The organism is Microlunatus sp. M237 (assembly GCF_056896895.1).
Genome location: NZ_JBXHBL010000001.1, coordinates 680,364 through 735,934 on the forward strand (window position 1 = coordinate 680,364; position 55,571 = coordinate 735,934).

The 55,571-nt window shown below is 66.7% G+C and carries 63 protein-coding genes and 1 riboswitch (2 of these 64 cut by a window edge); of the genes, 7 read left to right on the forward strand and 56 right to left on the reverse strand.

Annotated features, from left to right (window positions below):
• From AC1XX3_RS03165 to AC1XX3_RS03255, 19 genes are all read right to left on the reverse strand, one after another.
• On the reverse strand, nt 1-1,053 hold the 5' portion of the coding sequence (locus tag AC1XX3_RS03165) for a tyrosine-protein kinase domain-containing protein (protein ID WP_483319626.1). Its footprint begins 393 nt before the window's first position; only the first 1,053 of its 1,446 coding nucleotides appear in the window; the start codon lies at nt 1,051-1,053; the stop codon falls past the left edge of the window.
• Nucleotides 1,054-1,126: 73 nt separating this feature from the next.
• Nucleotides 1,127-3,289 (reverse strand): acyltransferase family protein, encoded by a 2,163-nt coding sequence (locus AC1XX3_RS03170; RefSeq protein WP_483319627.1) that lies wholly within the window; start codon nt 3,287-3,289, stop codon nt 1,127-1,129.
• Nucleotides 3,290-5,011: 1,722 nt separating this feature from the next.
• Complete coding sequence (locus AC1XX3_RS03175; RefSeq protein ID WP_483319628.1) at nt 5,012-6,271, reverse strand: glycosyltransferase family 4 protein; 1,260 nt, start codon at nt 6,269-6,271, stop codon at nt 5,012-5,014.
• Nucleotides 6,268-7,539 (reverse strand): lipopolysaccharide biosynthesis protein, encoded by a 1,272-nt coding sequence (locus AC1XX3_RS03180; RefSeq protein ID WP_483319629.1) that lies wholly within the window; start codon nt 7,537-7,539, stop codon nt 6,268-6,270. The genes AC1XX3_RS03175 and AC1XX3_RS03180 overlap by 4 nt, the downstream gene beginning before the upstream one ends.
• Nucleotides 7,526-8,641 (reverse strand): ATP-grasp domain-containing protein, encoded by a 1,116-nt coding sequence (locus AC1XX3_RS03185; RefSeq protein WP_483319630.1) that lies wholly within the window; start codon nt 8,639-8,641, stop codon nt 7,526-7,528. The genes AC1XX3_RS03180 and AC1XX3_RS03185 overlap by 14 nt, the downstream gene beginning before the upstream one ends.
• Nucleotides 8,638-9,765: a GNAT family N-acetyltransferase gene (locus AC1XX3_RS03190; protein WP_483319631.1), complete on the reverse strand. Its 1,128-nt coding sequence runs from the start codon at nt 9,763-9,765 to the stop codon at nt 8,638-8,640. The genes AC1XX3_RS03185 and AC1XX3_RS03190 overlap by 4 nt, the downstream gene beginning before the upstream one ends.
• Nucleotides 9,765-10,916 carry a DegT/DnrJ/EryC1/StrS family aminotransferase gene (locus tag AC1XX3_RS03195; RefSeq protein WP_483319632.1) on the reverse strand — a complete coding sequence of 384 codons (1,152 nt, stop codon included), beginning with the start codon at nt 10,914-10,916 and terminating at the stop codon, nt 9,765-9,767. Before AC1XX3_RS03195 ends, AC1XX3_RS03190 begins: the two co-directional genes overlap by 1 nt.
• On the reverse strand, nt 10,870-12,693 hold the full coding sequence (locus AC1XX3_RS03200) for a polysaccharide biosynthesis protein (RefSeq protein WP_483319633.1): 1,824 nt from the start codon (nt 12,691-12,693) through the stop codon (nt 10,870-10,872). Before AC1XX3_RS03200 ends, AC1XX3_RS03195 begins: the two co-directional genes overlap by 47 nt.
• Nucleotides 12,694-12,893: 200 nt before the next feature.
• On the reverse strand, nt 12,894-13,499 hold the full coding sequence (rplQ, locus tag AC1XX3_RS03205; RefSeq protein WP_483319634.1) for a 50S ribosomal protein L17: 606 nt from the start codon (nt 13,497-13,499) through the stop codon (nt 12,894-12,896).
• Nucleotides 13,500-13,538: 39 nt separating this feature from the next.
• Nucleotides 13,539-14,564, reverse strand: a complete 1,026-nt coding sequence (locus tag AC1XX3_RS03210) for a DNA-directed RNA polymerase subunit alpha (protein WP_483319635.1) — start codon at nt 14,562-14,564, stop codon at nt 13,539-13,541.
• A gap of 112 nt (nt 14,565-14,676) precedes the next feature.
• Nucleotides 14,677-15,282 carry a 30S ribosomal protein S4 gene (rpsD, locus tag AC1XX3_RS03215; protein WP_483319636.1) on the reverse strand — a complete coding sequence of 202 codons (606 nt, stop codon included), beginning with the start codon at nt 15,280-15,282 and terminating at the stop codon, nt 14,677-14,679.
• Between the two features lie 27 nt (nt 15,283-15,309).
• On the reverse strand, nt 15,310-15,714 hold the full coding sequence (gene rpsK, locus AC1XX3_RS03220) for a 30S ribosomal protein S11 (RefSeq protein WP_483319637.1): 405 nt from the start codon (nt 15,712-15,714) through the stop codon (nt 15,310-15,312).
• Nucleotides 15,715-15,768: 54 nt separating this feature from the next.
• Nucleotides 15,769-16,143, reverse strand: a complete 375-nt coding sequence (rpsM, locus tag AC1XX3_RS03225; protein WP_483319638.1) for a 30S ribosomal protein S13 — start codon at nt 16,141-16,143, stop codon at nt 15,769-15,771.
• Nucleotides 16,144-16,378: 235 nt separating this feature from the next.
• On the reverse strand, nt 16,379-16,492 hold the full coding sequence (gene rpmJ, locus AC1XX3_RS03230; protein ID WP_020575560.1) for a 50S ribosomal protein L36: 114 nt from the start codon (nt 16,490-16,492) through the stop codon (nt 16,379-16,381).
• A gap of 74 nt (nt 16,493-16,566) precedes the next feature.
• Entirely contained in the window at nt 16,567-16,788 is a 222-nt protein-coding gene (gene infA, locus AC1XX3_RS03235) for a translation initiation factor IF-1 (RefSeq protein WP_091075514.1), read from the reverse strand.
• 166 nt (nt 16,789-16,954) lie between these two features.
• Nucleotides 16,955-17,176: an RNA-binding S4 domain-containing protein gene (locus AC1XX3_RS03240; RefSeq protein WP_483319639.1), complete on the reverse strand. Its 222-nt coding sequence runs from the start codon at nt 17,174-17,176 to the stop codon at nt 16,955-16,957.
• A gap of 1 nt (nt 17,177) precedes the next feature.
• Nucleotides 17,178-18,056, reverse strand: coding sequence for a GTP-binding protein LepA (locus AC1XX3_RS03245; RefSeq protein WP_483319640.1), 879 nt, complete (start codon nt 18,054-18,056; stop codon nt 17,178-17,180).
• A 127-nt stretch (nt 18,057-18,183) separates the two neighbouring features.
• A complete protein-coding gene (locus AC1XX3_RS03250) occupies nt 18,184-18,558 on the reverse strand; it encodes a DUF1707 SHOCT-like domain-containing protein (RefSeq protein ID WP_483319641.1) in 375 nt (124 codons plus the stop codon).
• A gap of 65 nt (nt 18,559-18,623) precedes the next feature.
• The gene (locus AC1XX3_RS03255; protein WP_483319642.1) at nt 18,624-19,607 is read right to left on the reverse strand and encodes a sigma-70 family RNA polymerase sigma factor; all 984 of its coding nucleotides are present in this window, start codon (nt 19,605-19,607) and stop codon (nt 18,624-18,626) included.
• 24 nt (nt 19,608-19,631) lie between these two features.
• Between AC1XX3_RS03255 and AC1XX3_RS03260 the strand changes: the two genes are divergently transcribed.
• Nucleotides 19,632-20,114, forward strand: coding sequence for a VOC family protein (locus AC1XX3_RS03260; protein WP_483319643.1), 483 nt, complete (start codon nt 19,632-19,634; stop codon nt 20,112-20,114).
• Nucleotides 20,115-20,140: 26 nt separating this feature from the next.
• On the opposite strand, the gene AC1XX3_RS03265 is transcribed toward AC1XX3_RS03260, so the two are convergent.
• The 37 genes from AC1XX3_RS03265 to AC1XX3_RS03445 all read right to left on the reverse strand — a co-directional run bounded on the left by AC1XX3_RS03265 (nt 20,141) and on the right by AC1XX3_RS03445 (nt 47,506).
• Nucleotides 20,141-22,243 (reverse strand): prolyl oligopeptidase family serine peptidase, encoded by a 2,103-nt coding sequence (locus tag AC1XX3_RS03265; RefSeq protein ID WP_483319644.1) that lies wholly within the window; start codon nt 22,241-22,243, stop codon nt 20,141-20,143.
• Nucleotides 22,244-22,339: 96 nt separating this feature from the next.
• On the reverse strand, nt 22,340-23,182 hold the full coding sequence (gene map / locus AC1XX3_RS03270) for a type I methionyl aminopeptidase (protein ID WP_483320203.1): 843 nt from the start codon (nt 23,180-23,182) through the stop codon (nt 22,340-22,342).
• A 14-nt stretch (nt 23,183-23,196) separates the two neighbouring features.
• Nucleotides 23,197-23,769: an adenylate kinase gene (locus tag AC1XX3_RS03275; RefSeq protein WP_483319645.1), complete on the reverse strand. Its 573-nt coding sequence runs from the start codon at nt 23,767-23,769 to the stop codon at nt 23,197-23,199.
• Entirely contained in the window at nt 23,769-25,076 is a 1,308-nt protein-coding gene (gene secY / locus AC1XX3_RS03280; RefSeq protein ID WP_483319646.1) for a preprotein translocase subunit SecY, read from the reverse strand. Before secY ends, AC1XX3_RS03275 begins: the two co-directional genes overlap by 1 nt.
• Nucleotides 25,077-25,340: 264 nt before the next feature.
• The gene (rplO, locus tag AC1XX3_RS03285; RefSeq protein WP_483319647.1) at nt 25,341-25,781 is read right to left on the reverse strand and encodes a 50S ribosomal protein L15; all 441 of its coding nucleotides are present in this window, start codon (nt 25,779-25,781) and stop codon (nt 25,341-25,343) included.
• A 1-nt stretch (nt 25,782) separates the two neighbouring features.
• Nucleotides 25,783-25,965 (reverse strand): 50S ribosomal protein L30, encoded by a 183-nt coding sequence (gene rpmD / locus AC1XX3_RS03290; protein ID WP_483319648.1) that lies wholly within the window; start codon nt 25,963-25,965, stop codon nt 25,783-25,785.
• Entirely contained in the window at nt 25,965-26,579 is a 615-nt protein-coding gene (rpsE, locus tag AC1XX3_RS03295) for a 30S ribosomal protein S5 (RefSeq protein WP_483319649.1), read from the reverse strand. The genes rpmD and rpsE overlap by 1 nt, the downstream gene beginning before the upstream one ends.
• A 31-nt stretch (nt 26,580-26,610) precedes the next feature.
• Nucleotides 26,611-26,994: a 50S ribosomal protein L18 gene (rplR, locus tag AC1XX3_RS03300; protein WP_483319650.1), complete on the reverse strand. Its 384-nt coding sequence runs from the start codon at nt 26,992-26,994 to the stop codon at nt 26,611-26,613.
• Between the two features lie 2 nt (nt 26,995-26,996).
• Entirely contained in the window at nt 26,997-27,539 is a 543-nt protein-coding gene (gene rplF, locus AC1XX3_RS03305; protein ID WP_483319651.1) for a 50S ribosomal protein L6, read from the reverse strand.
• Between the two features lie 32 nt (nt 27,540-27,571).
• On the reverse strand, nt 27,572-27,979 hold the full coding sequence (gene rpsH / locus AC1XX3_RS03310; protein ID WP_483319652.1) for a 30S ribosomal protein S8: 408 nt from the start codon (nt 27,977-27,979) through the stop codon (nt 27,572-27,574).
• Between the two features lie 126 nt (nt 27,980-28,105).
• Nucleotides 28,106-28,291 carry a type Z 30S ribosomal protein S14 gene (locus AC1XX3_RS03315; RefSeq protein WP_483319653.1) on the reverse strand — a complete coding sequence of 62 codons (186 nt, stop codon included), beginning with the start codon at nt 28,289-28,291 and terminating at the stop codon, nt 28,106-28,108.
• 16 nt (nt 28,292-28,307) lie between these two features.
• A complete protein-coding gene (gene rplE, locus AC1XX3_RS03320) occupies nt 28,308-28,895 on the reverse strand; it encodes a 50S ribosomal protein L5 (protein ID WP_483319654.1) in 588 nt (195 codons plus the stop codon).
• Complete coding sequence (gene rplX, locus AC1XX3_RS03325) at nt 28,895-29,281, reverse strand: 50S ribosomal protein L24 (protein ID WP_483319655.1); 387 nt, start codon at nt 29,279-29,281, stop codon at nt 28,895-28,897. The genes rplE and rplX overlap by 1 nt, the downstream gene beginning before the upstream one ends.
• A 1-nt stretch (nt 29,282) precedes the next feature.
• Complete coding sequence (gene rplN, locus AC1XX3_RS03330) at nt 29,283-29,651, reverse strand: 50S ribosomal protein L14 (RefSeq protein WP_483319656.1); 369 nt, start codon at nt 29,649-29,651, stop codon at nt 29,283-29,285.
• 81 nt (nt 29,652-29,732) lie between these two features.
• Nucleotides 29,733-30,014 (reverse strand): 30S ribosomal protein S17, encoded by a 282-nt coding sequence (rpsQ, locus tag AC1XX3_RS03335; protein ID WP_483319657.1) that lies wholly within the window; start codon nt 30,012-30,014, stop codon nt 29,733-29,735.
• 2 nt (nt 30,015-30,016) lie between these two features.
• Nucleotides 30,017-30,268: a 50S ribosomal protein L29 gene (gene rpmC / locus AC1XX3_RS03340; protein ID WP_483319658.1), complete on the reverse strand. Its 252-nt coding sequence runs from the start codon at nt 30,266-30,268 to the stop codon at nt 30,017-30,019.
• Nucleotides 30,268-30,687 (reverse strand): 50S ribosomal protein L16, encoded by a 420-nt coding sequence (gene rplP / locus AC1XX3_RS03345; RefSeq protein ID WP_483319659.1) that lies wholly within the window; start codon nt 30,685-30,687, stop codon nt 30,268-30,270. Before rplP ends, rpmC begins: the two co-directional genes overlap by 1 nt.
• A 3-nt stretch (nt 30,688-30,690) precedes the next feature.
• Entirely contained in the window at nt 30,691-31,527 is an 837-nt protein-coding gene (gene rpsC / locus AC1XX3_RS03350) for a 30S ribosomal protein S3 (protein ID WP_483319660.1), read from the reverse strand.
• 2 nt (nt 31,528-31,529) lie between these two features.
• On the reverse strand, nt 31,530-31,934 hold the full coding sequence (gene rplV, locus AC1XX3_RS03355) for a 50S ribosomal protein L22 (protein WP_483319661.1): 405 nt from the start codon (nt 31,932-31,934) through the stop codon (nt 31,530-31,532).
• Between the two features lie 29 nt (nt 31,935-31,963).
• The gene (gene rpsS / locus AC1XX3_RS03360; protein ID WP_483319662.1) at nt 31,964-32,245 is read right to left on the reverse strand and encodes a 30S ribosomal protein S19; all 282 of its coding nucleotides are present in this window, start codon (nt 32,243-32,245) and stop codon (nt 31,964-31,966) included.
• An 18-nt stretch (nt 32,246-32,263) separates the two neighbouring features.
• Complete coding sequence (gene rplB, locus AC1XX3_RS03365; RefSeq protein WP_483319663.1) at nt 32,264-33,100, reverse strand: 50S ribosomal protein L2; 837 nt, start codon at nt 33,098-33,100, stop codon at nt 32,264-32,266.
• Between the two features lie 33 nt (nt 33,101-33,133).
• Nucleotides 33,134-33,445, reverse strand: a complete 312-nt coding sequence (gene rplW, locus AC1XX3_RS03370) for a 50S ribosomal protein L23 (RefSeq protein WP_483319664.1) — start codon at nt 33,443-33,445, stop codon at nt 33,134-33,136.
• The gene (gene rplD, locus AC1XX3_RS03375) at nt 33,442-34,170 is read right to left on the reverse strand and encodes a 50S ribosomal protein L4 (protein WP_483319665.1); all 729 of its coding nucleotides are present in this window, start codon (nt 34,168-34,170) and stop codon (nt 33,442-33,444) included. Before rplD ends, rplW begins: the two co-directional genes overlap by 4 nt.
• The gene (rplC, locus tag AC1XX3_RS03380; protein ID WP_483320204.1) at nt 34,167-34,826 is read right to left on the reverse strand and encodes a 50S ribosomal protein L3; all 660 of its coding nucleotides are present in this window, start codon (nt 34,824-34,826) and stop codon (nt 34,167-34,169) included. Before rplC ends, rplD begins: the two co-directional genes overlap by 4 nt.
• 11 nt (nt 34,827-34,837) lie before the next feature.
• On the reverse strand, nt 34,838-35,146 hold the full coding sequence (rpsJ, locus tag AC1XX3_RS03385; RefSeq protein ID WP_012923688.1) for a 30S ribosomal protein S10: 309 nt from the start codon (nt 35,144-35,146) through the stop codon (nt 34,838-34,840).
• A gap of 385 nt (nt 35,147-35,531) precedes the next feature.
• Nucleotides 35,532-36,761, reverse strand: coding sequence for an MFS transporter (locus AC1XX3_RS03390; RefSeq protein ID WP_483319666.1), 1,230 nt, complete (start codon nt 36,759-36,761; stop codon nt 35,532-35,534).
• A gap of 84 nt (nt 36,762-36,845) precedes the next feature.
• Nucleotides 36,846-37,469 (reverse strand): response regulator transcription factor, encoded by a 624-nt coding sequence (locus AC1XX3_RS03395; RefSeq protein ID WP_483319667.1) that lies wholly within the window; start codon nt 37,467-37,469, stop codon nt 36,846-36,848.
• Nucleotides 37,466-38,794, reverse strand: a complete 1,329-nt coding sequence (locus tag AC1XX3_RS03400; protein ID WP_483319668.1) for a sensor histidine kinase — start codon at nt 38,792-38,794, stop codon at nt 37,466-37,468. Before AC1XX3_RS03400 ends, AC1XX3_RS03395 begins: the two co-directional genes overlap by 4 nt.
• 29 nt (nt 38,795-38,823) lie before the next feature.
• Nucleotides 38,824-39,630, reverse strand: coding sequence for an ABC transporter permease (locus AC1XX3_RS03405; protein WP_483319669.1), 807 nt, complete (start codon nt 39,628-39,630; stop codon nt 38,824-38,826).
• Nucleotides 39,627-40,619 carry an ABC transporter ATP-binding protein gene (locus AC1XX3_RS03410; protein ID WP_483319670.1) on the reverse strand — a complete coding sequence of 331 codons (993 nt, stop codon included), beginning with the start codon at nt 40,617-40,619 and terminating at the stop codon, nt 39,627-39,629. Before AC1XX3_RS03410 ends, AC1XX3_RS03405 begins: the two co-directional genes overlap by 4 nt.
• A gap of 144 nt (nt 40,620-40,763) precedes the next feature.
• Entirely contained in the window at nt 40,764-41,450 is a 687-nt protein-coding gene (locus AC1XX3_RS03415; RefSeq protein ID WP_483319671.1) for a response regulator transcription factor, read from the reverse strand.
• Entirely contained in the window at nt 41,447-42,727 is a 1,281-nt protein-coding gene (locus tag AC1XX3_RS03420) for a sensor histidine kinase (RefSeq protein WP_483319672.1), read from the reverse strand. The genes AC1XX3_RS03415 and AC1XX3_RS03420 overlap by 4 nt, the downstream gene beginning before the upstream one ends.
• 39 nt (nt 42,728-42,766) lie before the next feature.
• A complete protein-coding gene (locus AC1XX3_RS03425) occupies nt 42,767-44,425 on the reverse strand; it encodes a hypothetical protein (RefSeq protein ID WP_483319673.1) in 1,659 nt (552 codons plus the stop codon).
• Entirely contained in the window at nt 44,422-45,375 is a 954-nt protein-coding gene (locus tag AC1XX3_RS03430) for an ABC transporter ATP-binding protein (protein ID WP_483319674.1), read from the reverse strand. The genes AC1XX3_RS03425 and AC1XX3_RS03430 overlap by 4 nt, the downstream gene beginning before the upstream one ends.
• A 5-nt stretch (nt 45,376-45,380) precedes the next feature.
• On the reverse strand, nt 45,381-45,746 hold the full coding sequence (locus AC1XX3_RS03435) for a hypothetical protein (protein WP_483319675.1): 366 nt from the start codon (nt 45,744-45,746) through the stop codon (nt 45,381-45,383).
• Nucleotides 45,747-45,948: 202 nt separating this feature from the next.
• Complete coding sequence (sigJ, locus tag AC1XX3_RS03440) at nt 45,949-46,893, reverse strand: RNA polymerase sigma factor SigJ (protein WP_483319676.1); 945 nt, start codon at nt 46,891-46,893, stop codon at nt 45,949-45,951.
• Nucleotides 46,894-46,921: 28 nt separating this feature from the next.
• Nucleotides 46,922-47,506 (reverse strand): carboxymuconolactone decarboxylase family protein, encoded by a 585-nt coding sequence (locus tag AC1XX3_RS03445; protein WP_483319677.1) that lies wholly within the window; start codon nt 47,504-47,506, stop codon nt 46,922-46,924.
• Between the two features lie 137 nt (nt 47,507-47,643).
• Between AC1XX3_RS03445 and AC1XX3_RS03450 the strand changes: the two genes are divergently transcribed.
• The 6 genes from AC1XX3_RS03450 to AC1XX3_RS03475 all read left to right on the forward strand — a co-directional run.
• Nucleotides 47,644-49,053 (forward strand): gamma-glutamyltransferase, encoded by a 1,410-nt coding sequence (locus tag AC1XX3_RS03450; RefSeq protein WP_483319678.1) that lies wholly within the window; start codon nt 47,644-47,646, stop codon nt 49,051-49,053.
• A gap of 43 nt (nt 49,054-49,096) precedes the next feature.
• Nucleotides 49,097-49,302: riboswitch (cobalamin riboswitch) on the forward strand.
• 62 nt (nt 49,303-49,364) lie between these two features.
• Nucleotides 49,365-50,609 (forward strand): ABC transporter substrate-binding protein, encoded by a 1,245-nt coding sequence (locus tag AC1XX3_RS03455; RefSeq protein WP_483319679.1) that lies wholly within the window; start codon nt 49,365-49,367, stop codon nt 50,607-50,609.
• Nucleotides 50,606-51,637, forward strand: coding sequence for a FecCD family ABC transporter permease (locus AC1XX3_RS03460; protein ID WP_483319680.1), 1,032 nt, complete (start codon nt 50,606-50,608; stop codon nt 51,635-51,637). Before AC1XX3_RS03455 ends, AC1XX3_RS03460 begins: the two co-directional genes overlap by 4 nt.
• A complete protein-coding gene (locus AC1XX3_RS03465) occupies nt 51,637-52,455 on the forward strand; it encodes an ABC transporter ATP-binding protein (protein WP_483319681.1) in 819 nt (272 codons plus the stop codon). The genes AC1XX3_RS03460 and AC1XX3_RS03465 overlap by 1 nt, the downstream gene beginning before the upstream one ends.
• Before the next feature lie 149 nt (nt 52,456-52,604).
• Nucleotides 52,605-53,669 carry a hypothetical protein gene (locus AC1XX3_RS03470; RefSeq protein ID WP_483319682.1) on the forward strand — a complete coding sequence of 355 codons (1,065 nt, stop codon included), beginning with the start codon at nt 52,605-52,607 and terminating at the stop codon, nt 53,667-53,669.
• 97 nt (nt 53,670-53,766) lie between these two features.
• On the forward strand, nt 53,767-55,571 hold the 5' portion of the coding sequence (locus AC1XX3_RS03475) for a heavy metal translocating P-type ATPase (RefSeq protein WP_483319683.1). The gene runs 313 nt beyond the window's last position; only the first 1,805 of its 2,118 coding nucleotides appear in the window; it begins with the start codon at nt 53,767-53,769; its stop codon lies off the right edge, out of view.

Genomic DNA, 55,571 nt, shown 5'->3' on the forward strand with positions numbered 1-55,571 from the left:
GACGTTAGCCTTGCCGATGAGGATGGTTGTAAGGCCCACGCCGCCCTCTAGTTCCAAGTAGTCAGCAATCGAAGGCCGCCGCAAATCGGCGTCAACCAAAATAGTTCGAACACCTGCGTCAGCCAGTGACACGGCCAAGTTCATAGCAGTCGTTGTCTTGCCTTCGCCTGGAATAGACGATGTAACTACGATGGATGACGAGTGATCAGCCACGTTAACGAACTGTAGATTCGTGCGGACGCGGCGCACAGCCTCAGCCTGCTGACCCATGGGATCGTATTGCACAGCCAGCGGATGCTGGTTGATGTCGTCGCCGAAGGCGATTGTGCCCAGCAGTGGACTATCAGTCAGCCGTCTTACGTCGGCTTCATCGCGGATCTTCGTATCGAGAGTGCGGCGCAGGAGCGTGAAACCGCAGCCGAGCAACAGTCCGACCACCAAACCGCCTGCCAAGTTCAACCCAATGCGCGGCGACGAGGGGGCCACCGGCGGCAGAGCGACCTCAAGTACCGTCGCCTTGACCGCATCCGTGCCATCTGGGCGCGCCGGCGCGAGACCGGCGACCACCGTCGACAGCTTCGCCGCAACTGCATTCGCGATGTCCGCAGATCGCTCAGGGCTTGGATCCGTGGCCTTGATATTCAGAATCACCGAGTCCACAGCGGACTCCACCGCGATCCGCGATGCAAGATCTTCGGTGGTGGTATCAAGACTCAGATCGCGCCGGACATCATCCAGAACGAACCTCGACCTGGCCACTTCCGCGTACGATCCCATCTGTTTTTCGGTAAAGTTTGACCCCTGAGCTAAGTCAGTCAACGACTCACCCCCTTCGACCGCGAAAAACACCCTAGTGGTCGACGTGTACTGGGGGGTCAGGGCCAAAGTCGCCGCCGCCACGGCCGCCACCGTGCCGAGAGTCAATATGACTATAGTCAACCAAGCCCGGCGCAATGTATCTACGTAGTCTCGGAACTCCATTACTGGACCGCCTCTCTCGCCCTTCAGCGAGTCGTTCAAGATAATCGTGGTTCCCGACATGACTTCACTCATACTCGGACGACACGGGGGATGTTCTCAAAGGTAATTCTCTGCGAAGCCTGGGAATTCGCCATCGATAGATCATTCAATTCAACCCGCGGACGTTCGCGAGTTCCGCGTTCAACGATGAGGCGAGGGTGCGCGAATACGTGGCCGTGATGTGGTTACTGTCTCTATAAACCAGCACCCCGCCGATGATGGGGGAACAGAGAGTCGCTGGGCAAATCATTTGATTCAGATCAATCATGGCGACATCTTCGTCGAGACCCTTCATCGCGGCGTCTTGGTGTGGACCAGCGTTGGAGTTAGCAACCTCGGACTCCACCGCGCATTTGCGCAACCGATCAGTGTTCTCTGCAACGCATTCCGGCACATCTATGCCCATTCGAGGAGTGTCGCGCAGAACCACTACTGGTGCCCCAATCTTAAGGAGTGACTTCCAAGCCGCTTGCATCCCCGCCACAAATTGACGTTCACTGGGTTCCCCGTCGCCCGCCATTCGATACCCAGAATTGCTCACCAAAATGACACTAGGCTTCAAATCCTCCAGCGCAGTCCGGAGCTCCGAATTCCAGCGGCTACAGCTGGTGTATTCGTTGCCATCGTTGTTCAAGACCGTACCCGCTACAACCGGACAAGCCGATTTCGTGAAGGACACCAAGTTCCAGCCTCTTTGTTGGGCCACAGCCTGCAGCGCTGGAACCCACTGAGCCGCATGCGAGTCCCCAACAAGAGCTACGGTCTTTGAACCTTCGCCATACTGGAATCTACACGGCGACGCTTTATCGCTCTTCTCGTCCTGGTGACACCCTTGGGCATATACCGATGGATTGTCCTGTGCGGCCGTACGCGCCGTCGGCACGAAAGAACCTGCGATATCCTTTGGTTCACCCAGCGATCGATCCAGGGCTAATGCTGCGGCCCCGATAGCCTCAGCTGAGCGATCGCCGCCGTTCGACGTGTCTGCTGGCTGTTGTACTGCCACGTAGGCTGGTGCAGCCTTGACCGGGAAAAGCGTTGCGAGCAGCATCAACCCGATCACGACTCCAACAAGACCGCAGATCGCGCCGAGCATCAAGCTACGCGAGGTATTACGGCGTAAACCGGCATGTCGCTGCACAGGCATCTCTAGATATTTCCAACTAGCCCAGGCTGGAAGCACTGAAGCGATAACAACTGCCGCCCCCGTCACCGGATTGAGCGGCCCGAGCAGATACTCGCCGAACACGACGAACGGCCAATGCCACAGATAAAGCGAGTACGAAATATTTCCGACTATCACTAAGGGCTTCATGGCCAACAGACGGGCGACTCGAAGGCGAGGGAATCCGGCGCAGCCGACGATAACTAGGGCTGCGCCCACAGTTGGCAGTAACGCTGCGTATCCGGGAAACTCAGTATCACCGTCGTACAGAACGCTGGCGCCAAGGACCATCACCAAGCCCAACCACGCCATAAAACTGCCCACGTGGCTTCTCAATCGACCAAGCTTCATCGAGAGGAAATACCCGAATCCCCCGATCGCTATCTCCCACACTCGGGTGCTTGAGACGAAGTACGCCGCACCGGGGTCCGCTCGGGTGTAGTAGACCGACCAAGCAAGCGAAGCCATCACCACTATTGCACTCGCGACCAGCCCTATTCTAAGCACACTGTGTCTCGGTTGACTCCGTTTGGAATCGCGCCGCCACTGGCGTCGCGACATTACCACCACGACCAGCAGAAGGATGGGCCAAAACAGATAGTATTGCTCTTCTACGGCAAGCGACCAGAAATGTTGCAGAGGGCTTTGGGCCTCGGATCCGGCGAGGTAGTCAGTCGATCGGCCCGCCAGGGACCAGTTCACAACGTAAGCGGAACTTGCGATGGCATCAAACCCTACGTTCTTCCACCGAGTCTGCGGCAGAATCAGCACAGTTAGCGCAACAGTTACAGCGATCGTAACCACGGCCGCGGGGAGGATGCGACGAGCCCTCCGCGCGTAGAAGTTGCTTAACGACAAAGTTCCAGTGTTCGCCAGCTCGCGGTAGATTATTCCGGTGATCAAATACCCAGAAATCACGAAGAACACGTCCACGCCGACGAACCCTCCGGTGACACCTGGTATGCCGGCGTGGTAGACCAGTACCAGCAGAACCGCGACGGCTCGAAGACCCTGAATATCGTCGCGATGACCGCTTGGCGTCGATTTCTCGGGCGATGCTTCCGATCTCCGCGCGGCAACGTTGCGCATAGTGGCGAGGCTCACCGAGTACTCCTGTTGATAGACAAGCGACCGTCTCTTCGGCCGGCGCGCGACGGATTCCAGTTCCGGGCGCGGCATCGAGTACCGGAGAACCCCGACTCCAGCGGGGGGGACTCTACCAAGATTTCTCCCCCGTAGTGCCCTCTCGCGTCCGAGTCGGCGCGCCTCGCTCGCAGCTGTTCATGCCCGCTTGACACCGGCCACCATGAAGCACTCTTGGGTCCAATCGCCCAGACCGTGTACTGATCGCGACGTCCGGCCTCGCGGTCCGGGCACCGGACACTGTCCACTGTCGATTCAAGGTCGCGCATCCCTAAGGAGCCAGTTCTTTAGTGGGCCGTCCCGCCCCTAGTCCTGAAGGCTGCACGAGCGCAAGCAAGAGCAGCAATGGTGTGCGAAGCGCCGTCCGTGCCAGCCATGTGTGAGAACCGCTCCAGGCGAGGTCTGCGACGCCGCCAGCAAGGAGCAGCACCATGATGAAGATCATCTTCGGCCTCCCGTCAGCTCGCGCACTCTGGGAGAGTCCCGAAAGGGCACTATCCAAGCGACGAAACAGGAAGGCGAGCACGGGGACCATTAACACGCAGCCAACGAGTCCAAAGTTGAATATCCATTCGCCAGCCGAAGTGCTCGCCGCAGAGTAACCTGTCCCGACCCTGCTCGGGGCTACAACTCGTACGAGTTCGTAGCCAAGTGCATCTGGCACCCAACTCGGTCTCCAACTCTCCGGAACGACCGAGAAGGGGATGGACAAGAACGTACGCCCGAACGTCACGGGAAACCCGTCCGCTTGCTCCTGCAGAAGTCGTGCGAGCGTAGCGATTGGTGAAGTCATCGACTCCAATCCCGAACGTCCGGAACTGGCCCCCCGGGCCAACGATTCCTGGTAACTGAGTCGATCCCTCGCCAACCACCACACGGCAACAGGCGTTGCCACCACAACAGTAAGTTTCAATGAGCGAGTGGGATGCCGAAGCGAGGCAACCAAGATCAGACTGCAGGCTAAGGCCACGAGACGCAATCTGCCCGATCCTTGATGGAAAGCGGCCGTGAAAACGACGAACATGGACAGTACAACTACGGTGCCAGCCGACAAGATACGAAAGCGCGGCCGATACGCGACGTAGACAGCGGCAACGACGACACAGCTGAATGCTATGCCGTCAGCGATCGCCCCCGCGGCGAGCGGGAGGGCCCCAAGGCGCCCCGCTGCGACCGCAGCAAATATGGCGATGACAGCTAGCAGTCTCCACGTTTCCTGCGGTGGAGCCGCAGCGTCGCCGTCAATGCGCGTCGTCGTGGATGACCCGTTGTTGCCACGTGCCACCGCACCCAACACCACCTGTGCGACAAACGCCGCCAACAGGGCGCGCGTCAGTGCCACTGGCGCAATGCCGAGGGGGAGGTCCAACGCCGTGGAGACACCGGCGTATCCGATAAAGAGCGCGCACGCGAAGTTGTACAGCCCGAGCGTCGTTACGGCCGAACCGCCGTCGCGCAGGAACAGAGACAGGCCATAGAGTATGGACAAGATGCCGATGCAGCAGTTGGCGCCCTGCACCAGGCTGTCGGATGCTCCGTAGGTAGAGGCCATCAGACCGCATAACAGCGCGGATACTAACCAGACGACGTTCTCAATTACCCACAGAAGCCGGCCATCACCCCTCCCCGCGCCGCCCATGCCGATCGCGCCGCGTTGCTGCGAGTCTGGACGAACACCGTCGTTCACTTGCGAGCCCTACTCCTGAGCCCCCGCCGGCGATGGCTGCTCACTTGCGGCGCTGCGGACACCAGCACGGCCTCCAGCTTTTCCGCCAAGTCGTCCCTCGCGAAACGCTGGCGGGCAAGCGACAGAGCAGACCGCCCCGACGCCTTTAGCCGCTCCTCATCGTGCAGAAATTCGACAAGGCATCGCGCCGATGTAGACCAACTATGAGGATCGAGAACCAGTCCCGCCCCGGTCTCCAGCAGCAGGTCCGCTTGCCAGCCACCATGGTTAATGGCGATGGGACGCCCCGCGGCTAGTGAATCGAAGAATTTGTTGGCGCTGTTTGCCTCTAACGCACCGATGGGCGCGACCGTCGACACAGTGACGGTCGCAGCGGCGAAAAGCGTCGGCACATCCACCTTGGGAACGCGCGGAAGCATAAACAGCGTGTTATCGAGAACCCCAAACTCGTGCGCAGCACGGCGGACAACCGGCTGCTCAACGCCGTCCCCGACGATGACAAAGCGGACTTCCGGATCAATCTTGGCTACCTCGCTCGCGACGCCTACCAAGTATTGAACGTCATTCACCCGCCCCAGCGTGCCGCAGTACAGGACCATCTGCCGGCCACCGAGCCAGTCTCGTCCATGCCTCCACGTCTGGCCCTCTTCGTCGACCCCTCCGAACAGATCCAGGTCGCATGCATTTGGAATGACCACTACCTGCTCCCTGGGGTAGCCAGTGCCCACGATTCCATCCCTCATCGCAGGAGAGAGCGCAACCACTGCGGTGGATCGGTAGTAAGCCAGCCGCTCGAGAGCCCTGGCCAACCCCCTCACGATTGGGTTCCGAAGTGCCCCCATCGCGATGGGGACCTCCGGCCACAGGTCCCTCACCTCAAAGACCATCGACGCTCGACAGAACGCCGTGGCAAAGATGGCAGGAAGCGCAATAGTCAAGGGCGTACTAGATGCGAACACAACATCGCCGCGCAGTTTTCGGGCAACGATGGAAGCTGCGGCAGCGAAACGCATGAATGACACCAAACGGGCCCTTATCGACATCTCGTTCGAGTACGGAAGGGTATATCGGTGCACTGTGAAGCCAGCGACTGAATCGGTGTACCACGATCGGGTGGTTTCCGTGGTCCGCCGGTCAGAGGTGACTACGTGCACGTCATGACCCGCCGCTGCAAGCCGCCGAGCCATCTCGTATGTTCGACTCGAACCTCCGTCCGTCGGTAGATTAAAGTATTGATGCAGATAGACGATTTTCACGTCAGCTCCCTCTTATGCACGAAGCGCGCAACAATGACCGCCCCAACACTGAAGCAGACGCCGTATCCTAGTATCGAGCCGATCGCAGCGCCATAAGCGCCCAGCTGCGGGATGAGCACGACATAAGCAACGATTGCTGCAGACATTCCTAATAACTCGATGATAGACACTCGCGTGGAGTATCCCCAGGAAATAAGCATGCCTTGCTGAACGCGACTCATCCCATAAAGAACGCCCGATATGCCAAGGGGAATAATGAGGCCTCGAGAAGCCGAATAAGCGTCTGGAAGAACAAAATCGATAACAACCATCGCTACGATGCCGAGAACGCTCGATAATGCAGCTACCAGCAGACCAGCCTTGAGAACTAACGATAACACCGACGTTTTCGCGCTGTTCACCCCGTTGGTCCACCTTCGTAGAGAAGCGTCAACCCATTGCTGCACCGGCCAAGTGGCCATCTCCATCACAGTAGCGACAACCACATAGATGCCGAGCTCCGCCGTGGTTGCAAGCGCGGGCAGCAGCAGCCTGTCAGAGCGAAGCATCGCGGTGTTACCAAAAGATGCAGGCAGTAGCCTCAGTCCTCGCCGCCGAACCATTATCAACTGCTCGGACCCTGCTGGGCGAATGCCCCGGTCACGCTTCGTAAAAACCACAGCGATGGCCAACAGACTCGTAGTGGCATAACCAGCAAACCACACCAGGCCACTGCTCACTCCGCCATACGCTAGCCCGGCGCAGACAACGAGGAGAAGGAGCTGTGTGCCAACAGCGCTGACAAGGAAGTATTTGACGGCGGCACTCGCAATGTATGCCGTCCGAATCACTCGGACCATGGCGTTGCACATCAGGTAAACGACGAGTATCAGAAGAGCAATAGTCATGCTGAAATCGCGCTGTACTGCGAAATAGACTCCCACCAGTAGCGGCACCACAACTACCAGTTGACCGGGACGGATTAACCACATGATCTCAGTCAGCATGGTAGAGAAATTGCCATGTCTCGCGGCGATAAATGGTCGCTCTATGCCGAGAAGAGATATCACCGTGAGGAGATAAGTGCACTGCAACAGCAGTGCCAGTACACCACGTTCAGATGGGCTCATTGCGGTCGCAGCCAACAAGTTTACGAGAAACGCGACCAGAGCCGTAAGCACCTGGCCAGCAAGCAAGAACGCTGCCGCGCCGTTCGCTGATCCCTTCCGAATGATGTTTCGTACTGCCTTACTCACAACATTCGTGCGCTTTGACTCAATCTCGGTCATCGCGCTTTTCCGAGTTGCCAATTGCACCCGTTGAATTGCTATCGTCAAATCGGGACTGAACGACGTCCTCAAATTTGGCGGAAGTGACGCTGCTCCTATACGAGGTCCAAGAGGGATTGCGAGGCATGCCGACTAGTTCGCTAAGGTAATAGAGCGGAACGTCTGCACCCGCCATATGGGAGAAAGGATATCCACCACCGAACCTCGGGTTAACATCAATTACATGGGCTCGGCCTGCGGAGTCAACGATGACGTCCATGTCAATCAGGCCTTGCGGGTGAATAACGCGGGCCACGTTCTCTGCGATATGCGTAAAGTCCGTCGTCGCCGGAACCGTTATGGCTCTATCTGTTTCCCCTGACCTCATCCTCAGCTTCTTCCGAGCAAGAACATCGATCGGGGCGAGGGGGTTCCACCGAAGCGGGGTCACAATATCGATGCCGAACTCGGCGCCCGTTACGCATGGCTGCACGACCACGAGGTCATTGGCATCGACGCCCTCACTCGCACGGCTCGGCAGCGATGCGACCGCTTTTTGAATGCCGGACGCAAGGTTCAGTTCAGATACCGTTCCAACACCAGAGGATCCGCTGCCAAAGCGGTGCTTCACTATAGCCTGCTTACCCCCTGACACCAGGGACGCAATACCAACTGCGTCTGACGCCAAGAAGGTCTCAGGTACAAGAATTCCCGCCCTGTGGAAGGCTTTTGCCATTGCATACTTGTCGGATACCCAGGATTGCTGCTGCCTGGACAGAGATAAGACAACGCTTCCCAAGGCTCTCATTTCGTTGGCGAGTCCACCGGCAAATTGCTCAAGCTCGAAATCGTTGAGAGTGAATACGAGGTCGGGTTCGTGGCGTCGTATCACATTCAGCATCTCAGATTCGTACGCCGGATCGTCGTAGGGTGGCACCACGAATGCTCGATCGGCGACGGCGCACGCGGCGGACGTCGGGTCGCTATCCGTCACCAGGACCTCACCGCTGAGACCGAGCTTGTGCATGGCTTCTTTGAACCACCTCACCAAATACACGCGACGTCCAGCTGAGGCCATAAGGATTCTTATTGGGCGCGGCGGGCCACCTAGTCCCTCATTCATTCCTTCAACTCCATAGCCATGGATACTTTCGCAGACCCCGGTGCACGGCCGCTCACCATAAAACCAACGCCGCTATACATTCGAAGGGCGGGCTGGTTGTCTTCCTTTGTTTCTAGGTGTACTCGTCGAAGCCCGATGCTCCTCGCGCGCGCCAGAAGCAGTTCCATTGTCTCGCGACCGTATCCCATACCTTGGCGATTTGGATCTACATAGATGTATAGCGCTGCGTCCTCCGACTGTATGTTAGTAAGACCACACATCGCGACGGGCTGTCCCCCATCTAGAGTCACTGCCGTCCAGTCGAGCCTGGTCGGATCGTTGACAGCCCCGCGGTACCACGTCACCATCGACGCCAGATCCGGGTCGAACGTGATCGTGACGCCCTGACGAACTGATTCAGCAGATAGCCAACTAACCCTCGCTTCCAAGTGCCGCTCATCTAATGGCGTTAGTCGGAGCCGCTCTGACCTCATTGGTCCAAAGAACTCGCTCATGGTCGCTTGCCCCTCCGCCGCCACTCCGTCTTGGTTAATCACCTTAAGGATCGTCCGCGCTAGGAGTGTCAGATCCATCATGGGACCTAGGCTTTCGACATACCGCACATCCAATTCGAGCCTGTCATCCCACGGGAGGTTGTTCCGGCCACTAACTTGCGCCAGCCCGGTGATTCCGGGCCGGACCTCTTGACGACGCCGTTGCCTCGCGGAGTACCGCTTGATGTATGCCATACGGAGAGGACGTGGGCCAACGAAACTCATGTCGCCGCGAAGAACATTCCATAGACTCGGCAACTCATCCAAGCTGGTCGCCCGCAGCCTGTGGCCAAATCTCGTCATCCTCTGTTCGTTCGTCATGAGTCCACGCGCTGGGTCGGGCTGCAGCATGGTGCGAAACTTCCACAGGTTGAACGGTTCAGACGCCATACCCGGACGTTCCTGCTTGAAGAAGATTGGCCGGCCCAGTTTGATTCGAACCATAATCGCGACCACTCCCAACATGGGCCAGAGTGCGACAAGAAGCAGTGCCGCCGCGGCAGCGTCTAAGAGTCTCTTCACCCGTATATACATTATCCTCGAATCAACCGACGTGCTCGAACCACGCTTCCGTCGATTAGACCTCTTCATTATCGCTTATCGCCAAGAAACTGATTGATGCTTGATTCGATTTGTATTATTTGCGCGTCCGTCAAACAGGAGCCGCTCGGAAGCGAAAGCCCGCGGAGGAATAGGTGCTCGCTAGTACCGTTGAGGTATGCCTCGTACTTCGCGAACACGGGCTGCAGATGCATAGGCTTCCATACCGGTCGTGCCTCGATATCGCGTTCCGCCAGATGCGATATCAGCTCCGATGGGTTCCAGCCGGTGATTGCTGGGTTTACCTCGATCGATGTCAACCAGCAATTATCTGCCGTCTCCACTTGACCTACAGCGCCGTCGTCACCGCCGAGAATGCTGACCCCGGCGTACTCGGAGAAGAACCGACGGTAACGCGTGCGTAGCTCCCTCCGCCGAGCCACCATTTCCGGTAGGCGAGACAATTGGGCTCGCCCCAACGCAGCTAAGACATTGGACAGGCGATAGTTGTACCCGATGTCGGTGTGCTCGTAGTGGACCACTGGTTGCCGGGCCTGAGTGGCGAGGTATCGGACGCGAGCAGCAGTACGCTCATCGTCAGTGAGCAGCGCCCCGCCACCTGAAGTGGTCATTATCTTGTTGCCGTTAAACGAGACCGCCGCTGCGTGCCCGAAGCTTCCTGCCGGCCGCCCAAGGCGACACGCTCCAAGCGACTCGGCCGCGTCTGCGAGGACCGGCACATCGTACGTCTGGGCTAGTGCTTCGATCCGCTCGTAGGCCGCCACCTTGCCCAGCAGGTCTACTGGAAGGAGCGCCCGTAGCCGACTGCCCTTAGCGCGCTGCTCTCTCAGAGCCTCTTCGAGGAGGTCGGGATGGATGTTTCCAGTCTCGTCGCAGTCGACGAATACTGGCGTCGCACCTGTGTACACGATCGCATTGACGGTCGCTGCGAATGTCATAGTGGAGGTGACGACCACGTCACCCGGGCCAACTCCGAGGTCCAGCAAGCCTAAATGAAGCGCCGCGGTACCGGACGATAGGGCCACAGCGAAGCCACGTCCGGTCCACTCCGCCAACTCAGTCTCGAATGCTTCTACCTCGGGTCCGAGAGGCGCTATCCAACCGGAGCGCATCGCTCGGAGGACCGCCGCCTCTTCAGCTGCTCCGACGTCGGGAGATGAGAGATAGATTCGCTCGGTCACTGTTGATATTCACTTCCGGATGGTCGGGCCCCGAGCGTGTTGACGTGTATCGCACGTCTGCTAAAGCTGTCGGGCTTATTGGCGGAACTGGCACATGCACGATTAGCGGATGTCTCTTGCTGATCCCCCGCTCTTCTCTACTAAATAGGACCTCATGCATCTTCTCGCCTGGGCGCAGCCCAGTGAACACGATGTCGATGTCATTGCCGGAGGCGGCGATCAGCCGATTGGCCACGTCGAGGATCCGGACCGGCTCACCCATGTCCAGCACCAGAACCTCACCCGCATCACCGATAGCGCCGGCCTGGATGGTCAGCTGGCAAGCCTCGGGGATTGTCATGAAGAACCGAGTTACGTCGGGATGGGTGACGGTTACCGGGCCCCCGGCTTCGATCTGTGCGGTGAACGTGTGCAGCATGGACCCGCGGCTGCCCAGCACGTTGCCGAACCGCACCGAGAGGTAGGTCCCGTTCGAGTGGAGTCCGTACCAAGCGGTCAGTTGTTCCGCGATCCTCTTCGTACGCCCCAGCACGCTCGTCGGTGTGGCCGCCTTGTCAGTGGAGATGTTGACGAACCGGGTGCAGCCATACTTCTTCGACATCGCCAGCACGTTCAGTGTGCCCAAGACGTTGGTCTTCCAGCCCTCATCTGGATATTGCTCCAGCATGGGCAAGTGCTTGAGCGCCGCCGCATGCAGCACCACATCTGGGCGGTGGTCGGCGAAGACCTTATCCAGAGCTGCCTCGTCGCGAATGTCGGCCAGCACCATGTCTGGCGTGTCCAGCAGGCCACGACCATAGATCGACAGCTGCACGGCATGCAGCGCAGACTCGTCCCGGTCGAGCAGCACCAGCTCGCTGGGGCCGAACCGATAGACCTGGCGGGCGAGCTCCGATCCGATCGATCCGCCGGCCCCGGTGACGAGCACGCAGCGACCGGTCAGATAGCCCGCGATCTCGCCCAGATCCGTCTCGATCTGGTGCCGACCCAGTACGTCGGCAATGTCTAGCTCGCGGACGTCCTTGACGCTGACGTTACCGCCGATCAGGTCCCGAACGGGTGGGAGGACCAGGAACTTGAGGCCAGCGCGCTCGACCAGATCCGAAAGCTCTCGAACCAGCGACGCGTCAGCTGAGGTGATGGCCAGGATGATCGTTTCCGCGCCGCGCTCCCGGGCCATCGACACGAGGTCCGCTCGAGAGCCCAGCACCCGCACGCCATGCAGGCGCAGATTGCGCTTGGCGCGCGCGTCGTCGATCAGACCGACCACGTGGTACGTCGCCGCTGGGTCGGAGTGGATGGAGCGGATCAGCTGCTCCGCTGCGTCACCCGCACCGTAGATGATCACCTTCTCCGCGCCGATGTGCTTCAGCGCCCGGAAGCTCTTCACCGCCCGGTAGGCCCAGCGTCCGCTCCCCATCGCGATCAACGCGATACAGGGGGTGAGCACCGCAGTCGCCCGGGGGAACCCGTCCGGCCCGACCAGACCGACGAAGATCAACCCCAGCACCGCGGCGACCGCGAAGACACTGACCGCCAGACAGACTGCCTCGTCGAAGCTGGCGGTGCGATAACGACCGCGATACAGCATCAAGATCATCCCGGCGATGACCTGCCCCAAGCAGGCCAGCACGGCGTACAGGACGATGGAGGACCAGAAGACGCCGCTCAGGTCGAACTCATAGCGCGTGGCCACGACGAGCAAGGTCGCGAAGATCCAGCTGGCGCAGTCCCACGCCACCCGGATCAGGCGCCGCCTGAGCAGTGGGTCAAGCAAGGGAGGTCCTCTCCGACTCGCAGCCCCCGCACGAATCCGCCGACATGTATAGTCGCCGACTGTACTTCAGATCGAACCTCACTGCCCGTACCAAGATCATTATCTGGACCTGAAGGTGAGCGTTATAGGGACTCGAGAAACACAAAACGGCGCCCACCCCAGGGGGTGGACGCCGTCTCGGCTGAGCTGAAACTGCTGGGTCAGGCGTTGTTGATCTTGCCCTCGGCCGCCTCTTCCGCAGCGACATCGTCGCTCGGTGCGTCCTCGGACGGGGTGGCCTGCTCCTCGGCCGCGTCAGCGACGACCGCGTCGGCCGGAGCCTCGTCGTCGGCCAGCGTCTCGTCGGACACGACCTCCTCCGAAGCGGACTCGTTGATCACCGGCGCCGGAGCGGCGGCGGCCTTGGCCGGGGCGGTGGACCGCACATTGGCCTTCTTGGAGTCATCGAGCGACTCGGTGACGAGTTCGATCACTGCCATCGGGGCGTTGTCGCCCTTGCGCGGACCGACCTTGGTGATGCGGAGGTATCCGCCGTCACGGCCTTCGAAGGTCGGCGCGATCTCGGTGAAGAGCACGTGCACGACGCTCTTGTCCTTGACCGTGGTCAGCACCTGGCGGCGCGAGTGGATGTCGCCACGCTTCGCCTTGGTGATGAGCTTCTCCGCCAGCGGGCGCAGGCGCTTGGCCTTGGCCTCGGTGGTGGTGATCCGTCCGTGCTCGAACAGCTGCGTGGCCAGGTTGGCCAAGATCAGCCGCTCGTGGGACGGGCTGCCGCCGAGGCGGTTGCCCTTGGTGGGTGTAGGCATGTCAGTTCTCCAGGTTCTCTGTTCAGCTCAGTCGGTACGTCAGTACTGTTCGGTCTCGCTGAAGTCGACTTCTTCTTCTTCGTCGGCCTCGTCGTAGCGGCTGATCGCGGTCAGCGGGTCGAAGCCGGGCGCGCTGTCCTTGAGCGACAGTCCCATCTCGTGCAGCTTCAGCTTGACCTCGTCGATCGACTTGGAACCGAAGTTGCGGATGTCGAGGAGGTCCTGCTCGCTCCGCGAGACGAGCTCGCTGACGGTGTGGATGCCCTCGCGCTTGAGGCAGTTGTAGGACCGGACGGTGAGGTTCAGGTCCTCGACCGGCAGAGCCAGGTCGGCGGCCAGCTGCTCGTCGATCGGCGACGGGCCGATCTCGATGCCCTCGGCCTCGACGTTCAGCTCACGGGCCAGGCCGAACAGCTCGACCAGCGTGCGGCCGGCCGACGCGACAGCGTCCCGCGGCCGGATGGCGGCCTTGGTCTCGACGTCGATGATCAGCTTGTCGAAGTCCGTACGCTGCTCGACGCGGGTGGCCTCGACCTTGTAGGTGACCTTGAGCACCGGGGAGTAGATCGAGTCGACCGGGATGCGGCCGATCTCGGCGTCGGCCATCTTGTTCTGCACGCCGGAGACGTAGCCACGCCCGCGCTCGACCACCAGCTCCATCTCCAGCTTGCCGGAGTCGTTCAGGGTGGCGATGTGCAGGTCGGGGTTGTGCACCTCGACGCCGGTCGGCGGCGCGATGTCGGCGGCGGTGACCGCGCCGGCACCCGCCTTGCGCAGATACATGGTGACCGGCTCGTCCTCCTCCGAGGACACGACCAGCGACTTGAGGTTCAAGATGATCTCGGTGACGTCCTCCACCACACCGGGGATCGTCGAGAACTCGTGCAGGTTCCCGTCGATCTTGATGCTGGTGATGGCCGCGCCCGGGATGGACGACAGCAGCGTGCGCCGCAGCGAGTTGCCGAGGGTGTAGCCGAAGCCCGGCTCCAGCGGCTCGATGACGAACCGGGACCGGTTCTCGTCGACGACTTCCTCAGCGAGAGTGGGGCGTTGTGCGATAAGCATGGTTCTTCATTCCTTCCCACGTCGACCACTATTTGACGACGTGAACCCTGCCCGACATCTGGTCGGGCTGGAGGTGAGGAGGACCCGCCCCGTGGAGCGGGTCCTCTTCGGCTTACTTGGAGTAGAGCTCGACGATCAGCTGTTCCTGGACGTCGATCACGATCTGCTGGCGGGTCGGCAGCGAGTGCACGAACACCCGGCCGCGCTCCGGCACAACCTGCAGCCAGGCCGGCACATCCCGCTCGCCGTGGGTCTCACGGTTCACGATGTGCGGGGTCTGCTCCAGCACCTTCGGCGCCAGGTCGACGACGTCGTGCGGGCTGACCCGGTACGACGGAATGTTGACCTTCTTGCCGTTGACGAGGAAGTGACCGTGCCCGACGAACTGACGAGCCTGACGACGGGTCCGTGCCAGACCGGCGCGGTAGACCACGTTGTCGAGGCGGGACTCGAGGATCTGCAGCAGGTTGTCACCGGTCTTGCCCTGGAGACGGTTCGCCTCCTCGTAGTAACGACGGAACTGCTTCTCCAGCACACCGTAGGAGAAGCGGGCCTTCTGCTTCTCGCGCTGCTGGAGGGCGTACTCGGAGTCCTTGGTACGGCCCTTGCCGTGGACGCCGGGCGGGTAGGGACGGCGCTCGAACGCCTTGTCGCCACCGACCAGGTCAACACCCAGTCGACGCGACTTCTTGGTCATGGGACCTGTATAGCGAGCCATGGTTTCTAAGTCCTCTTCGTGTTCAGATCAGACGCGGCGGCGCTTGGGCGGGCGGCAGCCGTTGTGAGGGACAGGGGTGACATCGGAGATCGCGCCCACTTCGAGGCCGACCGCACCGAGCGAGCGGATTGCGGTCTCGCGACCCGAACCCGGGCCCTTGACGAACACGTCGACGCGCTTCATGCCATGCTCCATCGCGCGACGGCCGGCAGCCTCAGCTGCCATCTGCGCGGCGAACGGCGTGGACTTGCGGGAGCCCTTGAAACCGACGGTGCCGGCAGAGGCCCACGCGATCACAGCACCGGTCGGATCGGTGATCGAGATGACGGTGTTGTTGAACGTGCTCTTGATGTGAGCGTGGCCGGCGACCACGTTCTTCTTCTCTTTGCGGCGCACCTTGGTGGCACGGGTGTTGCGGCCTGCAGTAGCCATAAGTCTTTTGCTTCTCCTGGAGTTCTCGGGTTCAGGTCAAGTGGTCGCGACGGACTACTTGGCCTTCTTCTTGCCGGCGACTGGTTTGCGCGCGCCCTTGCGGCCGCGTGCGTTGGTGCGGGTGCGCTGGCCCCGAACGGGCAAGCCACTGCGGTGGCGGCGTCCTTGGTAGGAGCCGATCTCGACCTTGCGACGGATGTCCGAAGCAACTTCACGGCGGAGGTCGCCCTCAACCTGGTAGTTGGCTTCGATCCAGTCGCGCAGGGCAACCAGATGGTCGTCGTTGAGTTGGTGAACACGGAGGTCGCCACTGATCTGAGTGGCCTCCAGGGTCTCCAGAGCGCGGGTACGTCCCACGCCGAAGATGTAGGTGAGTGCGACCTCGAGACGCTTGTCGCGCGGGAGATCGACACCAATGAGGCGTGCCATCAGGCGGTACTACCTTTCAATGTTTCGATCCGGCCTGGTCTGCAGGCGGTGGATCGCGAAGGTGTCTGGCGTGACGCGTCCCCGTTCGCCTTGGCGAGCTCTGAGCTCCCAACGGGGCCTCGGCCTTCGTCCGAGGGTGGGACCGGGCGAACCCGGCCTTGCGGTCACACTTTTTCGAGGAGCCCCGTGTCGAGGCTCCGGGTGGTGCGAGATCGTGCCCGAGCGGCGGAGGGACTCAGCCCTGACGCTGCTTGTGGCGCGGGTTCTCGCAGATCACCATCACGCGACCGTGCCGGCGGATCACCTTGCACTTGTCGCAGATCTTCTTGACGCTCGGCTGAACCTTCATCGAGCTTCTTTCTGAATCGAAGTCCGGGGCACACCACTGGCGCGTCCCGAGCAGGAATGGATGGTTACGGCCGGCTACTTGTGCCGGTAGACGATGCGTCCGCGAGTCAGGTCGTAAGCCGACAGCTCGACGACGACCCGGTCGGCCGGAAGGATGCGGATGTAGTGCTGCCGCATCTTGCCACTGATCGTGGCCAGCACCTTGTGCCCGTTGGCCAGCTCAACGCGGAACATCGCGTTGGGCAGAGCCTCTACGACGGTGCCCTCCAGTTCGAGCGCGCCCTCTTTCTTCGCCATGAACTCTCAATCTGTTGACTGCATGAAACATCGCACCACCGACATAGATGGCCGACAGGCAATGCTACGCCAGATGCGCGCATCACCCAAATCCCTGGGTTATCCTGCCCTCCCGGCCACCGGGCCCGGTGATGTGCCTCGCCGAGGCACGCCCCGGCAGGTCGGTCTAGGCGATACGGACCGACGTACCGGCGACCTCGACCACGTCGCCGCTGACCAGCTGCCGGCCCCGGCGGCTCTCGACCTCACCGTTGACCCGTACCGCCCCGTCCGCCAGCAACACCTTGGCATCGGAGCCCTGCTCGACCAGATCGGCCAGCTTCAGCAGCTGGCCGAGCCGGATGGCATCGCCACGGATCTCGACCGCCCGGGTCTCGTCGGCAGCCATCTCAGACCACCGTCGAGTCGAGGCCGCGCTCGTGGTAGAGCTCCACACTGTCGCGCAGCGCCGAGAGGATGTAAGGCGGGAAGTCCATCCCTTGCTTGTGCGCCCACAGCAGCCGGCTCTCCACCCGACCCACCTCACGGGCGTAGCCCTCCAGATCGGCGTCGATGCCCAGGTCCTTGATCACGCCGCCCATGTCCGCCTTGTAGCGGTCCATCCCGTTGGTGCCCACCAGCCCGTACGACTTCTCGCGCAGCACCCTGGCCAGGAACAGCTGCCAGGGACGCAGCACCTTGTCCTGGATCATCGCGGTGGCTGACATCTGATAGAAGGCGAAGTGCCCGGGCTCCTGCTGCTTGATCGGGGTGATGATCGTCTCGCTGATCGCGGTCTCCCCCAGCTCCTTCAGCCCGGCGTTCAGCTGGTTGTAGGCCAGCACGGCCTGCCGCTCGGTGCTGGCACCGGTGAGGAAATAGAGCAGCTTGGCCACGTCCTGGATCGGCTTCAGGCTCGCCAGCGCACCCAGCACCTTGATCTTGAAAGAGATGTCCAGGTGCGGCTCGGCCGCCGACCGGCCCAGGTCCATCTGCAGCCGGTCGAGGATCAGCCCGTGCTGGATCTCCTGCGGCTGCCAGACGTCGGCGTAGAACGTCTTGTTCGTGTCGTCCACGTCGGGCAGCAGCACCAGCAGCTCGAGCACGTTGCGGTCGACCTCCAGCTCCACCCGGGCGAGGTAGTCGATGACATGGCCGAAGCGCTGCTGCACCAGGTCGGGCCGGTGGATCGTCCGGTCCACGGAGTCGAGCGGGACCGGCGGATACAGCTCACCCAGTCGCTGAACGTGCTCAGCGATCTTCTGCTGAGTGATGTGTTGCCGGGGCACCGGAGCAGTTTATCTGCGCGGCGAGACGAGCTGCCAATTATTCATCGGTGGGAAAGATCACGCGCGAGCCGACCCATCTGCGCCAGCTGCGGCTCCGAATCAGGATGCTCAGCCACCTTCGGCGCAATCAGGCGAGGCTGACCACCACGATCAGCACGATCGCCAGCAGGACCAGCACCCCAGCGACGGTGGCGACGCCGACCAGGGTCAGACCGCCGCCGTTGCGGGCCTCGGTGAGCTCCCCGGGTCGACCGCCCGTGGACGCCACGATGGCAGGACTGTCGTAGGTCTGCAGCGGCGGCAGCCCGGTGACGACGGGGACCAGCTCACCCATCCGCTCCGCGGCGAACAGCCGGTCCAGCCGGTTGCGGTAGTCGTCGGCGTCCAGCATCCCTTCGGTGAAAGCGGTGTTCAGCCGTGAGCTCAGCTGGTCGCGCTCCGCCTCGGTCACCGGGGCGTCCGGGGTGCTCCGGTACGGCGAAGAGATCGGCAGGTCGGTCACGCGGACCAGCGTACCCGCCGAGGGCTCGGATCCCGGGTCCCCGGCGCCGAACCTGGGCACCGGCCTCAGTCGGGAAGAACCCGCGGCAACCCGAAGGTGTCGAAGAGCTCGAGGTCGAAGAACGCAGCAACGTGCGACACTCCCGTGGCGGTCAGCTGAAGGTGCTGGAGCTGGAAGGCACGGTGGACGCCCTCCTCGTCACGCATATACATCGCGACCGCCGGACCACCGTTGGCCGAGGTGGGGAGCATCTTCATGTCGCCGGGGCCGCTCGCCGGGCAGTTCGTCTTGATCACCGTGCCGATGGCGGCTGCCCCGCGATACCAGCTGGTGAACGGCGGCATCTCCCAGACGGCGTCCTCGGTGAGCAGCGAGACGATCTCCGCCACGTCATAGCTCTCGAAGGCGGCGACGTAGCGCTTGAGCATCTCCTGGGCGCGCGGGTCGTCTGCGGGCAGCTCCGGCTGCTCGTCCGGGGACAGCCGGGCGACGTGGGCCCGGGCCCGCTGCAAGGTGCTGTTCACCGCGGCCACGCTGGTGCCCAGCTCCGCGGCCACCTCGCTGGCCTGCCAGGCCAGCACGTCGCGGAAGATGAGCACCGCCCGCTGCTGCGGCGTCAGATGCTGAAGGGCCGACACGAATGCCAGCCGCACGCTGTCACGGGCCACCACCTCGGCCGCCGGGTCGTTGGCCTCCCCGCCCCACACCACGGCGTCCGGCACCGGCTCCAGCCAGCTGATCTCGTGGCTCCGCTCGAGCCGCCCCGACGGGTCGGACTGCGGCTGGCCGAGTCCGGTCGGCATCGGACGACGGTCCTTGCCCTGCAGGGCGGTCAGGCACACATTGGTGGCGATCGAATACATCCAGGTCCGTAGCGACGAGCGCTGCTCGAACCCGTGGAAGGCGCGCCAGGCCCGCAGGTAGGTCTCTTGCACCAGATCCTGCGCGTCATGCACCGAGCCGGACATCCGATAGCAGTGGGCGGTCAGCTCGCCCCGCATCGGCTCCACCAGCGAGAGGAAGGTGTCCTCGGTCAGCACTGCGGTCATGTCAGGAAACTACCGCCTCTGCCGATGACATCGCGACAGTTTCGCGGTCTTTCCAGCGAGGGCGGCGCCATCCGGCGCAGCTCCACCGCCGAGCGCACACCGAGGACGACCATGAACCGGATGATCTTCATCAACCTCCCCGCCTCGGACCTGGAGGCGTCGAAGGCCTTCTACGCCGGACTGGGCTTCAGCCTCAACCCCGCGTTCAGCGACGACCAGTGCGCCTGCGTCGTCATCTCGGACGAGATCTTCGTGATGGTGCTGACCGAGGCGCGCTTCGCGAGCTTCGTTCGCGGCCAGGTCCTGAACGACCCCGGCCGCACCGAGGTCGTTCACTGCCTGTCCGCCCACAGCCGCGAGGAGGTCGACGAGCTGGTGGGGCGGGCCCTGACCCACGGCGGCACACCGTGGAAGGACATCTTGGAGGACGGCCCGATGTATGGCGGCAGCTTCGCCGACCCCGACGGCCACGCCTGGGAGGTGATGTACACCAAGATGCCCGCCTGACTCCCCCGGGCCGCTCAGGAACGCCGTTAGCGGGGCCGCAGGCCGGTGTGCTCGGCGGCGAAGGCAAGCAGGTCGGCCCACTCCGCAGCCACCATCGCCGTCGGCTTGCCCATCCCGTGGCCGGTGGCCACCTCGATTCGCGCCAGGACCGGCGCGCCGCCGGCCTGGGCGTACTGCAGCGCGGCGGCGAACTTGTGGCTGTGCAGCGGCACCACCCGGTCGTCGTGGTCCCCGGTCATCACCAGCGTCGCCGGATAGGCGGTGCCGATGGCCACGTTGTGCAGTGGCGAATAGGCCAGCGCGTCGAGGAACTCCGCCTCCACGTCGGGGTTGCCGTAGTCGGAGATCCACGCCGCACCGATGGTGAACTTGTGGAAGCGAAGCAGGTCGAGCACCCCGACCATGGGCAGCGCCACCGCCGCGAGGTCGGGCCGCTGGGTCATCACCGCCCCGACGAGAAGCCCACCGTTGCTGCGGCCATGGATCGCCAGCTGGGCGTTGGTGGTGACCTTCGACTCGACCAGGTGGTCACCGACGGCGATGAAGTCGTCGAAGACGTTCTGCTTGGCCGTGAGCCGACCGGCGTCATACCACTCGGTGCCGTACTCCCCGCCGCCGCGGAGGTTGGCGATGGCGAGCACGCCGCCGGCGGCCAGCCAGGCCGACCACCCGGGCCGGTAGTCGGCCAGCACCGGGATCTTGAAGCCGCCGTACCCGTAGAGCAGGGTGGGCTGCGGCCGGGACAGATCGGTGTCGACTGCGCTGATCAGGAAGTACGGGACCTCGGTGCCGTCCTTGCTGGTCGCCCGCCGACGCTCCATCGTCACCTCCGGCGCGACGAAGTCGGTCGCGGTGCCCCGCACCAGCCCTGTCAGCTGCTCGGTCACCCCGGTGTCGGTGTCGAACCGATAGGCCAACGTCGGTGTGGTGACCGAGGACATCCCGAGGAATCCTTCCGGGGAGTCCGGGTCGCCGAAGATGCCGACCAGGGATCCACCGACGACGTCGAGCACCCGGAGCCGCTCCCCCTCCAGGTCGTGGACGGTGACCACCGGCTGCGCATCCTGCAGGGTCACCGCGACCAGGGTGCTCCCCACCGCCTGCACCTGCAGCAGGGTCGTCTCCTGCTCCGCGAGCACCTCAGCGAACTCCACCTCACCGGACTGGGCGGTGGCCAGGTCGACCGACACCACCCGTCCGCGGGGCGCGTCGAGGTCGGTCTGGAAGAACAGCCGTGTCCCCGCGGAGCGGATGAACGCGAACTCGGCCAGCGGCTCGTCGACCAGCTTGAGCGGCGATCCGAGCGTGCTGCGCCCCCCGACCTGTTCCACCGGGTACACCCAGACGCGGTTGCGGTTCTCGGTGCCTTCGACGATCGAGGCCAGCACGTAGCGGTCGTCGTGCGACAGCTCGGTCCAAAACATCAGCTGGTCGTTGTCGGGGAACTCCATGATGACCTCGTCGGCCTCCTGCGGCTCCCCCACCCGGTGCAGCTTGAGCTGCGCGCCGCCCAGCGCCGTGGTCTGGGTGCCGGCGGCGTGGCCCGTGTGCGGGAAGTCGTTGTAGAGGTAGGACGAGGAGTCGGGCAGCCACATCGGCGCCGAGAACTTGGTCTGGATCGGGGTGTCCTCGACCGGTTGCTGCGTGTCCAGATCGAGCAGGTGGAAGGACTGCCAGTCACTGCCGCCCTCGCTGCGGGTGTAGGCGAAGCAGCGGCCGTCGGGGCTGACCGCGAACCGGCTCAGTGAGGTGGTGCCGTCAGGGGAGAAGGTGTTCGGGTCCACCACCACCCGGCCACCGTCGACCAGCTCCGACACGCCGTCGGCGACATACCAGACATCCTGGTTCTGGTTGCCGTCGTTACGGCTGACGAAATAGTGACCTGCGTGCCGCACCGGCACTCCCGCGCGAGGGCGGTGCAGGATGGCGGCCATCGTCGTGCTGAACCAGTCACGGGTCTCGAGCGCGGCCAGCTGAGCATCGGTCACCTCGTTCTGCCGCCGGACCCAGTCGACGGTCTCCAGCGAGTCCGGGTCCTCGAGCCAGCGGTAGGGGTCCGCGATCTGGCGGCCGTGCAGGTCCTCCACCAGGTCGGATCGGCGAGTCTGCGGATAGCGCGGGTTGGTCACCGCCCCACTCTAGGATCGCCACGCCCGGCCAGGTGCACCGGGCCATCGCCCCGACGGCGTCCGCTCCCACCGGCAGCGGGTGCCCGACGTCAGGGCTCAGTCAGCGAGCGGGCCGAACGGTACGCCCAACGCCGTCAGCGCCTCTTCGCCACCGTCCTCGGCGGTCAGCACCCAGGTGCCGGTCCGGGTGACGGTCATCGTGTGCTCCCAGTGGCAGGCCAGCGAGCCGTCGGTGGTCACCACCGTCCAGTCGTCGTCCAGCACGTCGTTGGCCGGGTCGCCGAGGGTCAGCATCGGCTCGATCGCCAGGGCCAGGCCCTCGACGATCTTCGGACCTCGGCCACGACGGCCGAGATTGGGTACGTCCGGCGGCTGGTGCATGGCGGAGCCGATGCCGTGGCCGACGTACTCCTCGACGATGCCGTAGCCGCCCGGAAGCGAGCGAACGTACGCCTCCACCGCAGCGGAGATATCACCGACATGGCCGCCGAGAGTGGCCGCCGCGATGCCGCGCCACATGGCGGTCCGGGTCGCCTCGCTGAGGGCTGCCGCCGCCGGGGACGGCTCCCCGACGAAGACGGTCCGGGCGGAGTCGCCGTGCCAGCCGTCCACGATCGCGCCGCAGTCGATCGAGACCAGGTCGCCCTCGACCAGCACCCGCCCGCCCGGGATCCCATGCACGACCTCGTCGTTGACCGAGACGCAGATGACCCCGGGGAAGCCGCCGTGCCCGCGGACCGAGCCGTAGTCCAGGAACGAGGGGACGGCGCCGGCGGAGGCGATGACGTCCGCGGCGACCGCGTCCAGGTCCGCAGTGGTGACACCGGGGCGTACGGCGGCCGCGGCAGCCGACAGCGCCTGGGCGACGACCAGACCGGCACGGCGCATCTGGCGCAGCTGGTCAGGCGTCTTGATCTCGACGCCGCGGGAGCCGAACACAGGCACCGGGTGCCTTAGGCGTGGTGGGCGTCGAGGGCGGCGAAGATGCGCTCCGACACCTCAGACACCGAGCCCAGACCATCGACCTCGACCAGCAGACCCCGGTCGCGGTAGACGTGCAGCAACGGCGAGGTCTCGTCGGCGTACACCTGCTGCCGCTTGCGGATCGCGTCGACGCTGTCGTCATCGCGGCCCTCGATCTGGGCACGCTTATGCAGCCGCTCCACGACCTCGTCCACCTCGGCCTGCAGCGAGATGACCGCGTCCAGAGAGTGCTGGTGCTGCTTGAGCACCGAGTCCAGCGCGTCGACCTGGCCGAGCGTGCGCGGGTACCCGTCCAGCAGGAACCCCACCTCCGCGTCCGGTTCGGTCAGCCGGTTGGCGACGATCTCGTTGGTGATGTCGTCACCGACATACCCGCCATCGGCCATGATCTGCTTGACCTTCAAGCCCAGCGGCGTCTCGGCAGCCACGTTGGCCCGGAAGATGTCACCGGTGGAGATGGCCGGGATGCCGTAGTGCGAGCCGATCAGCTTCGCCTGCGTCCCCTTGCCGGCTCCGGGCGGACCCATGATCAGAAGTCTCATCAGCGCAGAAACCCTTCGTAGTTGCGTTGCTGGAGCTGGCTCTCGATCTGCTTGACCGTGTCCAGCCCCACACCGACGATGATGAGGATCGAGGTGCCGCCGAACGGGAAGTTCTGGTTCGCGTTCAAGAAGATGAACGCCACCGAGGGCAGCAGCGCGATCAGGCCCAGGTACAGCGCACCCGGGAAGGTCAGCCGCGACAGCACGAACGCGAGGTAGTCCTCGGTCGGCTTGCCGGCGCGGATGCCGGGGATGAAGCCGCCGTACTTCTTCATGTTGTCGGCGACCTCGTTCGGGTTGAACGTGATGGCGACGTAGAAGTAGGCGAAGAAGACGATCAGCAGGAAGAAGCTGATCATGTAGACCGGGTGGTCACCTTGGATGAAGTTCGCCTGGATCCAGGCCGAGGCGCGCGACTCAGGGCGGAACTGGGCGTACAGCGCCGGCAGGTAGAGCAGCGACGAGGCGAAGATGACGGGGATGACGCCGGCCTGGTTGACCTTGATGGGGATGTAGGTGCTGGACCCGCCGAACATCCGGCGCCCAACCATCCGCTTGGCGTACTGGACCGGGATCCGGCGCTGGGACTGCTCGATGAAGATGACGCCGGCCATCACGACCAGGCCGAGGGCGATGACGAGCAGGAAGACGACCCATCCCTGCGAGCCCGGGCGGGCCACCTTGAGGCTCCACAACGCGCTGGGGAACGTGGCCGCGATCTGGGTGAAAATCATCACCGACATGCCGTTGCCGACGCCGCGCTCGGTGATGAGCTCACCGAGCCACATGATGACGCTGGTGCCGGCGGTCATGGTCAGGATCATGACGATGACGGGGAACACGCCCTTGTCGTAGACAAGGCCGGTGCAGCCGGTGAAGAGCCGGTCGTTGACCGCGAGCGTGACGAACGCGGTGGAGTTCAGCACCGCCAGCACCAAGGTGAGGTACCGGGTGTACTGAGTGATCTTCGTCTGGCCGGACTGGCCTTCCTTCTTCAGCGCTTCCAACCGCGGGATGACCACGGTGAGCAGCTGCAAGATGATGCTCGCGGTGATGTAGGGCATGATCCCCAGCGCGAAGATCGCCAGCTGGAGCAGCGCACCACCGGAGAACAGGTTGATCAGCGAGTAGAGACCCTGCTGATCCCCCGAGGTCGCCTGGGTGAGGCAGAAGTCGACCTGACGGACGTTGACATTGGGGGTCGGGATGATGGAGCCCAACCGGAAGATCGCCAGGATGCCAAGCGTGAAGAAGATCTTCTTCCTCAGGTCCGGGCTCCGGAATGCGTTAGCGAACGCGGCCAGCACGGCGGCCTCTCTTCCTTCTTGATTGCCCCGAAGGGTTCGGGGACCAGGCGTCGGGGGCAGTGCTCGCCCGCCGCCGGGAACCGCTGAACTGTATCAAGCACCCGTCGCCCTCAGCATCTTCTCCGACGACGCCGGGCAGAAGTGCCGACGCCCGACCGGAGGGCCGGGAGGTGCTGCGGAACCGGGGAGTCAGCCCCGAGAGCAGACGAGGGGCGGCTCGCGATACGAGCACGCCCCTGGTCGGCAAACGACAGCTTCTCGGACTCAGATCTCGGTGGTGGATCCTCCGGCAGCCGCGATCTTCTCCTTGGCGCTGCCGGAGAACGCGTTCGCGCTCACCTGGACAGCGACGGAGATCTCACCGGTGCCGAGGACCTTGACCAGATGACCGGGCCGGACGGCGCCGGCCGCGACCAGGTCGGCCACCTCGACGTTGCCACCCTCGGGGAAGAGGGCTGACAGCTTGTCGAGGTTGACGATCTGGTATTCCGTGCGGAACGGGTTCTTGAACCCGCGCAGCTTCGGAGTCCGCATGTGCAGCGGCATCTGGCCACCCTCGAAGTTCTCGGGGATGTTGTTGCGGGCCTTAGAGCCCTTGGTGCCCCGGCCGGCAGTCTTGCCCTTGGAGCCTTCGCCTCGACCCACACGGGTCTTGGCTGTCTTGGCGCCTGGCGCGGGACGGAGGTGATGAACCTTCAGTGCCATGTCAGTCGACCTCCTCAACGGTGATCAGGTGCTGCACCGTAGCGAGCATTCCTCGGATTTCTGGACGATCTTCCTTGACAGCCACGTCACCGATCCGCTTCAGGCCAAGCGTCCGCAGCGTGTTGCGCTGGTTCTGCTTGCCGCCGATGCCGGACCGGATCTGGCTGACCTTGAGGCGGGCCATCAGGAAGCCACCTCTGCACGAGCACGCAGGATCGCGGCGGGGGTGACGTCCTCGACGGACTTCCCACGGCGCTTCGCCACGGCCTCGGGCTCCTCCAGGCTCTGCAGCGCCTCAACCGTCGCATGCACGACGTTGATGGCGTTGGCCGAACCGAGTGACTTGGCGAGCACATCGTGCACACCGGCGCACTCGAGCACCGCGCGGGCCGAGCCACCGGCGATGACGCCGGTACCGGGCGAAGCCGGACGCAGCATCACGACACCGGCAGCCTTCTCGCCCTGGACGGGGTGCGGGATGGTGCCCTGGATCCGGGGAACCCGGAAGAAGGCCTTCTTGGCCTCCTCGACGCCCTTGGCGATCGCCGCGGGCACCTCTTTGGCCTTGCCGTAGCCGACACCGACGGTGCCGTCACCGTCACCGACTACGACGAGCGCGGTGAAGCTGAAGCGCCGACCACCCTTGACGACCTTGGCGACGCGGTTGATCGCGACGACACGCTCGATGTAGTTGCTCTTCTCCTGGGCGCCGCCACGTCCACCGTCGCGACCGCCGCCGCGACGGTCTCCGCCGCCAGCGCCCGTGCCGCCGCCAGTGCGGCGTTGCGTTCCACTCATCGGACTTTCCTACTTTCGTTCGAGGTGCTCATCAGAATCCCAGACCGCCGGAGCGGGCGCCGTCGGCCAGCGCCGCGATGCGGCCGTGGTACTTGTGACCGGCGCGGTCGAAGACCACGTTCTCGATCCCGGCAGCCTTGGCGCGGGCGGCGAGGTTCTCGCCGACCTGCTTCGCCTTGGCCGTCTTGTCACCCTCGGCGGTGCGCAGCGCGGTCTCCATCGTGGAGGCCGACACCAGCGTACGTCCGAGCGTGTCGTCGATCACCTGAGCCGAGATGTGCTTGGCGGACTTGGAGACCACCAGCCGCGGACGCTCGGGAGCACCGAAGACCTTCTTGCGGACGCGGATCTGCCGACGCAGCCGGGAGGCCGTCTTCGCCGCCATGCCCTTGCGTGAAGCCAGAGAAACAGCCATGGTCACTTACCAGCCTTTCCGACCTTGCGGCGGATGTGCTCACCCGCGTATCGAACACCCTTGCCCTTGTAGGGCTCGGGCTTGCGAAGCTTGCGAATGTTCGCAGCCACTTCGCCAACCTGCTGCTTGTCGATGCCCTGGACCGAGAACCGGGTGGGCGCTTCGACGGTGAAGGTGATGCCTTCGGGAGCCTTGACCGTGATCGAGTGGCTGTAACCGAGCGAGAACTCCAGCTCAGTCGGACCCTTCGACAAGACGCGGTAGCCCACGCCCACGATCTCGAGCTTCTTCTCATAGCCTGCGGTGACGCCGGTGACCATGTTGGAGACCAGGGTCCGGGTCAGACCGTGCAGCGACTTGCTGATCCGGTCGTCGTTGGGCCGACGGACCTCGAGCTCGCCGTTGTCGGCGTGCGCGATCGTGATCGGCTCAGCGATCTTGTGCTGCAGGGTGCCCTTCGGGCCCTTCACCGATACCTGCTGACCCTCGAGTGTGATCTCAACACCGGACGGGACCGCGATCGGAAGTTTGCCAATGCGTGACATGTTGTGCCTGTTCCTCTCTTCGTCTCGTCCGATTACCAGACGTAGGCGATGACTTCGCCGCCCACGGACTTGTAGTGCGCCTGGCGGTCGGTCAGCAGGCCCTGCGAGGTCGAGATGATCGCGATGCCGAGGCCACCGAGGACCTTGGGCAGCGCTGTCGACTTCGCGTAGACCCGAAGGCCCGGCTTGGAGATACGGCGTACGCCGGCGATGGAGCGCTCACGGTTCTGGCCGTACTTGAGCGTGATGGACAAGGTCTTGCCGACCTCACCCTCGGCGGGCTCGTTCACCGCGTAGCTGGCGATGTAGCCCTCGGAGGTGAGGATCTCGGCGATGCCGACCTTGATCTTGCTGTGCGGCATGGTCGCCACGTCGTGGTACGCCTGGTTGGCGTTGCGCAGACGGGTGAGCATGTCCGCGATGGGGTCTGTCATGGTCATGGCTGGTTGAGCCTCTTTCTCACCGTGGTTTCCGCAGTGCGGACCTTCAGCGGGTTTTGATCAGTGTCGAGATGATCTGTGGATGTCGAGTGCGAGCGCGAGCTCACCGAGTCAGAGATGAGCAGCTCACCAGGAGGACTTGGTGATGCCGGGCAGCTCGCCCTTGTGCGCCATCGAGCGCAGGCAGATCCGGCACAGGCCGAACTTGCGGAAGACCGAGCGGGGCCGGCCGCAGCGCTGGCAGCGGGTGTACCCCTGCACGGCGAACTTCGGCTTGCGGGACTGCTTGACCTTCAGTGCTGTCTTTGCCATATCGGTTCTCCCTGCCTCAGTTCTGCTGGAACGGGAAGCCGAGGTGCCGCAGCAGCGCCCGCCCCTCGTCGTCGTTCGTGGCCGACGTCACGAAGGTGATGTCCATGCCGCGGGTCCGGTCGATCTTGTCCTGGTTGATCTCGTGGAACATGACCTGCTCGTTGAGACCGAAGGTGTAGTTGCCGCGCCCGTCGAACTGCTTGGGCGACAGGCCACGGAAGTCACGGATACGGGGCAGGGCCAGCGTCAGCAGACGGTCGGCGAACTCCCACATCCGGTCGCCGCGCAGCGTGACGTGGCAGCCGATCGGCATGCCCTCACGCAGCTTGAACTGGGCGATGGACTTGCGAGCCTTGGTCACCTGTGGCTTCTGACCGGTGATCGTGGTCAGGTCGCGGATGGCGCCGTCGATCAGCTTGGAGTCGCGAGCAGCCTCGCCGACGCCCATGTTGACGACGACCTTGACCAGACCGGGGACCTGCATGATGTTCGCGTGCTTGAACTCCTCGCGCAGGGCGGGGGCGATCTCGTCGCGATAGCGCTGCTTGAGCCGCGGCGCGTTGGACCCGGTGGACTGGGTCTTCTCTGCGGAAGCGGTGCTCATCAGATCTCCTCTCCGGTCTTCGTGGCGATGCGGACGCTACGGAAGGCCTTGTACTCCGAACCGTCGGGGCGACGCTTGGTCACCTCGACGCGGTTGTAACCCACCCGGGTGACAACCTCATCGCCGGCGTCGTTCTTGACGACCAGCTGGACGTTGGAAGCGTGGATCGGGGCCTCGGAGGCGACGATCCCGCCCTTGGTGGTCGAGCGACCCTGCGGCTGAGCCGAGGTGTCGCGCAGGTGACGCTTGACGATGTTCACGCCGGAGACCGTCACCTTGTGGCGCTCGGGGTGGACGGCGATGACCTCGCCGACCAGGCCCTTGTCCTTGCCGGCGATGACCTTCACCTTGTCGCCCTTGACGACGTGCAGCTTGTTCTGTGCCATCTCAGATCACCTCGGGTGCGAGCGAGATGATGCGCATGAAGCGCTTCTCGCGCAGCTCACGGCCGACCGGGCCGAAGATACGGGTTCCACGGGGCTCGCCGTCGGTCTTGAGGATGACGGCGGCGTTCTCGTCGAACTTGATATATGAACCGTCAGCGCGGCGGCGCTCCTTGACGGTACGGACCACGACGGCCTTGACGACTTCGCCCTTCTTGACGTTGCCACCGGGGATCGCGTCCTTCACGGTGGCGACGATGACGTCGCCGATGCCGGCGTAGCGGCGACCGGAGCCGCCGAGGACACGGATGCACAAGATTTCCTTGGCCCCCGTGTTGTCGGCGACCTTGAGTCGCGACTCCTGCTGGATCATCTGATTTCTCCTGGTTGTCTCACTGGTTCTTCGTCACCGAGGTGGTCGGATCCGAAGCCTGGTGGAACTAGTGGGGTGGTGTTACTTGGCCTTTTCGAGGATCTCGACCAGGCGCCAGCGCTTGGTGGCGCTCAGCGGCCGGGTCTCCATGACGATCACGCGGTCGCCGATGCCGGCGCTGTTGCTCTCGTCATGGGCCTTGAGCTTGCTGGTCTGGCGGAGCACCTTGCCGTAGAGCTTGTGCTTCACCCGGTCCTCGACGGCCACGACGACTGTCTTGTCCATCTTGTCACTCACCACGTAGCCCTCACGGACCTTGCGGCGGCCACGGACGGCTGCGGTTTCGTTCACGGACTCACTCATGTTCAGGCCTTCACTTCTTCAGCTGCATCTTCGAGGTCGGGGTCGTCCACGATGCCGAGGTTGCGCTCCTGCAGCACGGTGTAGATCCGCGCGATGTCCTTGCGGACCTCGCGGAGCCGGCTCGGCTTCGTGAGCTGGCCGGTGGCGGACTGGAAGCGCAGGTTGAACAGCTCTTCCTTCAACTCGACCACCTTGGTGTTGAGCTCGGCGCGGCTCAGGCCACGCAGCTCACCGGCGGATGCTGTCTTCGCCATCAGATCTCACCTGCTTCGCGCTTGATGAAGCGCGCCTTCATGGGCAACTTGTGGATTGCGAGCCGCATGGCCTCACGGGCCACTTCCTCGGTCACACCGGACAGCTCGAAGAGCACCCGGCCGGGCTTGATGTTCGCGATCCACCACTCGGGCGAACCTTTACCGGAACCCATCCGGGTCTCGGCAGGCTTCTTGGTCAGCGGGCGGTCGGGGTAGACGTTGATCCACACCTTTCCACCACGCTTGATGTGACGGGTCATCGCGATACGAGCCGACTCGATCTGTCGGTTCGTCAGGTACGTGGCTTCCAGGGACTGGATGCCGTAGTCGCCGAACGACAGGCTCGTGCCGCCCTTGGCAGCACCGCGACGGGTCGGGTGGTGCTGCTTGCGGAACTTCACACGACGGGGAACCAACATGACTCAGGCCTCCTGTGCTGCAGTCTCGGTTGCCGGTGCAGCCTCGGGCGCACCAGCGGTAGGAGCCTCGGCGGCGGCGTCGGCGCGACGCCGACCTCCGCGCTCCGGGCGAGCCGCGCCACGGTCGCCGCGCTCGGGACGACCGCCCCGGCTCGGACGACGGTTGCCGCCGGCTGCGTTGCGAGCGGCCTTCTGGGCAGCGCGCTCAGCGCGGGTGCCAGAGACGTCGCCCTTGTAGATCCAGACCTTCACGCCGATCCGGCCGAAGTTCGTCCGGGCCTCGTAGAAGCCGTAGTCGATGTCGGCGCGCAGCGTGTGCAGCGGGACGCGACCTTCGCGGTAGAACTCCGAACGGCTCATCTCAGCGCCACCCAGACGACCCGAGCACTGGATCCGGATGCCCTGGGCACCGGACCGCATCGCGGTCTGCTGAGCCTTGCGCATCGCGCGCCGGAAGGCCACGCGGGAGCCGAGCTGCTCGGCGACGCCCTGGGCGACCAGCTGCGCGTCGATCTCGGGGTTCTTCACCTCGAGGATGTTCAGCTGCACCTGCTTGCCGGTGAGCTTCTCCAGCTCGCCGCGCACGCGCTCCGCCTCGGCGCCGTTGCGGCCGATGACGATGCCCGGGCGGGCGGTGTAGATGTCGACGCGGACCCGGTCACGGGTGCGCTCGATCTCGACGCTGGAGATGCCGGCGCGCTCGAGGCCCTTGACCAGCAGCGCGCGGATCTTGACGTCCTCGCCCACGTAGGACGAGTAGAGCTTGTCGGCGTACCAACGGCTCTTGTGATCAGTGGTGATCCCGAGGCGGAAGCCATGAGGATTGATCTTCTGACCCATGCTCAGGCCTCCTTGTTCTCTTTGGGTTCCACGACGACCGTGATGTGGCTGGACCGCTTGAGGATGCGGCTCGCGCTGCCCTTGGCCCGCGGACGGATACGACGCATGGTCATGCCCTCGTCCACGAACGCCTGGGAGACGTAGAGCTCCTCGACGCGCAGGTTGTCGGTGGTCTGGGCGTTGGCCACGGCGCTGGCCAGGACCTTGTAGACCGGGTCACTCGCGGCCTGCGGGGCGAACTTGAGCGTGACCAGGGCGTCATTGACGTCCATCCCACGCACGAGGTCGATGACCCGGCGGGCCTTGGTCGGCGACACCCGGACCTGACGCGCAATGGCGTACGATCCGCGGCGGTCACCGAGCAGGTTCGAGCGACGGCTCGGCCGCGCCTTCTCTGAAGTACTCATGAATTCAAATCCCTTTCGCGCCCGCCGCCTCAGCGGCGGCGTGCCTTCCGGTCGTCCTTCTCGTGTCCACGGAAGGTGCGGGTCGGGGCGAACTCCCCCAGCTTGTGTCCCACCATGGAGTCGGTCACGAAGACCGGGACGTGCTTGCGACCGTCGTGCACGGCGATGGTGTGACCGATCATGTCGGGCACGATCATCGAACGGCGCGACCAGGTCTTGATCACGTTCTTCGTTCCCTTGGCGTTTTGAGCCTCGACCTTCTTGGCGAGGTGGTCATCAACGAAGGGACCCTTTTTCAGGCTGCGTGGCATGTTTCCTCAGGCTCCCGATCAGCGCTTCTTGCCGGACTTGCGACGGCGGATGATCTGGCGATTGCTCGCCTTGTTCTTGTTACGAGTGCGACCCTCGGCCTGGCCCCACGGAGAAACCGGGTGACGACCACCGGAGGTCTTGCCCTCACCACCACCGTGCGGGTGGTCGATCGGGTTCATGGCGACACCGCGGACGGTCGGGCGCTTGCCCTTCCAGCGGTTACGGCCGGCCTTGCCCCAGTTGATGTTGGACTGCTCGGCGTTGCCGACCTCCCCCACCGTGGCGCGGCAGCGGACGTCGACCAGGCGCATCTCGCCGGACGGCATCCGCAGTGTGGCGGTCTTGCCCTCACGGGCGACCAGCTGCACCGAGGCACCGGCCGAACGGCCGATCTTGGCGCCGCCGCCGGGACGCAGCTCCACGGCGTGCACCGTGGTGCCGACCGGGATGTTGCGCAGCGGCAGGTTGTTGCCGGGCTTGATGTCGGCGGACTCCCCCGACTCGACGACCGAGCCCTGACCCAGGCCCAGCGGCGCGATGATGTAGCGCTTCTCGCCGTCGGCGAAGTGCAGCAGAGCGATCCGCGCTGTGCGGTTCGGGTCGTACTCGATGTGAGCGACCTTGGCCGGGACGCCGTCCTTGTCGTAGCGACGGAAGTCGACCAGCCGGTAGGCCTGCTTGTGGCCACCGCCGATGTGACGCGTGGTGATCCGCCCGGTGTTGTTGCGGCCGCCGGTCTTGTTGCTCGGGACCAACAGCGACTTTTCCGGGGTGGACCGGGTCAGCTCGACGAAGTCGGCAACGCTGCTGCCACGACGGCCAGGCGTTGTCGGCTTGTACTTACGGATACCCATGTGAGGTCTAGTCCTTTATTCAGTCGTGCGCGCTCAGGCGCCCGGGGCGGCGAAGATGTCGATGCGCTCACCGTCGGCGACGGAGACGATCGCACGCTTGGTGTCGGGACGCTTCCCGAAACCGGCGCGCGTACGACGCTTCTTGCCCTGACGGTTGATGGTGTTCACACCGGTGACCTTGACCTTGAAGATGGCCTCGACGGCGATCTTGATCTCGGTCTTGTTGGCGTCGGGCGAGACGAGGAACGTGTACTTGTTCTCGTCCAGCAGCCCGTAGCTCTTCTCGCTCACCACGGGGGCGAGCAGGACGTCGCGGTGGTCACGGATCTTGAGTGCGTTGCTCACTTCGACTCCTCAGCAGCCAGCTCTTCGTTGGTGGGCTCGCTGCTCGCCTCGGCCTCGGTGCTGGTGGCAACCGCCTTGGCGGACTTGCCGGACACCGGTCCGTTGACGAAGGCGTCGAGCGCGGCGGCGGTGAAGACCACCTCGTCGTTCACGAGCACGTCATAGGCGTTCAGCTGGTCGACCGCGATGGCGTGCACCGAGATGACGTTGCGCAGGCTCAGCCAGGCGAGGTCCTCGTCACGGTGGATGACAACCAGCACCTTGGGGCTGGCGGTCGCGGCCGCGATCGCGGCGAGCGCGGTCTTGGTGGAGGGCACATCGCCGGCGACCAGGTCGCTGACCACGTGCACGAAACCGTCGCGGGCCCGGTCCGACAGCGCGCCACGCAGGGCGGCGGCGATCATCTTCTTGGGCGTCCGCTGGGCGTAGCCGTGCGGCTGCGGTCCGTGGACCACGCCACCGCCGACGTACTGGGGCGCACGGATCGAGCCCTGGCGGGCGCGGCCGGTGCCCTTCTGACGGTGCGGCTTGGTGCCACCGCCCCGCACCTCGGCACGGGTCTTGGTGGAGTGCGTGCCCTGACGGGCAGCGGCGAGCTGAGCCACGACGACCTGGTGGATCAGCGGGATGTTCGCGGTGACGTCGAAGAGCTCGGCGGGCAGCTCAGCGGAGCCGCTCTTGGTGCCCTGGGCGTCGAGGACGTCAACAGTGCGGGTCTCGCTCATGCTGCGTCTCCTTTCTTGGCGGCGCTGCGCAGCACGACCAGGCCACCCCGGGCGCCGGGGATGGCGCCCTTGATCAGGATGAGGCCGCGGTCGGCGTCGACAGCATGCACGGTGAGGTTCTGCACGGTGACGCGCTGGACACCCATCCGACCGGCCATCTTCATACCCTTGAAGACGCGACCGGGGGTGGCGCAGCCACCGATGGAGCCGGGCGAGCGGTGCTTGCGGTGCACACCGTGGCTGGCGCGCAGGCCGTGGAAGCCGTGGCGCTTCATGACGCCCGCGGTTCCCTTGCCCTTGCTGACGCCGGTCACGTCGAGCACTTCGGAGGCCTCGAACAGCTCAGCGCTGATCTCCTGGCCGAGGGTGTACTCGGACGCGTCGTTGGTCCGGATCTCGACCAGGTGCTTGCGCGGGGTCACGTCGGCGCTCTTGAACTGGCCGCCGTACGGGCGGGTGACCTTCTTGGCCTTGATCGCACCGAAGCCCAGCTGGACGGCGTTGTAGCCGTCGGAGTCGGGCGTGCGGACCTGGGTCACGACGCAGGGGCCGGCCTGGATGACGGTCACGGGGACGACGCGGTTGTTCTCGTCCCACAACTGGGTCATGCCGAGCTTGGTGCCCAGCAGCCCCTTCACTTTGCGTTCGCTCATGATTATCTGATCCCTCAGAGCTTGATCTCGATGTCGACACCAGCCGGCAGGTCGAGCCGCATCAGCGAGTCGACGGTCTTCGGCGTGGGGTCAATGATGTCAATGAGCCGCTTGTGCGTACGCATCTCGAAGTGCTCGCGGCTGTCCTTGTACTTGTGCGGAGAACGGATCACGCAGAACACGTTCTTCTCGGTCGGCAGCGGCACAGGGCCCGCAACCTTGGCACCCGTACGCGTCACCGTGTCGACGATCTTGCGCGCCGAGGAGTCGATGACCTCGTGGTCATAGGCCTTAAGCCTGATGCGGATCTTTTGTCCCGCCACAGTTCGTCCCTCTTCTCGTACTACCGGCTAATGTCTCGCAGTGCTCCGACCCCCGAGGTCGGGCGTGTCGCGCCTTCTGGACGCACACAGCCCACAGTTTCCTGTCAGGCCAGGGAGGCGCCCGGTTCTCAGGGAACCAGGCTTTCGGGAGTCTCGCGGTTCGGCGGCCCAGTCTTGACGACTGAACAGCCCGGCAGATCAACTGACCTGCACAGGCTGCACGGCACACCCCGGCGACTCCGTCGGAGCAACCCAAAGATTCTGTCAGAGTCCACCGGTCAGGGCAAATCGGTGATCTGCCTCGGCCGCATCCTCTGACACAACGTCCTCCAACTTAGCGGGGTGTCGGCGCGAGGTCGAATCCCGGGCGTGGCGCGGGCCGGATTCACCGGGGCCCCGGCCGGCGGATCAGCACTGCGGCACCGAGCACCGCCAGCCCGGCGACACTGGGCAGGGCCAGCGCGGCGGACACGGCGCCTCGGTCGATCAGCTGGCCGGCCAGCGCTGCACCGGCGGCGATACCCACCACCGTGGCGGTGGCGAGGATCGTCATCACCGTGGTCCCCCGCTCCGGCGGTGCCACCTGCTCGGCCAGGCCGTAGCCGCTGACCAGCACGGGTCCGACGGCGACGCCGAGGCCGAGGCACGCCACGGCCAGCCACACCGGACCGACCGCCACCGCGAGGCCGACACCGAGCAGGGTCAGCAGCGCGCCGCCGCCGAAGATGCGCGACCGCAACGCCACCCGGTCCGGGATCCGCGTGGTCAGCAGACCCGCGGCGGCGCTGCCGATCCCCAGAAAGGCGTACACGGCGCCCAGCAGCGCGCTCTGTCCGCGGACATCGAGGGCAGCGGCCAGTCCGGTCTGGGTGGAGCCGAAGACGATGCCGACCGCACCCACGGCGACGACGAGCGGCAGCAGCCGGCCAACCGGAAGCCGTGCGGGGATGGCGGTGTCGGTGCCCCCTCGGGCGCCGCCGGGGAGCGCCGTCGAATGCAGCGCGAAGCCGACCTGTCCGGCCAGGCCGATCACCAGAGCGACGGCCAGCCCGGTGCCGGGACCGAGCAGACCCGCGAGGGTGCCGACCAGCACCGGCCCGACGACGAAGGAGACCTCGTCGGCCGCGCCCTCGTAGGCCATGGCGGTCGACACGAACCGGGGCCGGTCCGCCCGGGACCGAGCCACCGACACCCAGCGTGCCCGCGCGAGCGAACCGATCTGGGCGCTGCTGACCCCGATCAGCGCGGCGAGGACCAGGAGCAGGCCGAGCTCGGGTCGTCGACCACCGATCGCCAGCAGCAAGCCCAGCCAGCCCGCGCCGACGACCGCGGTGACCAGACCCACCCGGCGGTGCCCGTAGCGGTCGGCCAAGACGCCGACCGCGGGCCCGCCGACGGCCCCGCCGAGACTGAGGGCGGCGACGACCAGGCCGCCGACACCGAACGAACCGGTGATGTCGCTGACGTAGAGCAGCAGTCCGATCGGCAGCATCGCCCCGGGCAGCCGGGCCACCAGGGCCAGCGGCAGGAAGCTCCGGCCGGTGGCCGCGGGAAGGGCAGCGAAGGAGGTACGTTCGCCGGCGAGGTCAGGCCGGTCGGTGGTCGGGGTCGTCATGGTCGGTGCTCCTGAGGGTGCGCGTCATCGGCGCACTCCCCACCACCAGCGCGCCCGTCGTACCCTTTACGGACGCCATTCTAATCAGGTCAACCAACCGTTTTCCGTCGCCAGGCGGACGGCCTCGGCCCGCGAGGCGGCACCCAGCTTGCCCATCGCGGCGGACAGGTGGTTGCGGACGGTGCCCTCGGACAAGAACAACGCGGCGGCCACCGAAGCGGTGGAGCCACCCCGTCCGGCCGCCGACAGCACCTCCCGCTCCCGGTCGGTCAGCGGACAGGAGCCGATGCTCAGGCTGTCGGCGGCGAGGGCGGGGTCGACGACCCGCAGACCGCGATGCACCCGGCGGATCCCCTCCACCAGCTGCTCGGCCGGCGCGTCCTTCACCATGAAGCCCACCGCGCCGGACTCCATCGCCCGCCGGAGATAGCCCGGGCGACCGAAGGTGGTCAGCACGATGACCCGGATCCCCGGGTGCGCCCGGGTGATGGCTGCGGTGGCGGTGATGCCGTCGTCGCCGGACCCGTCCGGCCCGGGCATCTGTATGTCCATCAGGACCACGTCAGGGCGGTGCTCCGCAGCGAGCAGCACCGCCGACCGGGCGTCCGCGGCCTTGCCGACCACGGTGATGTCCGGTTCGAGCTCGAGCAGCGCGGCGAACGCCTCGCGGATGAGTGCCTGATCGTCGGCCAGCAGCACGCGGATCATTCCAGCACCCCCGGCCGCAGGCCCGCGGCTTCGCTGTCTGCCGGTCGAGTGGCTGCCGGGCGGCGGCCGCGATCTGGCACCGCGGCTCCTGGCCGGCTGCCGCGATCTGGCACCGCGGCGACCCGGGCCCGGAGTACCACCCCACCTGCGGGACCGGGCTGGACCTCCAGCACGCCCCCGGCTTCGGCCATCCGCGCGGCCAGGCCCCGCAACCCGGTGCCGTCCGAGCGGGCCGCGTCCGCTGCTGCCCCGGCGGGAGTGAGGTCGGGGGCCGAGGCCAGGCCGACCCCGTCGTCGGTCACCACCACCTCAGCGGGGTTGACCGTGATGGTGCAGGTGGTGGCAGCGGAATGGCGCACCACGTTGGTCACCGCCTCCCGGACGACATAACCGAACAGCTCGCTCCTCTCGGGTGGCATCGGCTCGATCGCCGTCGGGGTCCGGGCCTCGATGCCGGCCGCCATCAGCACCGAACGCGCGCCGGCGATCTCGGTGGCCACCCTCAGCTCGCGGATGGCTGACGCGGTGGCACGGACATCGGCCAGCGCCTGCCGCGCGATCTCCTCCACTTCGACGATCTGGTCTCTGGCCGCGATGGGGTCGTGGTCCACCAGCTTGCGGGCCAGTCCCGACTTGATCGAGATGGCGGTCAGCGAGTGACCCAGGATGTCGTGCAGATCACGGCCGATCCGCTCGCGTTCGGCCGCCACCGCCAGCACCGACACCCGTTGCTCGGCCCGGTCCAGCCGACGCGCCACCCGTCCGCTGTAGATCCCACCGCCGGTCGACATCCCAACCGCGATGCCGATCAGGCCCATCGCGGCAGGGACCCAGTCCCCCAGCCAACCGGCCACCACCAGCAATACCCCGCCCCACAGCGGGATGGCGATCCGGGCCTGTCGCCAGGGCATCATCATGGCCAGCTGGATGGCGACGTAGACCCCGAAGTTCACCCATCCCCAGCCGCTGTAGGTGCCGGTCAGGGCGAGCAGAGCCACGAAACCGGTGAGGTAGCACCACCGCGCCCATAGCGGGCTGTCGCACATCCAGGCAGTTCCGACATACACGGCCGCGATCGCGCCCACGAGCACGATCCGGCCGGCCAGCTGGATCCCGCTGGGTGAGCCGGCAGTCAGCGGCTCGATGGCGAAGATGAGGAAGATCAACCCGAGCCCGTAGACCCAGATCATGTTCTGACGGGCGCGGCGCCAGGTGAACGGCGGCGCCGCGTCCGGTCCGACGTACGACCCCGGCGCGGCGTCGGGGTCCTCGTCGTCCTCTCGGCGGAGCGGGGCGAACAAGGCCCCGAAGGCGGTTCTGGCCATCTCGTCCTCCGTCTGCGCCGACCTCGGGCTCAGCGCTTGCTGGTCGCCGCTGCCCGACGATAACCCAGGGCCCCGATCACCGTCAGCGCCACCGACCAGGCCAGCAGCACCCCGACCCCGGTCCACGGGAAAGCCGCACCGGGCAGGAACGGATAGCGGCCCAGCTCGGCCAGCCAGAAGGACGGCAGGGTGTGGGCGATGCCGCGCATCGCGTCGGGCATGATCTGCACCGGGAACCAGAGGCCACCCAGCATGGCGAGCACCAGCAACAGCAAGGTGGTGACTCCCTGCACCGCTTCGGCCTTGACCCAGAGCCCGATGGTGACACCCAGAATCGTCATCGGGATCAGCGCGAGCCACATCAGTGCCAGCGCCGCCAGCCAGCTGAGGACCGGTGCCCGGACGCCGCCGACCACGAACCCGGCAGCGAAGACCAGCACCAGCGCGGGCAGGACCAGCACCATGATCACCGCGGCCTTGGCCAGCAGGAACGACTGAGCCGGCAGTCGGGTGATCATCAGCTGCCGGAACCAGCCGGAGCGCCGCTCCACCGCCAGCTGGGCGCCACCACTCATGGCCGCGCCGAGCGAACCGTACGCCGCCATCGAAGCCATGTAGATGGCGGCCCAGTTGACTCCGCTGCCGTCGTCCGCGCCGCCGAACATCTTGTCGAACAGCACATAGAGCACCACCGGCATGCCGATGGAGAAGATCAAGAAGCTGATGTTCTTGGCCGACAGCCGTACTGAGTGGAGGGTGTAGTGCAGCGCGGCCGGCATCGTCGCCGCGGCACTCGTGTGCCGACGGGTGGTCGGTGTCGTCGTTGCGGTGGTCATTGGTCGCTCCCGTTCGAGGTGAGGGCAAGGAAGGCTTCTTCGAGGTTGGCCGAGGTCACTTCGAGGTCACTGACCCCGGGGAACTGAGCCAACAGGGCACGGAGCGTGGCGTCGGAGTCATTGCTATGGATCAGCAGCCGCGAACGCTGTTCGCCCACGCCCACGACGCCGGGCAGGGTCTGCACCGCCGCCCGGTCCAGGCCGGCGTTGCTACAGCTCACCGTCCGGCCAGCGACTCGACCCTTGATCTCGGCGCCGGTGCCGTCGGCGACGACCCGACCGGAAGCCAGCACGACGACCCGGTCGGCGACCTGGTCGGCCTCCTCGAGGTAGTGGGTGGCGAACAGCACCGTCTTGCCGCCGCCGGTGAAGTCGCGCATCGAAGCCCAGAAGCTGCGGCGGATCTCCACATCCATGGCCACGGTCGGCTCATCGAGGATCAGCAGGTCCGGGTCGGGCAGGATGGCGAGCGCGTAGCGCAGCCGCTGGGCCTGACCGCCGGACAGCTTGTCGGTCGCCGTCGTGGTGAAGTCGGCGATTCCGGCCCGCTCGACCACCTCGGCGATCGAGAGCGGATGGGCGTGCAGCCCTTGCATCAGCCGCAGCACGTCCATCGTGGTCGTCTCCTGCAGCAGGGCACCGCCCTGCAGCATGGCGCCGACGCGGCCGGACCGCACGGCGGCGTGCGGCTCGAGCCCGAAGACGCGGACGGTCCCGCTGTCGGGCCTGGCCATCCCGAGGATCATTTCGTTCGTGGTGGACTTTCCTGCCCCGTTGGGGCCGAGGAAGGCCACGATCTCGCCGGGGGCGACGGTGAGGTCGAGGCCGCGGACGGCCTGCACCGACCCGTAGGACTTGGTGAGTCCCTTCAACGCGATCGCGGGCACCGCGGTCTCGGCCGAGGGGTCCGACCCCGAGGTCACCGGATCGGTCCGTACGGGAGTCTGGTTCGACGGCGCAGGCGCCGTCCCGATCTGCTTCGCTGTCATGCTTCCAGCGTGTGGGAGCCGACCGGTGAGTGTGTAGCGCCGTTGTCAGGACCTGACCATGACAGGTGTCAGGGGTGTCAGGGGACGCCGGCCGCTTGCCGCCGTCGTCACTGGAACGTTCAGGCGCGCACCGCGATACGCCGGTCAGATGTCGTGCTCGCCTTGGAGGTACGTGAGGACGGCGAGGACGCGACGGTGGTGGTCGGCGGTTGGTGGAAGGTCGAGTTTGTCGAACAGGCTGCGGATGTGCTTGGCGACGGTGGCTTCGGTGACGACGAGTTCAGCGGCGATGGCGGCGTTGGATCGGCCCTGGGCCATCAGTGCGAGGGTCTCTCGTTCCCGCGCGGTGAGCCGGGTGAGGGGGTCGCGGCGGCGTGACAGCAGGCGTCGGACGACCTCGGGGTCGATAACGGTGCCGCCACTGCGCACGTCGTGCAGGGCGGCGACGAGGGCACGGACATCGCTGACCCGGTCTTTGAGCAGATAGCCGATTCCGCTGCCCCCGGTGGTGAGGAGCTCGGCGGCGTAGGTCTGCTCCACGTACTGGCTGAGCACCACCACCGGCTGGCCGGGGTGGCGGCGCCGGATCTCCAGGGCCGCGCGCAGCCCTTCGTCGCGGAAGCCGGGCGGCATCCGCACGTCGGTCAGGACCAGGTCCGGACGGTGCTGAGCTACCGCGTGGAGGAGCTCGGGTGCGTTCCCGGCGGCGGCGAGGACGGTGAAGTCGAAGCGCTCGAGCACTCCGGCCAGTCCCTCGCGCAGCAGCGCGTTGTCCTCGGCGAGCACGATCGTGGCCGGCTCGGCAGACGTGGTCGGGGTGGGTGACCTCATGAGGAGAGTTCTCCGATGGCGTTGCGGTGGAGAGGGATGGTCGCGGAAACCTTGGTGGGGCCACCGGGTGGGCTGGCGAGGCTCAGCCGGCCACCGACGACCGAGACCCGGTCGCCGAGACCCGCTAGGCCGGTCCCTCGATCGGGGTCGACGCCGCCCACCCCGTCGTCGACGATCTCGAGCTCGAGGACGTTATCGACCAGGTGGACTCCGACGCTGACCTGGGTGGCGCCGCTGTGCTTGGCCGCGTTGGTCAGGGCCTCGGCGAGAACGAAGTACGCCGCGCTCTCCACGCTGGGCGGCAGCCGGCCGGGCAGGTCGACAACATCGTTCACGGGTAGGGCTGACCGGTCGGCGAGGTCGCGTACCGCCGCGGGCAAGCCCAGCTCGGTCAGGACCGGGGGGTGGATGCCGTGGATGAGTTCGCGAAGTCCGGTGATGGTGGCGGTCGCTTGGTCGTGCGCCTGCCGCACCAGGCGCGCAGCCTCCGCGTTCGGGCTGCCCTCCAGCTCGATCCGGGCCAGGTCCAAGGTCATGGCCAGCGTGACCAGCTGCTGTTGCGCGCCGTCGTGCAGATCCCGTTCGATGCGTCGCCGCTCGACATCGAACGCGTCGATCAGCCGCAGTCGGGAACGGGTCAGGTCCGTGACCTGCTGGCGCAGCTCCTCGCCCCGAGGACCCAGCAGCGCCCGGGCCAGTCGTGCGTGGCCGCTGGCGAGGGCGGTGACGGCGTAGGCGCCGCCGAGCATGGCCACGGCGCCGGCGCCTGCGGTGATCCACGCCCGCGTCGGTGTGGTGAGGGTGACCGGGCCCAGGGCCAGCGGACCGTCGTCGATCAGCAGCGGTGCCGCGAGCAGCACCGGCGCGAGGGCACACATCCCCACGACCAGGACGTCGACGGGGCTGAGGGCGACGCTGATCACGGCATGCCCGACCTCGCGCCAGGTGGCGGGTTCTCCCAGGCGAGCCCGTGCGCCGGCTAGGGCGGCTGCCTGCTCACGGCTGCGGTGAGGGTCGGGCACCGGGCGTCGACGCAGCAAGGTGACGGCCCGCCGCTGCAGCGGGGCGGTCAGGGCGGCGAGTATGAGGTAGGTCCCACCGACCGGCACGCCGACCGTGAGCAACGTACGCCAGCCCGCGGCCGCGGTCAGGGCCACCGTGCCCGCGACCACCGCCGGCAACGATGTGCTGACCAGCAGGTACGCCAGCGCCCGCCAGGGTTGCGAGGTCCACGGCAGCCGCCATGCCTGCTCGGGCCAGCCGGATTCCGGTCTCACCTGCGCGACGCTACAGCCCCGTGACAGGGGAGTCTGTCCTCACGCCCGCGCCTGTCGTCGTGCCCACCGGTTCGGCAGCGTCGACCCGCGGGCACGCACCGTGTCGACGCCCACCGCCATGGTCAGCAGGCTGGCGGCGGTCACCGCCACCACCACCGACGGCGGGCCGCCAGGTAGCCCATCTACCCGCACCGCGCCCAGGTAGTCGACCCCGGCGACCCCGTTGACGACGAGGTACCACAGCAGCAGGTAGCCGACCTGGAAGCTGCGGTGGGTACGGGTGAGCACCCCCAACGCCAGCGCCAGCGACGGGATGAACAGGACACTCGCGGCCCAGGCGCTGACACCTGAGCCGTCGCCCGTGAGCAGCATCGCCAGACCGGGGCCGGCGCTGACCACGACCGTGAGGACGGTCCCGGATGCCCATTCGGCCAGCCGCCGCCGCCGCGGCCGCGGGTAGGCATGCAGCAGCCCTTCGACGCCGTTCTCGAACCGCTGGGTGCCCAGCCGGGACCACACCAGCACCGGCCACACCGCGGTGGCCAGCAGCGCCACCGAAACCGTATCGGCTGGCAAGACCAGCGCTGTGACGTTCAGGACCGCCACCACCACCCACCACCACCAGGAGACCCCTTGGACCAGGATCCGCAGCTCACCGCCGAGCAGGCCGGCGGAACCGCCGCGGGCCCGCGACCGGCCGCCCATCGGCACCGCCGAGCTCGCAGTCTGAGGGCCCGGCCGAGGATCGACACCACGGCCGCCGATGGCGGCCGGGGCATCCAGAATCGGCTGACCGGGCGTCTCGGCCCCACCGGGGGACGCCGGTCGCGACCACCGCTGCTGCTGGGCGGGGTCGAAGCGGTGGAACCACACAGCCGGCAGCAGTGCGGCCACAGTGGCGATCACGACCAGGCCGGCCCGGCTGAGCAGGAAGCCCGCGGAGAAATCGGCTCCGTCCCAGGTGAAGACCTGCAATGGGGCGTCTTGGTAGGTCAGGCCCAAGCTGAACTGCCGCCCTTCGATGTCGACGCCCTGCGCCTGCAGCGCGTCGGCCATCGACTCGGTAGCAGCCCCGACCCCGAGGCCGCCCAGCGGCGCCGACGGGGACTGTCCGGCGATCGCGGTAACGGTGGCGACGGCTAGCCATCCCACGTTGCCCAGCCCACCGCGCAGCACCGGGGTGGTCTCGAACAGCACCGCCATCGCCGCGGTGACCACGAGCAGCGGCAGGGCCACCACCACGAACGGTGCTAGCAGTGCGAGAGGATCCACCACCTTCGACTCCCCGCGGGCCAGCTGGATCACCACGGCGGTGACCGCGACGACGGCCGCCATGGAGCCCAGAGCCATGATGTTGCTCAGCCACTTGGCTGCCAGATAGGCCGGGGCGGGAAGCGGACTGGCTGCGAGCAGCTGACCGACCCGGGTGCTTTCGTCGCGGGCGACGGCGCTGCGCACGACGTAGAAGCCGCCGAGACTCAGCCACAGGGCGCTGGCCAGTGCGGTCGCGACGCCGATGTAGGCGCTGTTGTAAGCCCCTCGGTAGCCCCCGACATCCAGGATCGTCCACCTGGCGTCCCCGGCGGGCGCCGCCAGGTATGCGAGCGCGACCGCGACCAACAGGGTGACCGCGTACGCCGGTCGGCGGGCCCGGTCACGGAAGTCCCCGACCGCCAAAGACCACAGCCGCACCGTCACCGCACGCCCCCTTGCGGGCGGGAGAACGGCCCGAAACCGGTCTGGCCGCCGGTGGCAGCCTCGGGTGTTGTGCGCGGCGCAGAGGTGGTGATGGCGAGGTAGGCGTCCTCCAGGTCCGGAGCGACGAGCACCGCGTCAGCGGCCGGCGGCACGGGTGAGAGGACGCGCAGCCGGACCCCGTCAGCCGTGCGCATCATCCGGGTGATCGGGTATCCGGCTCGCGCACCGGTGACGTCGTGCGGGGCGACCACCACGTCCCACACCTGGCCGGCGACTTCGTGGAGGAGGTCGTTCGGGGCGCTGCGCCGTAGCAGCCGACCCTGGGCGACCACCGCGATGTCTGCGGCTACAGACTCCACGTCGGAGACGATGTGGGTGGACAGCACCACCACCCGGTCGGTGGCCAGGTCGCTGAGCAGGTTGCGGAACCGTACCCGCTCCTCGGGGTCCAGGCCGGCTGTGGGTTCGTCGACGATGATCACCTTGGGGTCACCGAGCAGGGCTTGAGCGATGCCGACCCGCCGCAGCATCCCCCCGGAGTAGCCACCCAGGGGACGCTTCAGGTCACGGTCGAGGTTCACCAGCTCAAGCAGCTGCCCTATCTGGGCCCGCGACGACCGGGCCGATAGCCCCTTCGCGGCCGCCAGATAGGACAGGAACTCCCGCGCGGTCAGGTTCGGGTACACCCCGAAGTCCTGCGGCAGGTAGCCCAGGCTCCGGCGCAGCGCCTCAGGGTGCGCCGCGGCGTCGGTGCCGTCGAAGACCACCCGGCCGGTGGTGGGGCGGGTCACTGTCGCAGCGATCCGCATCAAGGTCGACTTGCCTGCACCGTTGGGGCCGAGCAGCCCGAGCAGCCCAGGACCGATGCTCAGCGTGACCGCATCGATGGCCCGATGGCCGCCGCGGTAGACCTTGCTGACCTCGACCAACTCCAGCCGGGGTCTGGTCAAGGCGTTCACGAGCCGCGAAGTTCGGTGGGCTCGCCGTCGCGGAGCACCCGAACTCCTGATGGCACCTCGACCCGGAAGCGGGCGTCGCAGTTGGCAAAGCCGCTGCAGTCCGCGCGCAGGTCCAGCACCGAGTCGTTCAGGGTCCAGCTCAGCGTGACGCCGGTGGCGCCCTTGGCGTCGAACCAGCGGGTCACCTTGACGTCATGCTGATCGGCGGCGACCAGGTCGGTCGCAGTGTCGTGGGACCGCACGTTCAACGTTGGTCCGTCAAAGGCGAACGTGGTGGTTTCCGGCTCGGCGTCCTCAATTGAGGCGCACCCACCCAGCGCGATAGACATCGCCAGCACGGCGAAGACCGGGGCTGCCACCATCCTCGACCGTGAGGGGGTGCTCGGGGTCAGCGGTGAACGAGATCCAGCGGCACCAGCTGAGCGCCGCCGCAAGTGGAAGAGTGTCATGGCATCAACACTGGGCGACTTCCGAGCGACCGCCCAGCACCCCTGGGCCACTCCTGAGGGGAGCCCTAGCACTACCTCGCGACGTGCGGGAGGAGAGCTCAGGACAGCATCGCCGTCAGCCGGGTGGCTGCTGGGACGCCGTCAGCTTGTCCGGATTGCGGATCAGGTAGATCTCGCGCACCCTGGCGTCGTCGAGCACCAGCAGCCCGACCGTGTCGAGCTTGTCAGCCAGATAGATGCCCAGCGCGGGCTGTCCGTTGACCGTGATCGCCTCGTAGTGCGTCCCCGGCTCGGGGTGGGCCAGCAAGCTGGTGAACAACCGGACGATCTTGTCGGCGCCGGAGATCGGGCGCAGCGCAGCCGACCGCTTGCCTCCCCCGTCGCTGGTCAGCACCACGTCGGGAGCGAGCAGCGCAATCAGCGGGGCGACCGACCCGTTCTGCACCGCGGCTAGGAACTGCGCGGTGACGGCGGCGTGGGTGGCCTCGTCGACCGGGCGGGCGGGTCCGCGCGCCTGCACGTGGGACCGGGCGCGGTGCGCCAGCTGGCGTACCGCCGGCTCGGTCCGCCCCACGGTGGCGGCGATGTCGGCGAACGGGAGGTCGAACACGTCCCGCAACACGAAGACCGCGCGTTCGAGGGGCGACAGGCTGGAGAGCACGACCACCATGGCCAACGACACCGACTCGGCCAGCTCGACCACCTCAGCCGGGTCGCCGGGGCGCGGCGTGCCCGGGCCGACGATGGCCAGCGGCTCGGGCAGCCAGTCACCCACGTAGCTTTCACGGCGACGCTGGACGTCGCGGACCCGGTTGAGCGCCAGCCGCGTGGTGGCCCGCAGCAGATAGGCCCGAGGGTTGCGCACTCCGGCCAGATCAACCTCCGCCCAGCGCAGCCAGCACTCCTGGACCGTGTCCTCAGCGTCGGCGACGGTGCCGAGGATCCGGTATGCCGCACCGACCAGGCTCGGGCGATGGGCCACAAAAAGGTCGGCGTGATCGGCCGCCACGTCGCCGCCGTCGTTGTCGCCGCTGCGCGCCGCGTCGCCACCAGACGTCATGGCCACCACCTTGTCACGGCGCCGGCGATCAGGATGACTGCAGGCGCGAAGCCGGCTCAGGTGCCTCGAACGGCAGCGCGCACGCGTCGCTGAAGCCCTGGCTGGACAGACCGAGTGCGGCGTTGGTGCGTGACCGGGAGTTCTCCAGAGCCACCATCGCGGTGAGCTCGACCAGCTGGGCGTCATCGAGGTGGCCGCGCAGCTGGTCCACCAACTCGTCGGTGACCGTCGGCGGGGTCTGTGTCATCGCGACCGCGTATTCGATCACCAGCCGCTCCCGCTCACTCAGATCCGCCGACTCGCGCCACCGGGTCACCTCGCGCAGCCGCCGCGGGTCGACCCCGGCGTTGGTCGACTCCCAGTAACCGAAGTCCAGACACCAGCTGCAGCCGATCTCCCTGGCCGCGGCCATCACCGCCATCGCCCGCAGCGTCGGGTCCAGGGCCCGCCAGCGCGCCACCCGTGACTCGTGAGCCAGCATCGCGAACAGCACCCTCCGGTTGTGCATCGCGGCAAGCCCGGGCTCGAGCACCTGACCGTAGCGACGGCGGCTGTAGGCCTCCATCAGCCTCACCAGCGGGGTACGAGGGTGGGTGAGCGAAATCCTGGCCATGGCGGTTCTCCTTGGTGCGGTCGGCGGGTTTCGTGCACAGACAAGACACCAGCCGCCGGCGCTGTGTGACATCGGCACCGGCTGCCGCCCGGCGAACGGGACCCGATCGCCGCGCCGGTGGCCTCTAGCCTGGGCGCATGTCGATCGCGCCCGGAGTCGCCGCGGGGCACCCCGTCACGGCCGAGGCGGGTGTAGCGGTGCTGCAGGCCGGTGGCAGTGCGGCCGACGCCGCGGTGGCGATGATGCTGGTGAGCTGCGCCGCGGAGACGCTGTTCACCGGGCTCGCCGGGGGTGGCTTCGCGACCTACTACGACGCCGCCAGCCGGCGGGCGACCTGCGTCGACTTCTTCGTGGCCGTTCCCGGCCTGGACGGTCGGCGGCCCGGCCCCGGCGTCCCCATCGAGGTGTCCTTCGTCGGCCAGCCGGTCCCCTACGACATCGGCCCGTCCACCGTCGCGGTGCCCGGCGTACCGGCCGGGGCGCGGCACGTGTGGCGACGCTGGGGTCGGCTCCGCTGGGCCGACGTGGTCGCCCCCGCTGTGGCCGCCTCGTACGGCACGCCCTTCCCCGACGCGCACGCCAGGTTGCTGCCCAGCATCGCGGCGGCGATGACGGCGGGCGAGGGCGACCGGGTCTTCCGCCGCCCGGACGGCGCACTGCTGCGAGCCGGCGACCGGCTGGCGCACCATGATCAGCCGCGTGCGTTCGAGCTGCTCGCCGAGAACTGGGAGTCCTTCTATCGTGGGGACTACGCCGACACGATGATCACGGCTGTCGGCAACGGTGGCAGCCTCGGCCATGCCGACCTGCGGGCGTACCGGGTGATCGAGTCGACCCCACGGACCGTCAGCGCCTACGACCATCGGGTCGCCGCGCGCGGAAATGATCTTGACGACGTGCTCGGTACGCTCGCCGCCGCAGCCGCCACCGTGGCTGCCGATCCATGCACCGACCCGGCCGCCGCAGCGGCCCTGGTGACGGCACTGCGCGCACCGGACCGGCGGGCCGAGACGACCAACGTCGTGGCGGTCGACGCCGACGGCAACGGCTGTGCCCTGACCACCAGCCTCGGGCTCGGCTCGGGGGTCTACGTCGCCGGTTACGGCGTCCACCTGAACTCCATGCTGGGCGAGGGCGAGCTGGTGCGCCGGGCGCTACCGGCCGGCGCCCGGATGGGCTCGATGATGTCGCCGCTGGTGGTGACCGACGGCGACGGCCGGCTGGTGCTCGCGGCCGGCGCCGCCGGTGGCAGCCGGATCCGTCCCGCGCTGGTGCAGAGCGTCCTGCGGGTGCTGGCCGGGGCCACCCCGCAGCAGGCGATCGACGCACCGCGACTGACCGCGTTGCCGGGTCTGGTCAGGCTGGAGCCGGGCTTCACGCGCGAGGTCACCACAGCCCTGCAGGGCGTGGGCGAGCAGGTGCTGGTGGCCGAGCAGCGCGACCCGTACTTCGGTGGGGTGTCGGCAGTCGGGATCGGTGGCGGTGGGGCTGACCCACGGCGCAGCGGCGCGGTCCGGCTGCTGCCCGCACCGGGGGCGCAGGCCTGAGAGCGGGGCCGGCGAGGGTCGCCGGGCCCGTCTCCGGCGGTGTTAGAGTGAGGCCGCCACGGGACAAGGGAACTCGGTGAGAGTCCGAGACTGCCCCGCAGCGGTATGTGGGAACGACCACTGTCATCAAGCACTGGATCACCGCGACCTGTTCACGCAGGTCGAGGCTCTGGGAAGCGACAGTCAGTAGGCCTCGGCTCTGCCGACCTGCCCACGAGTCCGAAGACCTGCCTGTGGTGCACCGACCGCCCGGTCAGTGCTCGTCCGTGGGTCCCCCTGGGTCCCACCGCGGTCTCGAGGGAAGGCCCCGCATGAATGCGCCTCTGTTCCACCCTGCCCATCTGCTGCCGTCCGCGGCCGGGTCCAGCCGGTCACGCCCACTGCTGGCGGCGCTGCTGGCCACGCTGCTGCTGCTCGTCGGCTGCTCCTCCGGAAGCGGTATGGCATCGTCATCGACGCCACCCGCGACCGACGGCTGCATCATCGACTTCGACGCCGAGCGTGACTACTATCCCGACAAGCTGACGTTGACGCACGCCGACAACTTCACGCTGTCCTACCACCGCTCGTACGTGGTGCTGACGGTGAAAGAGCCGGTGGTCGGCGGCGGTCCGGAGAGCTATGTGCTGGTGCGCTGCGGTGCGCCGAAGCCCGCGCTGACCGGCGACCTGACCTCAGCCCCGGTGGTGACCACCCCGGTGCAGAGCCTGTTCTCCGCCTCGACCACCCATCTGCCGAGCCTGGAGGCGTTGGACCGGCTGTCGGTGATCACTGGCGTGGCGTCCAAACCGCTGATCTCCTCGGCCGCGGCCCGGGAGCGGGCCAACACCGCCGAGGTCGTCGAGTTCGCCGCCGCTGGTGCAGCCGACGCGGAGAAGATCGTCGCCGCCAAGCCCGACGCGTTGGTCACGGCCGGCTATGACGACCCGGCGTACGCGACGGCGAAGAGCGCCGGCATCCCGGTGCTGGCCGACGCGGAGTTCCTGGAGGCCGAACCGCTCGGGCGAGCCGAGTGGATCAAGTACTTCGGCGCGCTGACCAACACCGAGCGCCAGGCCACGACGACGTTCGAGGCGATCGCCGGCGACTACGCCAAGGCCGTGGCGGTGGCCGTCAAGGCCAGTCCCGTCGACGTTGTCCTCAGCCAGCCCTACACCGGCGAGTGGTCGATGCCGGCCGGCGGCAGCTATGCCGGCCGGCTCGTCACCGACGCCCGGGGGCGCTGGCCGTGGCAGGCCGACCCGTCGACCGGAGCGATCAGCACCGACCTGGAGACGGTCTACGCCCGGTCCGGCCGCAGCGCCACCTGGATCACGTCCGCCAACTGGCGGACCAAGGCCGAGGCGCTGGCCGAGGAGTCACGGTTCGCGCAGTTCACCGCCTTCCGCACCGGGACGGTATGGGCGCCGAGCCGCCAGCTGAGCGAGACCGGCGGCAACAACTATTTCGAGCTGGGCACCCTGCGGCCCGACCTGATCGTCGCCGACCTGCTCGCCATCTTGCACCCCGAGCTGGTCCCCAACCACGAGTTCACCTTCTACCAGCAGCTGACGTGAGACCGGCGGTGGTGCTGTCCGCGTTGTGTGTGGCGGCGGCGGGGCTGATCCTTCTCGCGTTCGCTGTCGGTTCGGTCCACATCGGAGCCCGTGACGTCGGGGCGTATCTGCTGTCCGGCGACGCTGGTGACCCGACCTCGACGGTGCTGCTGCGCGAGATCCGGGTGCCCCGGGTGGCCACCGCCGCGCTCGCCGGCGCAGGGCTCGCGGTGGCCGGGCTGATGATGCAGACCTTGTTCGGCAACCCGCTCGCCGACCCGTACATCCTGGGGGTGTCCAGTGGTGCCGGGCTGGGCGTCGCGGTGGTGACCCTCGGCACGTCGGCCACCACCGCCGGCTTCGTGGCCGTGGTCGGCACCGGCCGGCTGAGCGTGCTGCTCGCGGCAGCCCTGGGCTCGGCGGCCGTCCTGCTGCTCATTCTGCTGCTCGGCCGGTGGGTCCGCTCGGTGGTGACCCTGCTGGTGGTCGGGGTGATGGTCTCCTCGGCCATCGGGGCGGTGGTGTCGCTGCTGCTGGCCTTCGCCGACCCCGCCCGGTTGCAGCGTTACGTGCTCTGGGGCCTCGGCTCGTTCGGCGGGGTCACCCGGAGCGACCTGGTGGTGCTGACGCCCGTCGTCGGCGCCGGCGTCGCCGCCGCGTTCCTGCTCGGCCGCCCGCTCAACGCCCTGCTGCTGGGTGAGCGGTACGCCGCCTCGATGGGCGTCCGGGTGGGGATGGTCCGGGTGGCGGTGGTGGTGGCCACCTCGGTGATCGCCGGGTCGGTCACCGCCTACTGCGGACCGATCGCCTTTCTCGGCGTGGCCGTGCCACACCTGGCCCGCCTGGTGCTCGGCACCTCCGACCACCGGGTGCTGCTGCCGGGCTCCGTCCTGACCGGCGTCGTCGTCGCTGTGGCGTGCGCGATCATCGCGCAGCTGCCGGGCGCCGACGCCGTGCTGCCGATCAACGTCGTGTCGGCTCTGGTCGGCGCACCGGTCGTGGTCGCGGTGTTGCTGCGGTCACGGCGACTCGCCGCCGGGGCGGTGTGATGGGGTCCGGGCTCGAGCTTCGCGACGTGGCGGTCGGCTACGGCCGGTCCGGGTCGAGCGTACGTCGCCACCACAGTGGCGCCTCGGTCATCGTCGGCGGCGTGACAGCAGTCGCGCGGCGCGGTGAGGTGACCTCGCTGCTCGGACCGAACGGTGCCGGCAAGTCGACCCTGCTGCGCTCGGTGATGGGGCTGCAGCTGCTGCTCGCGGGAGCGGCGCTGCTGGACGGGACCGACCTCGGCCGGCTGTCCGGCCGCGACCGTGCCCTGCGTACCGCCGTGGTGCTGACCGACCGCGTCGACGCGGGCCTGCTGACCGGTCGCGAGGTCGCCGAGCTCGGCCGCCACCCCCACCGCGGTCTGGGCAGCCGGCTGACGCCGGCCGAGCACCGGCTGGTCACCGAGATGCTGCACCGGGTGCACGCCAGCGAGCTGGCTGAGCAGCGGTTCGCCGAGCTGTCGGACGGCCAGCGGCAGCGGGTGCTGCTCGCCCGCGCGCTGGTGCAGGAGCCGGAGCTGCTGGTGCTGGACGAGCCCAGCGCGTTCCTCGACGTTGGCGCCCGGGTCGACCTGATGGAGCTGCTCCGTCGGCTGGCCGTCGAGCGCAACATGGTGGTCGTGCTGTCGACCCACGAGGTGGAGCTGGCGCTGCGGACAGCGGACGCTCTGTGGCTGATCGACCGACCCCGCCTGGTCGCCGGCCCACCCGAGGAGCTGATCGCCGGCGGTGAGCTGGGCCGGGTCTTCGACACCCCCACCACCCACTTCGACCCGACCACCAGGACCTTCCAGCTGCGCCGGACCGCGCCCGCGGGGTGAGCGGCCTGGTCGACCGGGCCGCCGTACGCAACCGCGGTTCTTCGGCTGGGCTGACGCCCGGCCCGACCCATTCCCTTCCCAGCGACCCCCGGCCCAACTACCGTGTCTCGCGACGTGGTGCCCGGCCGCGAAGAAGGAGTGATCAAGACATGGCGAAGGCAATTCGGCGCCGGATCATCGGTGCAGTCGCAGCCCTGGGGGCGCTGGCCGCAACCCAGGTCGCGAACCCCACCCCATCGCACGCCGACAACGACTCCGACCCGTTGTGCTACACCACCCGCAGCAGCACCAACCCGTTCTATAGCGGCCCATCCGCGAGTCGGGTCTATGACTGGGTCAGGCCTTCGGCACAGTCGACCAAGCGGTTCGGCAATGACGTGAAGATCCCCGCCGGGCTGCTGGACGGGCGCTACGTACCGCAAGGGCTTGCGGCCTGGTCCAACTGGAACGGTACGGGCGAGGACGTCCTGCTCATCTCTGCTTACCAAGACGTCAACGGTGACAAGGAGCCGGACGGCGCGAGCGCCATCTTCGGCGTCGTGGCCAACGGCGCGCGCAAGGGCACCGGGCTCGGGCGGATGCTGGTCGACAAGGGCCATGTGGGCGGAATCGCCGTCTACCGCGGCTGGCTCTACGTCGGCAGTGAGAACCAGATCCGCGGCTACAAGATCGCCAACGTCACAGCAGCCCTGAAAGGCCCGGACAACAATGTCGTCCGCAAGCCGAGCTACACCCGAGCCAGCTCATACCGCGTCGGCTTCATGGGCAGCGGAGACGGACATCTGTGGGCGGGCGCGTTCAGCGAGACCGAGTCGACCCACCTCAACGGCTACGTCCAGACCAACCGCGCGAAGGGCACCCTGCAGTTCCAGTCAGCCACCCAGGCGTACGCCCCGAAGAAGACCCAGGGGGTGGCCGTCACCGGCAGCCACGTGATCTTCTCAACGTCGTACGGGCGCGGCGATCGCGGCAACCTGTGGGTGATGCGGCGCGGCCAGACCACCCTGACCGACTCGAACTCCTACTGCTTCCGGGCACCGTCGATGAACCAGGGCCTGGCCACCTTGAACGGTCGGCTCTACGTCAACTACGAGAGCGGCTCCTACACCTATACCCGCGACCCGAGCGATGCCTCGACCAACCCGATCAAGCGGCTCCATTCGTCCACGCTGGCCAACGTCACCGACTTGTATGCGAACGGCCCCGCGGACTGACCGGCCGGCAGGCGGCGGGGAATAGCCGCGCCTGATCGGGAGTTATCGGCGTCAGAAGGATGTACCCCCTAGGGGTACCTGACGACGGGCGGCTCGGATGGACAGCTCAGCGCACGGCAGCGGGGTGCCCTCCGGCGCCGACACCGCACATCATCAGCCGGGGGCCGGCCCGGCCGGCGGGCACGCGGGCCACTCCCCGGCGCACGGACACGGCGATCACGTCGCTTCGTTCCGGCGGCTGTTCTGGATCATGCTCGTCGTCGGGACCCCGGTGGTGGTGTTCAGCGACATGGTCGCGATGATCCTCGGCTACTCCCTGCCCGAGGCGCCGCTGGTCGGCTGGATCTCCCCGGTGCTGGGGACGGTGATGTATGCCTGGGGCGGCCGCCCGTTCCTGACCGGTGCCATCGCCGAGGTGCGGGCGCGCCGGCCCGGCATGATGCTGCTCGTCGCCCTGGCGATCACGGTGGCCTTCGTCGCCTCGCTGGGCTCCAGTCTCACTCTGCTGAGCTCCGAGCTGGACTTCTGGTGGGAGCTGTCGCTGCTGATCATCATCATGCTGCTCGGCCATTGGGTGGAGATGCGCTCGCTCGCCCGGTCCTCCTCCGCGCTGGAGTCGCTCGCCGCGCTGCTGCCCGACGTGGCCGAGCGAGTCGATCACGCTGCTGACACGGCCGGACCTGACGCGACTGTCACCGTGGCGCCGGCGGACCTCGTCGTCGGCGACGTGGTGGTCGTCCGGCCCGGGGGTCGTGTCCCGGCCGACGGAGTCGTCGTCGAGGGCACCGCCGAGGTCGACGAGGCCATGATCACCGGGGAGTCCCGCCCTGTCCGCCGCGCCGTCGGCGACTCAGTCGTCGCCGGCACGGTTTCGACCGACTCCGCCCTGCGGGTGCAGGTCACCGCGACCGGAGAGAACACCGCCCTGGCCGGCATCCGGCGGCTGGTCGCGGCGGCTCAGAGCTCTGCGTCGCAGGCCCAGCGACTGGCTGACCGCGCCGCCGGGTGGCTGTTCTGGTTCGCGCTCGCCGCCGCGGCGGTCACAGCGGTGGTCTGGACAGGCCTCGGGTCGCCGCAGGACGCGCTGATCCGCACCATCACCGTCCTGGTCATCGCCTGCCCGCACGCCCTCGGGCTGGCTATCCCCTTGGTGGTGGCGATCGCCACCGAGCGCGCCGCACGGGGTGGCGTCTTGATCAAGGACCGGATGGCACTCGAAGCCATGCGCACCGTCGACACCGTGCTGTTCGACAAGACCGGCACCCTCACCCGGGGTCGGCCGGTGCTGACCCACGTCGTGGCCGTCCCGGGTCGGAGCGAGGACGAGGTCTTGACCCTGGCGGCGGCGGCCGAGACCGACAGCGAGCACCCGCTGGGCCGCGCCATCGTCGACGCCGCCGCGGCGCGGGAGCTGCCCAGACTGGATGCGACCGACGTCGTCGCCTCGACCGCGGTCGGAGTCACGGCCACGGTCCACCGGACGCGGGTCAGCGTCGGCGGTCCTGCTCTGCTCCGCGAGCGGCAGCTCGAGCCGTTACCGGCGTCGGCGCCATGGCAAGCGGACGGCGCCATCGTCGTGCATGTGCTCGTCGACGACGAGCCGGCCGGGGCGATCGCCCTGGCCGACGAGGTGCGGCCGGAATCCCGCGACGCCGTCACCGCGCTGCACCGGCTCGGCAAGCACGTCGTCCTGATCACCGGAGACGCCGAGCAGGTCGCCCGGTCGGTGGCCGCCGATCTCGAGATCGACCAGGTCTTCGCCGGCGTACGCCCCGAGGACAAGGGCGCCACGGTGCAGGAGCTGCAATCCGGCGGACACCGGGTCGCCATGGTCGGTGACGGGGTCAACGACGCACCCGCACTCGCCCAGGCCGACGTCGGCGTGGCCATCGGCGCCGGCAC

Coding starts and splice junctions, on each gene's coding strand:
- rplQ (WP_483319634.1), bottom strand. CDS start 13,499: ATGCCTACACCCACCAAGGGCAACCGCCTCGGCGGCAGCCCGTCCCAC.
- rpmJ (WP_020575560.1), bottom strand. CDS start 16,492: ATGAAGGTTCAGCCGAGCGTCAAGAAGATCTGCGACAAGTGCAAGGTG.
- AC1XX3_RS03315 (WP_483319653.1), bottom strand. CDS start 28,291: ATGGCAAAGACAGCACTGAAGGTCAAGCAGTCCCGCAAGCCGAAGTTC.
- rplF (WP_483319651.1), bottom strand. CDS start 27,539: ATGTCACGCATTGGCAAACTTCCGATCGCGGTCCCGTCCGGTGTTGAG.
- rplR (WP_483319650.1), bottom strand. CDS start 26,994: ATGGCTGTTTCTCTGGCTTCACGCAAGGGCATGGCGGCGAAGACGGCC.
- AC1XX3_RS03240 (WP_483319639.1), bottom strand. CDS start 17,176: ATGGCTGCCGACGAGACCCGGGCGGTCGAGATCCGTGGCGATGCCATC.
- AC1XX3_RS03470 (WP_483319682.1), top strand. CDS start 52,605: ATGGCGAAGGCAATTCGGCGCCGGATCATCGGTGCAGTCGCAGCCCTG.
- AC1XX3_RS03210 (WP_483319635.1), bottom strand. CDS start 14,564: ATGCTTATCGCACAACGCCCCACTCTCGCTGAGGAAGTCGTCGACGAG.
- infA (WP_091075514.1), bottom strand. CDS start 16,788: ATGGCGAAGAAAGAGGGCGCGCTCGAACTGGAGGGCACCGTCGTAGAG.
- rpmD (WP_483319648.1), bottom strand. CDS start 25,965: ATGGCCCGCCTCAAGGTCAGCCAGATCCGGTCCGGCATCGGCGGCAAG.
- AC1XX3_RS03395 (WP_483319667.1), bottom strand. CDS start 37,469: ATGATCCGCGTGCTGCTGGCCGACGATCAGGCACTCATCCGCGAGGCG.
- rplO (WP_483319647.1), bottom strand. CDS start 25,781: ATGGCACTGAAGGTTCATCACCTCCGTCCCGCGCCAGGCGCCAAGACA.
- rpsQ (WP_483319657.1), bottom strand. CDS start 30,014: ATGAGTGAGTCCGTGAACGAAACCGCAGCCGTCCGTGGCCGCCGCAAG.
- rplN (WP_483319656.1), bottom strand. CDS start 29,651: ATGATCCAGCAGGAGTCGCGACTCAAGGTCGCCGACAACACGGGGGCC.
- AC1XX3_RS03180 (WP_483319629.1), bottom strand. CDS start 7,539: ATGACCGAGATTGAGTCAAAGCGCACGAATGTTGTGAGTAAGGCAGTA.
- AC1XX3_RS03450 (WP_483319678.1), top strand. CDS start 47,644: ATGTCGATCGCGCCCGGAGTCGCCGCGGGGCACCCCGTCACGGCCGAG.
- AC1XX3_RS03185 (WP_483319630.1), bottom strand. CDS start 8,641: ATGAATGAGGGACTAGGTGGCCCGCCGCGCCCAATAAGAATCCTTATG.
- AC1XX3_RS03390 (WP_483319666.1), bottom strand. CDS start 36,761: ATGACGACCCCGACCACCGACCGGCCTGACCTCGCCGGCGAACGTACC.
- AC1XX3_RS03275 (WP_483319645.1), bottom strand. CDS start 23,769: ATGAGACTTCTGATCATGGGTCCGCCCGGAGCCGGCAAGGGGACGCAG.
- rpsH (WP_483319652.1), bottom strand. CDS start 27,979: ATGACCATGACAGACCCCATCGCGGACATGCTCACCCGTCTGCGCAAC.
- AC1XX3_RS03455 (WP_483319679.1), top strand. CDS start 49,365: ATGAATGCGCCTCTGTTCCACCCTGCCCATCTGCTGCCGTCCGCGGCC.
- AC1XX3_RS03400 (WP_483319668.1), bottom strand. CDS start 38,794: ATGGCCAGAACCGCCTTCGGGGCCTTGTTCGCCCCGCTCCGCCGAGAG.
- AC1XX3_RS03190 (WP_483319631.1), bottom strand. CDS start 9,765: ATGAAGAGGTCTAATCGACGGAAGCGTGGTTCGAGCACGTCGGTTGAT.
- AC1XX3_RS03405 (WP_483319669.1), bottom strand. CDS start 39,630: ATGACCACCGCAACGACGACACCGACCACCCGTCGGCACACGAGTGCC.
- AC1XX3_RS03415 (WP_483319671.1), bottom strand. CDS start 41,450: ATGAGGTCACCCACCCCGACCACGTCTGCCGAGCCGGCCACGATCGTG.
- AC1XX3_RS03255 (WP_483319642.1), bottom strand. CDS start 19,607: ATGACCGCAGTGCTGACCGAGGACACCTTCCTCTCGCTGGTGGAGCCG.
- rplB (WP_483319663.1), bottom strand. CDS start 33,100: ATGGGTATCCGTAAGTACAAGCCGACAACGCCTGGCCGTCGTGGCAGC.
- AC1XX3_RS03445 (WP_483319677.1), bottom strand. CDS start 47,506: ATGGCCAGGATTTCGCTCACCCACCCTCGTACCCCGCTGGTGAGGCTG.
- rpsC (WP_483319660.1), bottom strand. CDS start 31,527: ATGGGTCAGAAGATCAATCCTCATGGCTTCCGCCTCGGGATCACCACT.
- AC1XX3_RS03465 (WP_483319681.1), top strand. CDS start 51,637: ATGGGGTCCGGGCTCGAGCTTCGCGACGTGGCGGTCGGCTACGGCCGG.
- rplP (WP_483319659.1), bottom strand. CDS start 30,687: ATGTTGGTTCCCCGTCGTGTGAAGTTCCGCAAGCAGCACCACCCGACC.
- rplV (WP_483319661.1), bottom strand. CDS start 31,934: ATGAGTACTTCAGAGAAGGCGCGGCCGAGCCGTCGCTCGAACCTGCTC.
- rpsD (WP_483319636.1), bottom strand. CDS start 15,282: ATGGCTCGCTATACAGGTCCCATGACCAAGAAGTCGCGTCGACTGGGT.
- rpsS (WP_483319662.1), bottom strand. CDS start 32,245: ATGCCACGCAGCCTGAAAAAGGGTCCCTTCGTTGATGACCACCTCGCC.
- AC1XX3_RS03410 (WP_483319670.1), bottom strand. CDS start 40,619: ATGACAGCGAAGCAGATCGGGACGGCGCCTGCGCCGTCGAACCAGACT.
- AC1XX3_RS03260 (WP_483319643.1), top strand. CDS start 19,632: ATGACATCGCGACAGTTTCGCGGTCTTTCCAGCGAGGGCGGCGCCATC.
- AC1XX3_RS03435 (WP_483319675.1), bottom strand. CDS start 45,746: ATGGTGGCAGCCCCGGTCTTCGCCGTGCTGGCGATGTCTATCGCGCTG.
- rplE (WP_483319654.1), bottom strand. CDS start 28,895: ATGAGCACCGCTTCCGCAGAGAAGACCCAGTCCACCGGGTCCAACGCG.
- sigJ (WP_483319676.1), bottom strand. CDS start 46,893: ATGACGTCTGGTGGCGACGCGGCGCGCAGCGGCGACAACGACGGCGGC.
- rpsK (WP_483319637.1), bottom strand. CDS start 15,714: ATGGCTACTGCAGGCCGCAACACCCGTGCCACCAAGGTGCGCCGCAAA.
- rpmC (WP_483319658.1), bottom strand. CDS start 30,268: ATGGCGAAGACAGCATCCGCCGGTGAGCTGCGTGGCCTGAGCCGCGCC.
- rpsM (WP_483319638.1), bottom strand. CDS start 16,143: ATGGCACGCCTCATTGGTGTCGATCTCCCGCGCGACAAGCGTCTCGAG.
- rplD (WP_483319665.1), bottom strand. CDS start 34,170: ATGAGCGAGACCCGCACTGTTGACGTCCTCGACGCCCAGGGCACCAAG.
- rpsE (WP_483319649.1), bottom strand. CDS start 26,579: ATGAGTGGAACGCAACGCCGCACTGGCGGCGGCACGGGCGCTGGCGGC.
- rplX (WP_483319655.1), bottom strand. CDS start 29,281: ATGGCACAGAACAAGCTGCACGTCGTCAAGGGCGACAAGGTGAAGGTC.